At 39.4% G+C, this 57,671-nt stretch carries 57 protein-coding genes and 1 pseudogene (2 of these 58 running past the window's edge); 7 read left to right on the top strand and 51 right to left on the bottom strand.

Annotated features, from left to right (window positions below; all coding sequences use genetic code 11):
• From EL097_RS06620 to nagB, 6 genes are all read right to left on the bottom strand, one after another.
• Positions 1 to 54, bottom strand: partial view of an NADPH-dependent FMN reductase gene (locus EL097_RS06620; protein ID WP_003044162.1) — the 5' portion only. Its footprint begins 387 nt before the window's first position; the window shows 54 of its 441 coding nt (coding positions 1–54); it begins with the start codon at positions 52 to 54; its stop codon lies beyond the left edge, outside the window.
• Positions 55 to 242: 188 nt separating this feature from the next.
• Complete coding sequence (pepF, locus tag EL097_RS06615; RefSeq protein ID WP_003044166.1) at positions 243 to 2,045, bottom strand: oligoendopeptidase F; 1,803 nt, start codon at positions 2,043 to 2,045, stop codon at positions 243 to 245.
• 12 nt (positions 2,046 to 2,057) lie between these two features.
• Entirely contained in the window at positions 2,058 to 3,020 is a 963-nt protein-coding gene (locus EL097_RS06610; RefSeq protein WP_003044168.1) for a competence protein CoiA, read from the bottom strand.
• Positions 3,021 to 3,136: 116 nt separating this feature from the next.
• On the bottom strand, positions 3,137 to 4,300 hold the full coding sequence (locus EL097_RS06605; RefSeq protein WP_003044171.1) for an MFS transporter: 1,164 nt from the start codon (positions 4,298 to 4,300) through the stop codon (positions 3,137 to 3,139).
• A 90-nt stretch (positions 4,301 to 4,390) separates the two neighbouring features.
• On the bottom strand, positions 4,391 to 5,107 hold the full coding sequence (locus EL097_RS06600) for a pseudouridine synthase (RefSeq protein WP_003044174.1): 717 nt from the start codon (positions 5,105 to 5,107) through the stop codon (positions 4,391 to 4,393).
• 117 nt (positions 5,108 to 5,224) lie between these two features.
• A complete protein-coding gene (gene nagB, locus EL097_RS06595) occupies positions 5,225 to 5,929 on the bottom strand; it encodes a glucosamine-6-phosphate deaminase (RefSeq protein ID WP_003044177.1) in 705 nt (234 codons plus the stop codon).
• A gap of 204 nt (positions 5,930 to 6,133) precedes the next feature.
• Here nagB and queA point away from each other — a divergent pair, with 204 nt between their 5' ends.
• Together queA and EL097_RS06585 are read left to right on the top strand one after the other, a co-directional pair.
• Entirely contained in the window at positions 6,134 to 7,162 is a 1,029-nt protein-coding gene (gene queA, locus EL097_RS06590; RefSeq protein ID WP_003044179.1) for a tRNA preQ1(34) S-adenosylmethionine ribosyltransferase-isomerase QueA, read from the top strand.
• Positions 7,163 to 7,168: 6 nt separating this feature from the next.
• Entirely contained in the window at positions 7,169 to 8,389 is a 1,221-nt protein-coding gene (locus EL097_RS06585) for a DUF3114 domain-containing protein (RefSeq protein WP_039994689.1), read from the top strand.
• A 113-nt stretch (positions 8,390 to 8,502) separates the two neighbouring features.
• On the opposite strand, the gene EL097_RS06580 is transcribed toward EL097_RS06585, so the two are convergent.
• The 6 genes from EL097_RS06580 to EL097_RS06550 all read right to left on the bottom strand — a co-directional run bounded on the left by EL097_RS06580 (position 8,503) and on the right by EL097_RS06550 (position 15,381).
• Positions 8,503 to 9,516 carry a serine hydrolase gene (locus EL097_RS06580; protein WP_051026428.1) on the bottom strand — a complete coding sequence of 338 codons (1,014 nt, stop codon included), beginning with the start codon at positions 9,514 to 9,516 and terminating at the stop codon, positions 8,503 to 8,505.
• Between the two features lie 213 nt (positions 9,517 to 9,729).
• Entirely contained in the window at positions 9,730 to 10,335 is a 606-nt protein-coding gene (sodA, locus tag EL097_RS06570) for a superoxide dismutase SodA (protein ID WP_003044189.1), read from the bottom strand.
• Positions 10,336 to 10,431: 96 nt separating this feature from the next.
• Positions 10,432 to 11,472 carry a DNA polymerase III subunit delta gene (holA, locus tag EL097_RS06565; protein WP_003044192.1) on the bottom strand — a complete coding sequence of 347 codons (1,041 nt, stop codon included), beginning with the start codon at positions 11,470 to 11,472 and terminating at the stop codon, positions 10,432 to 10,434.
• Positions 11,473 to 11,551: 79 nt separating this feature from the next.
• Positions 11,552 to 13,795 (bottom strand): DNA internalization-related competence protein ComEC/Rec2, encoded by a 2,244-nt coding sequence (locus tag EL097_RS06560; protein ID WP_003044194.1) that lies wholly within the window; start codon positions 13,793 to 13,795, stop codon positions 11,552 to 11,554.
• Complete coding sequence (locus tag EL097_RS06555; protein ID WP_099983085.1) at positions 13,776 to 14,438, bottom strand: ComEA family DNA-binding protein; 663 nt, start codon at positions 14,436 to 14,438, stop codon at positions 13,776 to 13,778. Before EL097_RS06555 ends, EL097_RS06560 begins: the two co-directional genes overlap by 20 nt.
• A gap of 202 nt (positions 14,439 to 14,640) precedes the next feature.
• The gene (locus EL097_RS06550; RefSeq protein ID WP_003044195.1) at positions 14,641 to 15,381 is read right to left on the bottom strand and encodes a lysophospholipid acyltransferase family protein; all 741 of its coding nucleotides are present in this window, start codon (positions 15,379 to 15,381) and stop codon (positions 14,641 to 14,643) included.
• Positions 15,382 to 15,498: 117 nt separating this feature from the next.
• Here EL097_RS06550 and EL097_RS06545 point away from each other — a divergent pair, with 117 nt between their 5' ends.
• A complete protein-coding gene (locus EL097_RS06545) occupies positions 15,499 to 16,275 on the top strand; it encodes a tRNA1(Val) (adenine(37)-N6)-methyltransferase (RefSeq protein WP_003044198.1) in 777 nt (258 codons plus the stop codon).
• Complete coding sequence (locus EL097_RS06540) at positions 16,265 to 16,543, top strand: GIY-YIG nuclease family protein (protein ID WP_003044201.1); 279 nt, start codon at positions 16,265 to 16,267, stop codon at positions 16,541 to 16,543. Before EL097_RS06545 ends, EL097_RS06540 begins: the two co-directional genes overlap by 11 nt.
• 127 nt (positions 16,544 to 16,670) lie before the next feature.
• Here the strand turns inward: EL097_RS06540 and EL097_RS06535 are convergent, their stop codons facing one another.
• The 15 genes from EL097_RS06535 to EL097_RS06465 all read right to left on the bottom strand — a co-directional run bounded on the left by EL097_RS06535 (position 16,671) and on the right by EL097_RS06465 (position 33,791).
• Positions 16,671 to 18,671 (bottom strand): KUP/HAK/KT family potassium transporter, encoded by a 2,001-nt coding sequence (locus tag EL097_RS06535; protein WP_099983086.1) that lies wholly within the window; start codon positions 18,669 to 18,671, stop codon positions 16,671 to 16,673.
• Between the two features lie 127 nt (positions 18,672 to 18,798).
• Positions 18,799 to 20,418 carry a DEAD/DEAH box helicase gene (locus EL097_RS06530; protein ID WP_003044207.1) on the bottom strand — a complete coding sequence of 540 codons (1,620 nt, stop codon included), beginning with the start codon at positions 20,416 to 20,418 and terminating at the stop codon, positions 18,799 to 18,801.
• Between the two features lie 215 nt (positions 20,419 to 20,633).
• On the bottom strand, positions 20,634 to 21,296 hold the full coding sequence (locus EL097_RS06525) for a methionine ABC transporter permease (protein WP_003044210.1): 663 nt from the start codon (positions 21,294 to 21,296) through the stop codon (positions 20,634 to 20,636).
• Positions 21,289 to 22,023: an ATP-binding cassette domain-containing protein gene (locus EL097_RS06520; protein WP_003044213.1), complete on the bottom strand. Its 735-nt coding sequence runs from the start codon at positions 22,021 to 22,023 to the stop codon at positions 21,289 to 21,291. The genes EL097_RS06525 and EL097_RS06520 overlap by 8 nt, the downstream gene beginning before the upstream one ends.
• A gap of 216 nt (positions 22,024 to 22,239) precedes the next feature.
• The gene (locus tag EL097_RS06515; protein WP_003044217.1) at positions 22,240 to 22,623 is read right to left on the bottom strand and encodes a PH domain-containing protein; all 384 of its coding nucleotides are present in this window, start codon (positions 22,621 to 22,623) and stop codon (positions 22,240 to 22,242) included.
• A gap of 127 nt (positions 22,624 to 22,750) precedes the next feature.
• A complete protein-coding gene (locus tag EL097_RS06510) occupies positions 22,751 to 24,295 on the bottom strand; it encodes a peptide chain release factor 3 (RefSeq protein ID WP_003044220.1) in 1,545 nt (514 codons plus the stop codon).
• Between the two features lie 251 nt (positions 24,296 to 24,546).
• Positions 24,547 to 25,242 carry a TMEM164-related integral membrane acyltransferase gene (locus tag EL097_RS06505; RefSeq protein ID WP_003044223.1) on the bottom strand — a complete coding sequence of 232 codons (696 nt, stop codon included), beginning with the start codon at positions 25,240 to 25,242 and terminating at the stop codon, positions 24,547 to 24,549.
• 86 nt (positions 25,243 to 25,328) lie between these two features.
• Positions 25,329 to 26,714: a UDP-N-acetylmuramoyl-tripeptide--D-alanyl-D-alanine ligase gene (locus tag EL097_RS06500; RefSeq protein WP_003044224.1), complete on the bottom strand. Its 1,386-nt coding sequence runs from the start codon at positions 26,712 to 26,714 to the stop codon at positions 25,329 to 25,331.
• Between the two features lie 198 nt (positions 26,715 to 26,912).
• The gene (locus EL097_RS06495) at positions 26,913 to 27,959 is read right to left on the bottom strand and encodes a D-alanine--D-alanine ligase (RefSeq protein ID WP_003044228.1); all 1,047 of its coding nucleotides are present in this window, start codon (positions 27,957 to 27,959) and stop codon (positions 26,913 to 26,915) included.
• A 169-nt stretch (positions 27,960 to 28,128) separates the two neighbouring features.
• On the bottom strand, positions 28,129 to 28,725 hold the full coding sequence (gene recR / locus EL097_RS06490; protein ID WP_003044231.1) for a recombination mediator RecR: 597 nt from the start codon (positions 28,723 to 28,725) through the stop codon (positions 28,129 to 28,131).
• Positions 28,726 to 28,736: 11 nt separating this feature from the next.
• On the bottom strand, positions 28,737 to 30,800 hold the full coding sequence (gene pbp2b / locus EL097_RS06485; protein ID WP_003044233.1) for a penicillin-binding protein PBP2B: 2,064 nt from the start codon (positions 30,798 to 30,800) through the stop codon (positions 28,737 to 28,739).
• 103 nt (positions 30,801 to 30,903) lie between these two features.
• Positions 30,904 to 31,674: a formate/nitrite transporter family protein gene (locus EL097_RS06480; RefSeq protein ID WP_003044237.1), complete on the bottom strand. Its 771-nt coding sequence runs from the start codon at positions 31,672 to 31,674 to the stop codon at positions 30,904 to 30,906.
• A gap of 132 nt (positions 31,675 to 31,806) precedes the next feature.
• The gene (locus EL097_RS06475) at positions 31,807 to 32,349 is read right to left on the bottom strand and encodes a hypothetical protein (protein WP_003044240.1); all 543 of its coding nucleotides are present in this window, start codon (positions 32,347 to 32,349) and stop codon (positions 31,807 to 31,809) included.
• A gap of 115 nt (positions 32,350 to 32,464) precedes the next feature.
• Positions 32,465 to 32,986 (bottom strand): transcription repressor NadR, encoded by a 522-nt coding sequence (locus EL097_RS06470; RefSeq protein WP_003044242.1) that lies wholly within the window; start codon positions 32,984 to 32,986, stop codon positions 32,465 to 32,467.
• Positions 32,987 to 33,095: 109 nt separating this feature from the next.
• On the bottom strand, positions 33,096 to 33,791 hold the full coding sequence (locus EL097_RS06465; protein WP_003044245.1) for a phosphoglycerate mutase: 696 nt from the start codon (positions 33,789 to 33,791) through the stop codon (positions 33,096 to 33,098).
• Positions 33,792 to 34,031: 240 nt separating this feature from the next.
• Between EL097_RS06465 and EL097_RS06460 the strand changes: the two genes are divergently transcribed.
• A complete protein-coding gene (locus tag EL097_RS06460) occupies positions 34,032 to 34,967 on the top strand; it encodes a dihydroorotate oxidase (protein WP_003044248.1) in 936 nt (311 codons plus the stop codon).
• Positions 34,968 to 35,312: 345 nt separating this feature from the next.
• Here EL097_RS06460 and EL097_RS06450 read toward each other — a convergent pair whose 3' ends face one another.
• The gene (locus tag EL097_RS06450; RefSeq protein WP_003044256.1) at positions 35,313 to 37,175 is read right to left on the bottom strand and encodes a heavy metal translocating P-type ATPase; all 1,863 of its coding nucleotides are present in this window, start codon (positions 37,173 to 37,175) and stop codon (positions 35,313 to 35,315) included.
• 302 nt (positions 37,176 to 37,477) lie between these two features.
• On the opposite strand from EL097_RS06450, the gene EL097_RS10905 reads away from it, so the two are divergent.
• The gene (locus EL097_RS10905; RefSeq protein WP_003044258.1) at positions 37,478 to 37,672 is read left to right on the top strand and encodes a helix-turn-helix domain-containing protein; all 195 of its coding nucleotides are present in this window, start codon (positions 37,478 to 37,480) and stop codon (positions 37,670 to 37,672) included.
• 33 nt (positions 37,673 to 37,705) lie between these two features.
• Here the strand turns inward: EL097_RS10905 and EL097_RS06440 are convergent, their stop codons facing one another.
• From EL097_RS06440 to EL097_RS06325, 23 genes and pseudogenes are all read right to left on the bottom strand, one after another.
• Positions 37,706 to 37,981, bottom strand: a complete 276-nt coding sequence (locus tag EL097_RS06440) for an HU family DNA-binding protein (RefSeq protein WP_003044261.1) — start codon at positions 37,979 to 37,981, stop codon at positions 37,706 to 37,708.
• A gap of 98 nt (positions 37,982 to 38,079) precedes the next feature.
• Positions 38,080 to 38,667, bottom strand: coding sequence for a YpmS family protein (locus EL097_RS06435; protein WP_003044265.1), 588 nt, complete (start codon positions 38,665 to 38,667; stop codon positions 38,080 to 38,082).
• The gene (locus tag EL097_RS06430) at positions 38,645 to 39,487 is read right to left on the bottom strand and encodes an SGNH/GDSL hydrolase family protein (RefSeq protein ID WP_003044267.1); all 843 of its coding nucleotides are present in this window, start codon (positions 39,485 to 39,487) and stop codon (positions 38,645 to 38,647) included. Before EL097_RS06430 ends, EL097_RS06435 begins: the two co-directional genes overlap by 23 nt.
• On the bottom strand, positions 39,480 to 40,319 hold the full coding sequence (locus EL097_RS06425) for a DegV family protein (protein WP_003044269.1): 840 nt from the start codon (positions 40,317 to 40,319) through the stop codon (positions 39,480 to 39,482). Before EL097_RS06425 ends, EL097_RS06430 begins: the two co-directional genes overlap by 8 nt.
• A 240-nt stretch (positions 40,320 to 40,559) precedes the next feature.
• Positions 40,560 to 41,057 carry an LPXTG cell wall anchor domain-containing protein gene (locus tag EL097_RS06420; RefSeq protein WP_003044276.1) on the bottom strand — a complete coding sequence of 166 codons (498 nt, stop codon included), beginning with the start codon at positions 41,055 to 41,057 and terminating at the stop codon, positions 40,560 to 40,562.
• A gap of 106 nt (positions 41,058 to 41,163) precedes the next feature.
• Positions 41,164 to 41,487 (bottom strand): hypothetical protein, encoded by a 324-nt coding sequence (locus EL097_RS06415; RefSeq protein ID WP_003044279.1) that lies wholly within the window; start codon positions 41,485 to 41,487, stop codon positions 41,164 to 41,166.
• A gap of 197 nt (positions 41,488 to 41,684) precedes the next feature.
• Complete coding sequence (recN, locus tag EL097_RS06410) at positions 41,685 to 43,346, bottom strand: DNA repair protein RecN (RefSeq protein WP_003044282.1); 1,662 nt, start codon at positions 43,344 to 43,346, stop codon at positions 41,685 to 41,687.
• An 18-nt stretch (positions 43,347 to 43,364) separates the two neighbouring features.
• Positions 43,365 to 43,835: an arginine repressor gene (locus tag EL097_RS06405; RefSeq protein ID WP_003044285.1), complete on the bottom strand. Its 471-nt coding sequence runs from the start codon at positions 43,833 to 43,835 to the stop codon at positions 43,365 to 43,367.
• A complete protein-coding gene (locus tag EL097_RS06400) occupies positions 43,822 to 44,649 on the bottom strand; it encodes a TlyA family RNA methyltransferase (RefSeq protein ID WP_003044288.1) in 828 nt (275 codons plus the stop codon). The genes EL097_RS06405 and EL097_RS06400 overlap by 14 nt, the downstream gene beginning before the upstream one ends.
• A complete protein-coding gene (locus tag EL097_RS06395; RefSeq protein WP_003044290.1) occupies positions 44,642 to 45,514 on the bottom strand; it encodes a polyprenyl synthetase family protein in 873 nt (290 codons plus the stop codon). Before EL097_RS06395 ends, EL097_RS06400 begins: the two co-directional genes overlap by 8 nt.
• A complete protein-coding gene (locus tag EL097_RS06390) occupies positions 45,514 to 45,729 on the bottom strand; it encodes an exodeoxyribonuclease VII small subunit (RefSeq protein ID WP_003044293.1) in 216 nt (71 codons plus the stop codon). The genes EL097_RS06395 and EL097_RS06390 overlap by 1 nt, the downstream gene beginning before the upstream one ends.
• Positions 45,707 to 47,047, bottom strand: coding sequence for an exodeoxyribonuclease VII large subunit (gene xseA, locus EL097_RS06385; protein ID WP_003044297.1), 1,341 nt, complete (start codon positions 47,045 to 47,047; stop codon positions 45,707 to 45,709). Before xseA ends, EL097_RS06390 begins: the two co-directional genes overlap by 23 nt.
• A gap of 149 nt (positions 47,048 to 47,196) precedes the next feature.
• Positions 47,197 to 48,045, bottom strand: a complete 849-nt coding sequence (locus EL097_RS06380; RefSeq protein ID WP_003044300.1) for an NAD(P)H-hydrate dehydratase — start codon at positions 48,043 to 48,045, stop codon at positions 47,197 to 47,199.
• Positions 48,042 to 48,896 (bottom strand): bifunctional methylenetetrahydrofolate dehydrogenase/methenyltetrahydrofolate cyclohydrolase, encoded by an 855-nt coding sequence (locus tag EL097_RS06375; RefSeq protein ID WP_129544992.1) that lies wholly within the window; start codon positions 48,894 to 48,896, stop codon positions 48,042 to 48,044. Before EL097_RS06375 ends, EL097_RS06380 begins: the two co-directional genes overlap by 4 nt.
• A gap of 321 nt (positions 48,897 to 49,217) precedes the next feature.
• The gene (locus tag EL097_RS06370) at positions 49,218 to 50,912 is read right to left on the bottom strand and encodes a phospho-sugar mutase (RefSeq protein ID WP_003044304.1); all 1,695 of its coding nucleotides are present in this window, start codon (positions 50,910 to 50,912) and stop codon (positions 49,218 to 49,220) included.
• A gap of 562 nt (positions 50,913 to 51,474) precedes the next feature.
• Positions 51,475 to 52,470 (bottom strand): ornithine cyclodeaminase, encoded by a 996-nt coding sequence (locus EL097_RS06365; RefSeq protein ID WP_003044307.1) that lies wholly within the window; start codon positions 52,468 to 52,470, stop codon positions 51,475 to 51,477.
• Between the two features lie 17 nt (positions 52,471 to 52,487).
• Positions 52,488 to 53,345 (bottom strand): sulfite exporter TauE/SafE family protein, encoded by an 858-nt coding sequence (locus EL097_RS06360; protein WP_003044310.1) that lies wholly within the window; start codon positions 53,343 to 53,345, stop codon positions 52,488 to 52,490.
• 28 nt (positions 53,346 to 53,373) lie between these two features.
• Positions 53,374 to 54,162: a TrmB family transcriptional regulator gene (locus EL097_RS06355; RefSeq protein ID WP_003044313.1), complete on the bottom strand. Its 789-nt coding sequence runs from the start codon at positions 54,160 to 54,162 to the stop codon at positions 53,374 to 53,376.
• Positions 54,163 to 54,716: 554 nt separating this feature from the next.
• Positions 54,717 to 54,822 (bottom strand): annotated as a pseudogene (locus EL097_RS11220) (FeoB small GTPase domain-containing protein); the annotation flags it as partial.
• Positions 54,819 to 55,298, bottom strand: coding sequence for a FeoA family protein (locus tag EL097_RS06340; protein ID WP_003044319.1), 480 nt, complete (start codon positions 55,296 to 55,298; stop codon positions 54,819 to 54,821). The pseudogene EL097_RS11220 and the gene EL097_RS06340, both read right to left, overlap by 4 nt.
• Before the next feature lie 210 nt (positions 55,299 to 55,508).
• Complete coding sequence (locus EL097_RS06335; RefSeq protein ID WP_003044324.1) at positions 55,509 to 56,243, bottom strand: amino acid ABC transporter ATP-binding protein; 735 nt, start codon at positions 56,241 to 56,243, stop codon at positions 55,509 to 55,511.
• Positions 56,243 to 56,929, bottom strand: coding sequence for an amino acid ABC transporter permease (locus tag EL097_RS06330; protein ID WP_003044327.1), 687 nt, complete (start codon positions 56,927 to 56,929; stop codon positions 56,243 to 56,245). The genes EL097_RS06335 and EL097_RS06330 overlap by 1 nt, the downstream gene beginning before the upstream one ends.
• 126 nt (positions 56,930 to 57,055) lie before the next feature.
• Positions 57,056 to 57,286 carry a YkuJ family protein gene (locus EL097_RS06325; protein WP_002983885.1) on the bottom strand — a complete coding sequence of 77 codons (231 nt, stop codon included), beginning with the start codon at positions 57,284 to 57,286 and terminating at the stop codon, positions 57,056 to 57,058.
• Positions 57,287 to 57,586: 300 nt separating this feature from the next.
• On the opposite strand from EL097_RS06325, the gene EL097_RS06320 reads away from it, so the two are divergent.
• Positions 57,587 to 57,671: the start of an ATP-dependent Clp protease ATP-binding subunit gene (locus EL097_RS06320; RefSeq protein ID WP_003044330.1), read on the top strand. Its footprint extends 2,207 nt past the window's final position; the window shows 85 of its 2,292 coding nt (coding positions 1–85); its start codon is at positions 57,587 to 57,589; the stop codon falls past the right edge of the window.

Here is a 57,671-nt window from a genome sequence, read left to right as displayed (position 1 = left end):
AGAATTTGAACCTTGGCGTAAGCTACCAAGAATAAAAACAAGACCTTTAACCATAATGATGTTTCTGTTTGTTTTTATCAGCTAACCTGATTGTGTTAGTCTAAAGCATTTGTTCACAAACCTGCTAATGAGTTTTTGATAGGCACACCTTGTGAATAAATCGTTTTTTATTACTAGTTAACGGCAATCCAAAAAGCGAAAAAACAAGAGATATGCTCAGTAGCTATCTCTTGCCTAGTTCCTTAACGGTGAACACCCTTTGCAACGAGGGCTTCGAGTTCTATTAAGCGTTCTTCAAAGACCTTAAAGGCAGCTTCCAAATAGTCCCCTTTTGCCATATCAACGCCTGCTTTAGCAATCACTTCAAGTGGGTAATCAGAATTTCCTGACTTGAGATAAGCCAAGTAATGATCAATATCATCTTGTGTTCCGTGAACAATCTTATCTGCTAAATAGCTTGCGGCTGCAAAACCTGTTGCATATTGGTAAACATAATAATTGTAATAGAAGTGAGGAATACGTGCCCACTCATACTGAATAAAATGATTATCCTCTTTACTTAAACCATAATATTTTTCATTTAAATCAGCGTATAATTGGTTAAGGTATTCGCTTGTTAACACTTCTCCTTTTTGATCAGCTTGGTGAATAGCATGTTCAAACTCAGCAAATTGGGTTTGACGGAAAACTGTTCCACGGAAACCATCAAGGTAATGGTTTAAAATCGCAAAACGTTCTTTCTCATCTTGAACTTCGTTTAAGAGAGCTTCTGTCATAATATTTTCATTCGTCGTTGAAGCAATTTCTGCCAAGAAAATACTGTAATCCCCATACACATAAGGCTGTGTTTCACGCGTAAAAGTAGAATGCAAACTGTGACCAGTCTCATGAACTAATGTGTAGAGATTATCCAAGGTATCTTGCCAGTTTAATAGCATAAAGGCATTGGTGTCATAAGAACCTCCTGAGTAAGCTCCAGAACGTTTTCCTTTATTGACATGAACATCAATCCAGCGTTCAGTAAAAGCACGGTGCACACGGTCTGCATAATCTTTACCAAAAACGGCCAAAACCTTCTCTGCCTTTTCCAAAGCCTCATCATAACCAATAGCCAAATCTGTTTCAGATAGCGGTGTGTAAACATCATACATCTTCAATTCATCTAAACCAAGAACCTCTTGACGCAATTTCAAATAATGATGTAACAGCGGCAAATGTTTATTAACCGTTTCTAACAAGGTATCATAAACAGCTTCTGGAATAAAGTTAGCAGCCATGGCAGCCTGACGGGCTGAATTATATTTATGAACACGCGCCTTGTAGTTTTGAACCTTCACATTTGTCTGTAAGGTTTTTGCATAAGTATGCTGGAACTGTTCATAAGTACTATACATTGCCTCATAAGCAGCTTGACGAACGCTACGGTCTTTAGATTCCATTAAGCTAATGAAATTACCATGGGTTAATTCAACATCTTCTCCTTTATCATTTTTGACCGTCGGAAAAACAATGTCTGCATTATCAAGAATACTAAAGGTTTCTTCCGCACCATTAAAAATTTCTTGAGCCCCTGCTAATAATTCCTCTTCCGCTTGACTGAGAACATGTTCGCGTGCTTGGAATAATTTGTCAAAGAAATGATTATACCCTTTCAACTCAGGGGTTTCCGTAAGGAAAGTTTGGTAATCCTCTTGACTAAGCGTCATTACTTCTGGATCATAGAATGAAAAGACCTCACTAAATTTGGCATACAAACCTGAAGCCTTAGCTTGGTATTCTTGATACTTGGCAACGGTAGTGTCTTGATCATTTTTCATGTGAGCATAAACATAAACTTTCTCCACACGACGAGCCAATTCTAAATACGTCTTTGTAATCTTTAACAAATTAGCACTAGAATCCAGCAAATGACCAGCAAACTCTTTAGAAGCCTCAACATCAGTAGTTAATTGGCTCACCTCTGCTTCCCACATCTCATCAGTTGCAAAAATAGTGCTCAAATCCCAAGTGTACTTTTTTTCTAAGTGGCTACGATTATCAGTCATAACATCTCCTCCTCATTTTCTATTACTATCTATTTTAACATAATATTTTGGTGAAAAAAGCGTTTGCACCTTCTTATCCTTTTCTTTTTTGTAATAGGCTTTAAAACTTTCATAATAAGGACGAAGATTTCCTTTAATTTGACAAAAACCGCTAGAAGATTGAACTGGTCTCCATTGGGGATAAAAAGCATCAGTTGCTAATGTGAGTAAATTATGTCCTGCTAAGTAAGCCTTTTCTTGTCGTCGTAGCCATTTAGGCTGTCTAGCTAGCAGCGCTCTTTGAATTTTTATAGAAAGGTTATCGACCATTGATTTCTGATAAGAATAGAGGATTTCTTGCTGATAAGGTAACCGAAACAGTCCCATGATATCGTTGTCTAAAGAAATGGTTTTGGTTAGGTAGCTCACCTTGCCAAATAAGTCTTCATGGATTAAATATTTTAGACGCAGCAGATTTGTAGCTGCATCCAGCTCCCACAAATGAAAGCCTAAACTAGATGAAAAGTAAAGAAACTGTTTTTGCAAAGCAGTTAAATGAGCTTTAAGCCACAATTTCCTTCCTAGTAACCATCGTACCTGATAGCCTTGTTCTTGATAGGCTTTGGTGCGTTCCTTTAGGCGCTCAACTGGCAAGGGGCTACATTGAATTTCTAACGCCAAGCCATCATTAACCAAAAGGTCTGCGATCTGCTGCAGCTCAGGTAGATATTTTTCAATACAAACGGCTTCTGTTCGGACTAAACTGGTATAAAGTTTTGCTTTCAATGTCAAATGTTCCTCAGATTCATTTTCTGCTTGAAATTGACAATGAGCTAGTTGCACATGGGCAAAATGAGGTCGTCTAATTGTTCCTTGACGCAAGTGAACAGGGGACTGGCAGGCTGGGCAACGAAAAGGCGTTTTTGAAGAAATAGGCTGAGTCACTAGCGAAATAAGCTGATTCTTATCATCTAAAGCGGTTAGTATCCTTGTCACCTCCTTTTGTCCTTCTACTTTATTATTCGTAAATCAATGACAAAAAAGAAGTTACGTCATCTTTTTAGCCCAATCATTACTGACTCTGTGCAAGAAAAAAGCAGGCATGCAGTGGCCTAACTTTTTTCTTGTGATGTTTTTTTAACGAGTAACCCATACAGGATAAGATTAACCAGCATGAAACCACTAGTCATGTAAAAAGGGGTGATAAACATTTCTAATTGGAATTGTGCTGGCAATTTGGTTAGTAAGACTGGTGTCAGAATAACCCCAATATTCCCTGCCGTAATAGCCAAACTGGTCACAAAATGGTTATGTTCCTTTTTGAAATGCTTGGCAATATAATCAAAGACAGAAGACATAGTTCCCACAAAACTTGCCCCAATTAAAAGAGCAGCCAAAATGAAGAAGGCACTATGGGTGGCAAAGGTAAAGATAAGATTGCCAAGCCCCATGAGAAAAATCATAGCAGCCAAGGTTTTGTCTTTAAGATACTTGGTCAGCTGACCAAAAACGAGACCGATTAAGATGCCACTAAAGGCTAAAATAGTCAATAAGTTGCTGGCATAAAAACTTGAATAATGGTATTTATTGACCAAAAGAGAGGGGATTTTTATTGTTGCTCCAATATAAGAAATGCCCACGAAGAAAGTGATTAACATTAGGTAAAGAACAGCCTGATTAAAATAAGTTGCCTTTTTAAGCGATAGACTACCACTGCTAGTTTCCGGGACATATTTGCTAAAGAAAACATAGACTGGAATGACCAGAAGATAAACTAAATAAGTATAATTAACCCCAACCAGTAGAGCCAAGCCTACAATAAAAGTGGTTAAGGCTTTCCCAATATTAAGCGTTGCCGTTCTAAAACCAATCATGCTGGCACGCTCGTCGCCTTCATAATAGTCACTAATAATGCTAATGGAAAGGGAATTATAAAGTCCAATTCCCACTCCAAGCAAAAGACGGCAAAGCAGAGCCACTGCAAATTGCTTGGTTAAAAAGGGTATTATTCCTGATAGTAATATTAAGACCAGACCCAATTGAACTGTTTTTTTCTTGCCTAATGTTGCAACGACAAGATTACTAAGCATGACAAAAATAGTAATCATCATGGCTGGAATGGTCACTAAACTTTCAACAGAAGCTAAGCCAATGTTAGGATTTTGCCCGTGATAGAGGGCATAAAGTTTGGGAATAGCTGGTGCAATCGCTAAATGTGACATTAAAAAAAGGGAAATAGACAGCATTGCCATTTTGGTTGGCAGTTTTGTTTTCATGAAGAATCTCCTTTAACTAAGATACTGTTCCAGTATATAGACACTTTGTTGGTTAAGCAAGAATAGCGTCTTTTTGAAAATATGTTTTGCTCAGTCCAAATAAGTTTTAATGAGTCGCTTTTCTGACTCTGTTAGATAACGATACTCTCCGCTGGCAAGATGTCCGAGTTCCAGCCCTGCAAAGTGCGTCCGTTTCAGAGAAGTCACTTTCAAACCATAGGTCAAAAACATTTTTTTGACTTGATGAAATTTTCCTTCTGAAATGGTCAAACTAGCCTGTGATTGATCTGTATCGGCCTTAAGAATAGTCAGTTGAGCTGGTTGGCACTTTTCACCTGTTGGAAAACAAATACCAGCTGCAAAAAAGTCTGGGGCATCTGCTGCTAACAAGCCATTAACGGTTACAAGATACGTTTTAGAAACATGATGACTAGGGTGCAACATTCGAAACCCTAGGGGACCATTATCCGTAAGTAAAACCAAACCTTCGGTATCCTTATCCAATCTGCCAACAGGATACAAGCCTGGATTTCTATCCTTTTCAGCAAGCTGGTCAATAACGGTTAACTGTTTGGTATCTTTCTTAGCCGAGATGACCCCCTCTGGCTTGTTGAGGATAATGTAGGAATGCTTAGGATGAGTCACTCGCTGTCCAGCCACTTCAATCAGCTGCAAACCAGGATCAACATTTTGTCGGCCATTCCTAACAGCCATGTGATCAACCCAAACCTCTTGAGCCTTAATTAGCTTCTTCACCTGACTTCTAGAGCCAACTTTTGCACCTTCTAATAATTTATCTAAACGCATATTAGTAGTGTAACATAAATTTATTATGACAAAAGAAAAAATAGGAAGATGTGCTACCTTACAAAGGTTTTAACATTCTTCCTACTGTTAATATCTCCTGATTAAGAACCAATTAACTTAGTCTAATTTTGAAGCAGCAGCTTCATCCACAATGACCACAACATTATCATGTTTTTGGAGGACACTTGCTGGAAGGTCTTCTGTGATTGGGCCAGAAACCATTCCCTTAATCGCAGCAGCTTTGTCTTCTCCAAAGGCAAGAAGAACAATCATTTTGGACTTCATGATGGAAGCAATTCCCATAGAGATAGCTTGTTTTGGAACATCTTCAATACTGCTAAAAAAGCGACTATTGGCTTCGATAGTTGATTCCTGAAGCTCAACCACATGGGTCTCTTCTTCAAAAGAAGTCCCAGGTTCGTTAAAACCAATATGACCATTACGTCCAATCCCAAGTACTTGGAAATCAATGGGATGCTCTGCAATGATTTTGTCATAACGTTTGGCTTCAGCTTCAATGTCAGTTGCTAAACCATTAGGCAAGTAGTTCTTTTTAAAAGGCTTCGCGTTAAACAGGTTTTGGCGCATAAAATAATCATAGCTTTGATCGCTCTCTACTGGAAGACCGACATATTCGTCCAAGTTAATACTGGTTAAGTCTGAAAAATCCAAAGGGCTTTTTACCATTTCCTGATAAAAGCTAAGAGGGGAACTTCCTGTTGCCAAACCCAAGGTTTTAGCACCTTTGGCTAGACTTTCTTTTAGTAGGGTAAAAGCAATTTTGCCACCCTCTAGTTGATCTTGAACACGAATAACTTTCATGTGATTCTCCTTTTCTAATTGGTATAGACCTTTTGTGTTTTTATTATATGGTATATACCAATTTTTGTCAAGCCAATGCGCCTGCTTTTCTAAAAAAGATTAGAGATGACGGCTTTGACCACAAGTGATATAATAGAAAAGATTTAACTTACAAGAGATGGCTGCTAGAATGCGATACCCTTTAGCAGGCCTAGAGGAGTTTCAATGAATACAAACGATTTCGATTTTGATTTACCAGAAGAATTGATTGCCCAAACCCCACTCGAAAAAAGGGATAGTTCAAAACTATTGATTATTGATCACCGTCAAAAAACCATGGTTGATAGCCATTTTGACCATATCATTGATCAATTAAACCCAGGGGATGCCCTCGTTATGAATAACACTCGTGTCTTACCTGCCAGACTTTATGGAGAAAAACCCGATACCCATGGTCATGTGGAATTGCTTTTGCTTAAAAATACGCAAGGAGATCAATGGGAAGTTTTAGCCAAGCCAGCCAAACGGCTCAAGGTTGGTAGCCAAGTCAGTTTTGGAGATGGTCGTCTCAAAGCAACCATTATCGATGAACTCGAACATGGTGGACGTATTGTTGAATTCAGCTATGATGGGATTTTCTTAGAAGTTTTAGAGAGTCTCGGCGAAATGCCATTGCCTCCTTACATTCATGAAAAATTAGAGGATGCTGAGCGATACCAAACCGTTTATGCTAAAGAAAATGGCTCTGCGGCCGCCCCAACTGCTGGTCTCCACTTCACAACAGACTTGCTCAAAAAAATCCAAGCCAAAGGGGTACATTTGGTTTATTTGACCTTACATGTAGGTCTTGGGACTTTTAGACCTGTTTCCGTGGATAATCTCGATGATCATGACATGCATTCAGAATTTTATTCCCTCTCAGAAGAAGCGGCGCAAACCCTCCGAGAAGTCAAACAAGCTGGCGGTCGGGTCATTGCTGTAGGAACAACGTCTATCCGTACCTTAGAAACTATCGGTAGCAAATTCAATGGGGAAATTAGAGCTGATTCAGGTTGGACCAATATTTTCATCAAACCTGGCTACCAATTCAAGGTCGTTGATGCTTTTTCAACTAATTTTCACCTGCCAAAATCAACCCTTGTGATGCTAGTATCAGCCTTTGCAGGGCGTGAATTTGTCCTTGAAGCTTACAAACACGCGGTTGATGAAAAGTATCGTTTCTTTAGTTTTGGCGATGCCATGTTTGTTAATTAACAGACTATGAAACTACTTGGAAAATGGTTATTCTTCTTGATGTTTCTGATGTTTTGCGTCAGCTTTTGGCAGAAAGACTATCAGCGACTCGCCTTCGAAAAAAGTCATAAACCTTACCAAGATTTAGTGGCTCCTTTCTATCAGAAACACCCTAAATCTCAGCAAGGCAACTTTTCGGAAAGTTTTCAACTACGACATGATTTGCTCTACTATGCCAAAAAACTTAACCACGATGGTTGGTCATATCATGCTATCCAAAAAGGTTATTTGGCACAACTGAAAGTCAAGGGAAAGTCTTACAATTTTGAGCAAACCTACCAGGAGATACGAATTGTAGGCACACCTGCCTTTCAACATTTATGGCAAAAAGAAGAAATGGCACAAACACCTCAGCAAGCTAAAAAGCGACTACAACTGCTCATGGCATATTTAAAGATGCCAGACGAGTTGACAGGACACTCAAGACAGACACAGCAAGTATTGGCACAATTAAGTCCAAATCTATCGCCAACAGATCCTTTTTGGGACCAATTATCTGCTCTGATTCAGACTTGTTATGTTAATCTCGAACACATTCCTTATAGCCACTTTAATCGGAAAATTCATCAACTTCGTTACCTCATATCAACCCAGCAAATTGAGTGGGTTCGCTCGCATTACGGAAAAAAACAGCTAACCGATGCAGAGGCCTTAGCCAAATATTTGGCCACTTTAGAAGATGACGATTATGATCTTTATGAATCTTCTAGATACCATAATAAGGTTGCCAGTATTTTAGATGCTAATGGCAATCATCAGCCAGTCTATACAGACAATATTCCTCAATCCAACTATAAGATTTTGATTCATTTTCACTCAGAGTTTATTTTATCGGAATCAGGACAATTTTTAGTAGCGCTAGATCCCGATAACCTAACGCGAAATAGTATTGTCAATGGTTCTTCTTTCAATTATGGCAACCAAAACGATGACTTACATCGCCTGCTTGATATTGATCCTATTCTGCTTTTTGAACCAGCTTTTATCGAAGAAGCAACTAATAGTCCTGATGCGCCTTTTCTAGTTCCCGATTTAGAACAACAAGGGGATAAGTACAATCCTATTTACAGCAGAAATGGCAAATCATCTAAGCAGCTGACACGCGCTGCTGTTAAAAAATTTAAAAAATTGCTTCACCGTTACCAAGAAGCAAGGAATAACGAAAAAACCTCACAAACACAGCATTAACCCCAAAAAGCTTGCCCTGTTTCCTCAGGTCAAGTTTTTTTAATGAGCAAAAACTTATTTTAGTGACAGTTATCAGTAAGTATTTCTACTATCAGACCAATGTCAACTTATGATTAGGCCATATTGTGATTGACCCTATGCCACTCATTGATCACATAAGTTAAATTAACAAGCTGCGCATAACCAAGGTCATTGACTTCTTCTGATGCTTCTGTTGCTCCACCCAAACCAGATGAATAAAGAGCAATCAAATAAGGAGACTCTTCGCAAACAATGGCACCTACGTTTAAGGATTCTCTGACATAACCTGGTTTTTGATAAACCTTTACATGAGGCAAATAAGTCTTGTAATACAAACCAGGAAAGGATTCTCCAATGTAATACAAGATATCCTTGTATTTATCCTGATGTCGCCACAAGTAATCCAAGACTTGCACATAGTAAGCCGTTGTGGTTTTATTATCATTACGATCAATGGTCGGAATAGCCCCAGATACCTTACCGTAGCGTCCAAATAATTGGTAAGCCTTATTCATGCCACCCAATCGTTCTGCCAAAGCGTAGGCAGGTGTATTTTCTGAATAAACCAAGGAATACTCTTGCATATCGGGAATAGACATGGCACCGTTGAATTGAACAACATAGGCATTATGTTCCTGGTCATATTCATAGTCAGTCCCTGTAATGTCAAAACGCTCTGTCATGGATAATTTACCCTTTTCCACCTCATCCACTACAAGCATGTTCAAAGGTAACTTATAAGTACTCCCTGCTGTCATTGGCTGATGGTCATTCATGGCTGCAGTCTTACCCGAATTAAGATCTTTGTAGGAGAAGGCAATTTGGGATTCATCAATGCCAAATTCCTTTAAATAAGCCTTGACCGTATCAGCCAAACTCAAGTGGTTGTAATCATAATAAAGCCCTAAGGCATCCATTTGCGCTAAATCGGCATCCATAACAGCTTGCTTAGCTTCTTTTGATTTTTCAGGGAATGGTTTTTGATTAGCTTTTCTAGACTTACTTTTCTTTTTTAAGTAAGTGATTTGCTGTTGCTGCTCTCCTGATTGGACAAGAAGGCTTTTCTTTTTACCAGCCAAACAGCCGACCAGCAAAGTCACTATCATCACTCCTAAAGTAAGCCATACAGTCGTCTTTTTCTTCTCTCTTAACACCTAAACTCTCCTATCCATTCTATTCTAGCTAAATTTGGTTAAAAATCAAGGTGTTACATTAAAAAGACAAACTATTTTTATCTTTCCTAAGAAATGATGTCCTCACTATAATATTCGTAAAAGTACTTAAAAAACCAATCTCCTTTTGAGATTGGTAACCATTTCTTATTTAGCAGCTTGGTAAAGTTCTGATACTTTTTTCCAATTAATAATTTCAAAGAAAGCTTTGATGTAATTTGGACGTACATTACGATAATTCAAGTAGTAAGCATGTTCCCACACATCAAGAGCTAGAATAGGTTTTTTGCCTTCTGAAATTGGAGTATCTTGATTAGCAGTTGATGTGATTTCAAGTTGTCCTTCCTTATTGACAACTAACCAGGCCCAACCTGAACCAAAACGTCCAGTGGCAGCCGCTGTAAATTGTTCTTTAAAGGCATCAAATGACCCAAAAGCCTCATCAATGGCTTGAGCAACATCAGCAGTAATCTCTTGTTTTTCTGGTGATAATAGTTCCCAGAAAAGTGCATGATTTAAGTGTCCACCACCATTATTAATCAAAGCTTGACGAATATCAGCTGGAATCTTAGTGACATCTGCCAATAATTCTTTCAGATTTTCTCCGATTTCTGGGTGTTTTTCTAAAGCCGCATTGGCATTAGCGACATAAGTGGCATGGTGTTTATCATGATGAAGAGTCATTGTCTCCGCATCAAACTGTGGTTCAAGAGCATCATACGCGTATGGAAGTTCTGGTAAAATAATAGCCATTTTCCTGTCCTCTTTTCCTTTATGATAAGTCTATCTTATCGCAAAAAATAGGAGCTTTCAACTAATTTGATTATCTCTTGGAAAGCGTTTCAACGCCTATTTTTGAGAGCGAGTCATGATTTTTAAGAGGGCAATATCAACTAGATAACTCTTCTCATAACGTCCTGTTTTGATCTGGTAATCTGTCTCAAGCAAGGTTTTCACCGCTTCTGTTAGAAAGGCAAGGGACAAGGTCCTAGAATCCTTCAACGCATACTTGACCTGATAAGGATTGACCCGCCGCCCAAGAATATCTGATAAACTAATCACTAGCTGTTGTTCGTTTTTTCCATCTCTAGCAAGAATAGCCAGCTGCAAAAACAAGCGAAATTGGCCTAGCATAATAGCGATTAATTTAATATCATCTTCCCCTGATAACCGTAAATCATGAATCAAGTCTCTAGCCGCATCAACTTTCCCTTCTAGTACAAGTCTAGTCAGATCAAAAATATTATCTTGTAAACTTTTAGGAATGGCTTGCTCAATATCAGCTAGGCTAATATTTCCTGTTTTTTTATAGGCTTTTAAAAAGGCCATGTTTTTCATGATTTGACTAAAATCATCGTTTGATTTTAAAAGTAGTTGCTCGAAAGCGCCGCTCTCAAATCCCAAGCCCAGTTGATGACTGTATTTTTGAAAATAGGTTCTTAGCTCTGCTTCCTTCAGAGGATTGGCTTCCAAAACAAGGGCATCACGTTTCAAGAGCTTAACAAGCCGTCTCTTACTATCCAATTTCCCCGGGGCAAAAATAATAAGTCGGGTACTTTCTAAAGGTTTTTCTAAGTAGGCCTCAAAAGCCTTTAATTCCTTTTCCTTTAGAAAATTCTTTTTACTGGTGGTGAGGTCTAATAGGTCATCAAAAATAACAATTTTTTGCTCAGCAAAGAAGGGTAGGCTCACTAGATCCATTTCCGCATCCTGATAAGCCACCTCAGACATGTCAAAGTAAGAATAGGCCAAATCATCCTTATCAAAAGCAATCTGCTCCATCAAACGGGATTTCAACTGGCTATATTGGCCAATATCATCTCCTGTGACAAGGGTTATAAGGCCCAAACTCTCTTTCCTCAGTTTATCAATCTTTTCTATCGCAATCATGCTTTTATTATATCATCTTTCTCCTAAAAGGAAAGCGACTGCCTGTTTCACCTGTCTCTTTGTCAAATTGGAATTTCAACTAACGGACCGTTTCAAGATGCCAGCTGGTCCAACCAGTCAAACGAATAGCTCCTTGAGTATCAGTTCGATAATACGTGATTTGTCTGTCTTCCAAACGTGTTAAGGTCTCTTTACTAGGATGGTGGTACCGATTATTCTTTCCTGCAGAAATAAAAGCAAGCTTGGGCTGAAGATGGTCTAAAAAAACTGCACTTGAAGAAGTATTTGACCCATGATGGCCAGCTTTCAAATAATCCACCCTTAACTGGGGATAACGTTTGATAATCTCAACTTCTCCTTCTTTTTCCAAGTCCCCTGTGAAAAGAAAAGTTCGATTTAATAGCTTGCCATAGAGGACCAAAGAATCATTATTTTTTCCATCTCCTAGTTTCCAAGGATAGAGGACCTGCAAGGTGCTTCCCATAATGGACAACTGGTCGCCAGCTTTAACAACCTTAACCTGACATTTTAAACGGTTTAAACGTTGCACAGCACTTGGGTTCGTTAAACTACCTTGGCTAGTTAACACTTCCTTCACTCGAACGGCTTTGGCAACCACTTCCATATCTCCCATGTGATCAGCATCCGTATGAGTTAGTAATAACTGATCAATTTTATGAATGCCTCTGCTTTTTAAATAAGGGATTAAGGTTTTTTGGGCATTCGCCGTCTGATAACCGCTGCGCCATTTCTCCTTTTTAGAAAAGGTTGGACGTCCTCCAACGTCTATCAAGAGTGTCTTTCCTCGCCAATCCCTTATCAAAATACTATCTCCTTGTCCAATATCAACGATAGTGACTTCATTTGTCAAAGGGTATTTGACAGACAGTAAGGTCAATGCTATGACCAATCCACAAGCGAAGACCCTTTGTCGCACCTGTCGATAGTCATAAAGAATCGCAAAGCTGAGCACTATAAGAAGTAATTGCCAACTAGTTGGACTTCCAAAAACAAGGGAAGTATTGACAGTATTTCCAAGAAATTGAATCCCCTTTTCTAATAAAAGAAAGAGATGATTGCATACTGAGACAGTCACCAAAGGGGATAGACAGAAAACCAGACAAAGAAGAGGCAAAATCAAAACGTCAAAGAGGTAAGACAAGAGACCTGTTAATATTATTGACATCGGATTAAAACTGGAAAAATAAAACAGCAGTAACGGTAACATTCCTAAGGAGATAATTAGCGCTTGTACCAACTGTCTTTTAGCTCCTGATAATTCTTCAACAGTAACTATTGTTAACATAAAAGCATAGCTAAATGTTAATACCCCACCAACAGTCATTAAGAAATGGGCATCCCATAAAAAGACAAGTAAAAAAGTACAAGCGAGATTGTCTAAACCTTTTATGCCTAAATGACGCAACTGCGACTGCACGAGGCTTCGAATAACAGAAATACTATAACCTGTCAGCGCGGCATAAAAGCAAGCAAAAGGAAGCTCTATCCATTTTATCCATTCCAAAGGAACTGCTAGTAATAGCAACAACCTTCTAAAATAAGTGAGAAAGAAACCAACCTGCATCCCTGATAAGGCAAAGAGATGAATGATGCCCAGCTGGCTATAATAATCTGTCATCTCACCAAACGACTTATCTAAATAACCAAAAAGGAGACCTGTCAGGTAGTGAGACATGGGTTTAGGAAAATGCTGTTGACAATGGACAATGGCCTGCCGTCTTAAGGAAGACAAGTAATCAAACACTGACTTTGGAGAGCTCACTTCAAGCTGTTCCATTTGCTCTACCTTCCCTATCCTGTAAATTCCCTGATAAGCCAAAAAAGTCTGGTAATTAAATCCTTTAAAATTGCGAACCTCCTCAGCTTTTTCCAAGGTCACTTTTGCGTGCAGCACTAACCAACGGTGTTCTTTTTTGAACAATTGGGCTTCTGCTTGGCTTTTCAAACGGTAAAATAACTGATAGGAGTGTTTCCCATGACGTCCAATAACAGCTAATTGATCACCATTAATCCGAATACTATCAGGAATCAATTCTACAGAGGTTATTTGTACTGGCTGAATGTCCAGTTCTTGGGTCAGCTGTTGTTTCTGATAGAGTAAGAACAAAGCACATAAACTAAGGAGGGCAAAAACACTGAGAAATTCTCTTTTAGACAAACGCTTTACAAGTAAGCAAATCAAACCAAGACTAAGAAGAGAAGTTAACCAGCTAGGACTATAAATGTGATAAAAGAGAACCAAAACCAAAAAAGCTAATTGAATCTTTGGCAGGGGCAATAGCTTAGTCCAAGAAAATGTCATCTTTTAATTTCTCAAGCGTTTTTTCGCCAATACCCGAAACTTGACGAAGATCTTCTAACGCTTTAAAGCCACCTAACTTGTCTCTCATATCGATAATATCCTGAGCTTTTTTAGCACCAATACCTGGGATATGTTGTAGTTCTTCTAAGCTAGCCTTATTAATATGAACCTTTACCTGATCCTTGCTGGCAGTTTCTTTTTTTCCAGAAACTGATGCTGTTGGTAGCACAGAAATCTCTTCTCCTTGCTTAGGTACATAAACAACCTGCTCATCAACTAGTTTTTCTGCAAGATTAATAGCATGTTTATCAGCTTCTGAAGTTAGGCCTCCAGCTAGTTCAATGATATCTCGCACACGGCTGCTAGCAGCAAGCTTATAAACTCCCTCCTTTTGTACGGCGCCTTTTAAATCCACTAAAATACTGCTATCTTCTTGAATTTCCTTTTTTTCCTCACTGACTTGCTGTTTTACAGACGATATTTCTCTCAAAGCAGGAATATCTGTCTTGCTCTGCCTATTTCCCCAGAACAAAAGACTTAAGCCTAGTATCAGAAAAAGACCAAATAAAAGGCTGAGTAAAGCTGGAAGAGAGTACCTCTCCCTCAACAAGTTTTTTCCTTTAGTTAATAATTCATCTAACATTTTTTCACCTCATCTTTTTATTCGTAAATGAGTTTAAAAAATAGCAACAATTAACCCGTCAACCTCTAAACTGACTAAGATTTAATCGATAGTTCCCTTCTTATTTCCCTTTCAACAAGCAAAAAAGCCAAGCTTCTGTAATCTGCCACGCAGAAACACTAAGCTTGAGCCCTTTGAAATGATGATTCCTTATCTTATATTTTTAATGACGGTGCTTATCTGGATCCCAAACAAAACTAGCTATATAAGAGAACAACATGGTCAATAATAATACCACTACCAAAACCAATCCCAATGGTAAACGATAAAGATAGCTTAGAGGGTTTCTTACTTTACCAGATTGAAAAGGAGCCAGTTCTTGGTCCATTCGATCAAACTCTGCCTGAATACGACGAGCCACTTCCGTAATTCCTTCGTCATTCATGCGTTTAATGTCAGATACATCAATGGAATTGCCAAAGGTCATGTCTACTCGTTGCCCTGCCAATAATCCTTTGATTGTCATAGGCCCTTGATAGGCAGCTGGCATAATCTTTACTTTGGCCATTTTGGCAATCACAGCGACGCCTCCTTTGACCTCTTGAGAATGACGGCTACCACTTGGAAACATGACTAGAGAACGATTACTCTTTTTAAGCATATTAACAGGGTAACGAATAGCATCTGAACTTGGTTTGTCACGGTCAATTGGAAAGGCACCACACATTTTTATCCACCAAGCAAACAGGCGATTGGTAAATAATTCTTTTTTAGCCATAAAAATAAACTGCTTAGGACGAGCTGCAAAAGCCATGTATACAGGATCCCAAAACGTTCTATGGGGTGCTACTAAAATATAATTTTCAGAAGCATCTAATATCTTATCTTCGTTGTGGTAGTGGGCATTGCCATTGACTACCCACAATAAAAAGACAACTAAACCACGTAAATAAGCGTAAAACACAAGCGTCTCCTTTATTACAATAATCCTATTCATTGTACCATGAAAACAGACTTTTCGGAAGTCAAAATCCCTTTTATATCATTCACCTTAGGAGCATTTTGTGTTAAAATAGCAGGTATGATAGAATCACTTTTAAAAGAAGGCGAACGCATTGACCAACTCTTTTCAACAGATGTTCGCATTATTCAAAACAAGGCTGTCTTCAGTTATTCCATTGACAGCGTCCTTTTATCCCGTTTTCCCAAAGTGCCCTCAAGAGGGTTAATTGTTGATCTGTGTGCTGGAAATGGTGCCGTTGGCTTATTTGCCAGTACTAGAACCAAGGCGTCTATTATCGAAGTGGAATTGCAAGAACGCCTTGCCGATATGGGACAACGCTCCATCCAGCTCAATCAGCTTGAAAACCAAGTGACCATGATTTGTGATGATTTAAAAAACCTGCTTCATCATGTGCCACGTTCGGGAGTTGACTTGATGCTCTGCAATCCTCCCTATTTCAAAAGCCATGCGAGTTCCAAGAAAAATATTTCAAAACACTATTTATTAGCCCGTCATGAAATCACAACCAATCTAGAAGAAATTTGTCAGGTGGCTCGCCATGCTCTCAAATCTAATGGTCGTTTAGCCATGGTCCATCGACCCGATCGCTTCTTGGAAATTATTGACAGCCTTAGGGCTCATGGCCTTGCCCCTAAAAGGGTACAGTTTGTTTACCCTAAATTGGGGAAAGATGCCAATATGTTACTCATCGAAGCAATTAAAGACGGTTCCATTGAAGGGCTCAACATTTTACCACCATTAATTGTTCATAAGGAAAATGGTGATTATACCGACAGCATTTTTGACATTTATTTTGGAAATACTTCTCAAGGAAATCCTCGCCATGACTCATAAAAAAGCCTATATGTATGTGTTAGAATGTGCTGATAAAACCCTCTATACCGGCTATACAACTGATTTAGAAAAACGCTTAAAAACACACAATGCCGGCAAAGGAGCCAAATATACCCGCCACCGCTTACCTGTCTCCTTGCTCTATTACGAAGTGTTTGATAGTAAGGAGGCAGCCATGAGTGCTGAAGCACTCTTCAAAAAACGAAAAACAAGGGGCCAAAAGTTAGCCTATATCGCTAGCCAGCAGCAAGAAAAGAAAAACTCCTGAACCACAATAACATAAGCGTTTCAAGAGTTAGTTGACATTATGATCATTAAATCATTTCCATTGACACCTTCTAAAAATAGACTTTGTCTACGTACTGACCATTGAGATCCCAAATCTCAATGGTTTTTTAGGCATTGCTATCTTCTACGGGCACCAATTCTTTAATTGGCAGCTTCAAAACATCTGATAAAATCAAGGGAACGATTTCAAGGGTGACTTCCGAATATTGAAGCCCAAACCAGCGCATTGGACTAGCGGTAACATGTTTAATGCTTGCCTTAGTCTGCATGATAAAGCGTTCAAAGCCACTTAATTGACGTGCGTTTGACACCCGTTCTTCAATTAAAACAAAACGGAAATCGCCCACATCACGGCCCGGTGTGATGGTATATGTTTGTTCTTGTTTTGGTAAACGGCCACTTTCCATCAAATCATGAACAATGGTTCTTAAGTATCTAGGCACAGCTTGTGGCATTCTGAAACCAAGATAAAGTTCTACCCGAACCATATAATCTGTTCCCATCATGTCAACCTTATATTTAGCGGTATAAGGTTCGTCAGTAACCCTTACATTAACAAACCAATAAACTTGAGCTCGTTTTGGACGTTTGTCCAAAATAGAGTACAAAATCGAACGGTCAATCATCTGCTTATTCATCCGATTAGACAAGTAAACAACATTTGTTTGGTACAGGTCAAAACGTAAATCATCTCGAAGCTGCTTGATTTGATCCTTATAGTCATTTAAATCCAATGATTTCACATACTTAAACACAATAGTGGTGCCAGCATGCCAAATAAACATGACAAAGACAATTGTAAGTGCCAAGATAACAACCACATAGCCACCGTGCATGAATTTGACAGCTGAAGCCAAAAAGAAAATAGATTCAACCACAGCAAAGAAAGTCATCACTAAGTGAACCAAGAAGGGGGCTATTCCTTCCTTGATTAAATAATAATTTAAGAGGATTGTTGTCATCAACATGGTAACGGTAATGGCAAGGCCATAAGCTGCCTCCATGTGGGCTGATGTTCTAAAATACAAAACGGTACAAGAGGTTACTGCAAATAAAATCCAGTTAATGACAGGAATGTATAATTGACCCAAATTAGTACCTGGGTAAGTCACACGAAACAAAGGGAAAATTTTCAAGCGCATGGCTTCTGATGCTAGGGTAAAGGATCCTGAAATAAGAGCCTGTGAAGCAATAATAGCTGCCAAGGTTGCCAAAATAACAAAATAAACCCTTAATTGAGACGGCACACTGGCAAAGAAGGGGTTTAGTTCAATACCTGAGTTTTTATTCGCTAAAATCCAAGCAGCCTGGCCACAGTAAGATAGAACAATACAAATCTTAACAAAGGGCCAGCTCACATAAATATTCCCTCTACCAACGTGACCCAAGTCCGAATAAAGGGCTTCTGCCCCTGTCGTTGCCAAGAAAATCGAGCCGAGAATAAAAATACCTCGATGGTTTTCAGGACTAAACAGCAAGTGCAAGGCATAGTAAGGATTGAGGGCTTTGAAAATTTCCAAATGCCCCAGCGTGTTTAAAAAGCCACTAATACCTAGAAAACTAAACCAAAGAAACATGACCGGTCCAAATATTTTACCAACAAATCCCGTTCCAAACCGCTGTATCCCAAAGAGAGCCATCAAAATAACTAAAGTCGTGATAATGACATTGGTTTGATTCTGGTAAATCTGGCTAAGACCAGGGACAGCTTTTAGTCCTTCAATGGCAGAAGTGACAGTTACAGCAGGGGTAAGGGCACCGTCAGATAAGAGCGTTGCTCCACCAATCATAGCTGGAATAATCAGCCATGACGACATTTTACGAACCAAGGTGAATAAAGAAAAAATCCCACCTTCATGATGGTTGTCAGCTTTTAGGGCAATCAAAACGTACTTAATCGTCGTGATTAAGGTCAGCGTCCAAATAATCAAGGACACAGACCCTAAAATAAAGGGGTCAGAAACCTGAGCAATACCTCCTTGATTTTCAACCAAAGACTGCATCGTGTAGAGAGGACTTGTTCCAATATCTCCATAGACAATACCTAAAGCAATAATAAAACCTGCTTTTGATGCTTTATCAAAGGCAGCATGATGGGCATCAGACATCCCAATCTTCCTCCTAATTTTTAAAAAAGTGCCATAAAATGACTGAAACCATTATAACAGATTCAATAATAAAAGCAACTTTTTCAGAAAATTAAAGAAAGTCGATGGGAATCGACTCTCTTTAATCCTATTCACCTTTGTGACGAATCACAAATCCAGTGTTTTTAGGGCTTGATTTCTTTTCTTTATTGAAAAAATCTTTAGCATTACGTTTTGGTTTACGTTTGAAATCACGATTGCCACTGCCATCATGACCGTCACGTTTATCACGTTTTTGACGACGACGATCACCATTACGCTCATCTCTGTTACGGTCGCCACGATAGCCACCACGGTGATCTCCGCGGTTACGGTTGTCACGTCCACGACCACCTTTGCCATTTTTATTGCCATGGCCACCACCCACATACTTGAATGGTAATGGTTTTTCACGCGCAATTTCCACTTCTGGTAAGCTATCTGGATCTTGAACCGTTAAGCTCAAAATATACAATGCCAACTCTTCTGGAGTGAATTCAGCTGCTAATTGGATAGCATCTCCTTTGAATTTGTCAAAGTTAGAACGAATAGCATCATCTGCAAAATCACGTTCAATTTTTTTAAGGGCTACTTTTTTCTTGGCTTGGAATGCCTCTTCCGCAGTTGCTGGGCGAAGAGGTTTCATCTGTTTTTTCGTTAGGTTCTCAATCATTGAAAGGTAGCCCATCTCATTTGGTGAGACAAAAGTAATGGACTCTCCTGATTTACCCGCACGACCAGTACGACCAATACGGTGAACATAACTTTCTGGATCTTGGGTAATATCGTAGTTATAAACGTGGGTAACCCCTGAAATATCAAGACCACGCGCTGCTACATCAGTGGCTACAAGAATATCAATTTGGTCGTTTTTGAAATCACGGATAACGCGTAAGCGTTTATTTTGGTCAAGATCACCATGGATTCCTTCAGCACGGAAACCACGTAATTTTAGACCACGTGTAATTTCATCGACACGGCGTTTGGTACGACCAAAAACAATAGATAATTCTGGCTGGTTAACGTCCATCAAACGGGTCATGGTATTAAATTTTTCTTGTTCCTTAACACGTACATAGTATTGATCAACATTGACATTTGTTAGTTCTTTGTTCTTAATTTGAACATGTTCAGGGTCTTTCATGAATTTAACCCCAATTTGTTTAATTGGTGCTGGCATTGTTGCGGAGAAGAGCAAGGTTTGACGGTCTGCTGGAACACGACTAATAATAGCTTCAATGTCTTCCAAGAATCCCATGTTAAGCATCTCATCTGCTTCGTCTAAGATTAAGGTTTCAACATGCTCTAAAACAAGGGCCTTACGCTTAATCAAGTCTAATAAACGACCTGGTGTTCCCACAACAATATGGGCACCTGATTTGAGGGCCTTGATTTGTTTTTCAATGCTTGATCCGCCATAAACAGAGCGAACCTTAACCCCTTTATCACGCCCAAAACGGAACAATTCTTCTTGACTTTGCACAGCCAATTCACGCGTTGGTGCAATGACCAAAGCCTGAATAATATTGTCTTTGGTACGAATCTTATTCAAGGTTGGAAGACCAAAAGCTGCTGTTTTACCGGTTCCTGTTTGTGCCTGACCAATAACATCCTTTCCTTCTAATGCGAGAGGAATCGTCATTTCCTGAATAGGAGATGCTTTCTCAAAACCGGCTGTGACCACAGCTGATTGGATGTCTTCTGATAAGTTAAATTCTGTAAATTTCAATTGTTTCTCTTTTCTAAAAAGGCAGTGCGAAGCTGCCTTATAAGCCTTTTAATTTTGTCGTTTGATTAACAACCTAACTAGTGTAACACAATTAGAAATAAAAAGATAGGAAATAAGGTTAACCTCATTAATAACACGCTTTCATAAGAAAACTGATACTATCAGGAAACAGACTAGGGGAAGTACTTTTTTTCATAACTTCTCTTTGCTTTTGATTATTTCTTTGCATAGCGGTTGGCTAAAAAATAACCGAGACTTTGCAAGATAAAGACGTACATAATAAATAAGAAAACAATCAAATACATAACTGGGTAATCATACTCTTGGTAGCCAAAACGATAGGCGTACTCTCCTAAGCCTCCTGCCCCAATGACCCCCATAACTGTGGAATACCCTAGAACACTGATTGCCGTTGCTGTAAAAGACAAAACAAGGTCCATCTTGATGGAGGGAATTAAAAAATAACGAATGAGCTGTCCTTTACTAGCCCCTAGACTAAGTGCCCTATCCACAACAATTTGTGGAACATTTAGCAAGGCCTGTTCGACGTAACGCGCATACAAACTCACCGATACGAGGGTCAGTGGTAAAATGGCTGCTATGGTTCCAAAAGATGTTCCAAAAAGTAAACGATTGAGGGGAATGAGCACAAAGATGAAGATAAGGAAGGGAACGCTGCGCAGACTTCCAAGTAGAAGGTTTAGAAATTGATAAGCCAAAGGATGCCTGATTAGATACGATTTTTTCAGAGAAAAGAGCAAGATACCTGTGGGGAAAGCAATCAGAAAACACAAAGCTAAAGTAAGTCCTAGCATCAGATTAGTATCCCAAAAAGATTTGAGAATCCCTTCACCATGTTTTGCCAAAATATCAGTCATGTAATAAAAACTCCTTTACTTGGGTCACGTAATCTGTTGTCAGTTGATCAATTCTTGACTTTACAGGAATCACAGTCTCTGCGATAGCCTGTCCATCTAAAATCATCACACGATCACAGTATTGTTTTAAAACAGATAGATGATGGGCAATCATTAGGATAGAAATACCGTATTTCTCACGTAAACTAGCTAATAAATCAAAAATCTCTTTTTCACTATTGGTATCCAAGGCTGAACTGATTTCATCACATAAAATCAATCTCGGTTTTTGTAAAATAGCCATGGCAATGGCCACTTTTTGCTGCTGGCCGCCACTTAAACTATGGCATTTAACCTGTTTCACCCTTGTTAAACCTAAAAAATCCAGAATGTCATCAATAGCTCTGTCATCTATTTTCTGATGATTCAATTTGTAAACAAGAGAAAGGTGGTAAAAAACCGTTTCACCTGGCAAAAGGTTATGGTGCTGAAAAATATAGGCAATATCTTTACGCATGTGTCGCAATTGACTAGCAGATAAGCTGTTTAACTCTCGTTCTTTGTAGCGAACACAACCTTTATCGTAAGGAATCAAACCATTCATCATCTTCAAAATCGTACTTTTCCCAGTTCCATTTGAACCAATTAAGCCAACGATTTCTCCTTCTTCAATAGCAAAGGAAATTCCCTCCAACTGGAAATGTGACTCGGGGAAGACCTTACCAACATTTTTTAATTCTATTATCATTATTTAATGCTCCTCAAAAACTTATCCTATCAAAAATATATAGCCTTTTCAAAAACTTTGCTTAGAAATCAAAATGACTTATTTGAATTCTCTTGGCATCACACTAATTTTAAAGTACATTCCTTTTTGATAATGGCAAACTACCTCTTTTTGGAAACAAAAAACATGACCCTCTCTACTGAAACAGTGGCCATGTTTTATCTTAATAATCGTATGTCATTCTCCTAAAACAGCTGCTGCCAAGGCCTGTTGAATGGCAATAACACTTTGATCGCTCTTAAACTGCAAGCTTTCGGCTGGCTCCATAGCAGATGAAATCCAAATCTTTAACTCCGCATCTAAATCAAAATGACCTGAGGTTTCCACACTAAATCGAGAAATAGAGCGATAAGGAATCGATTTGTAAGTCACTTTCTTACCCGTCACCCCTTGTTTGTCCACTAAAATCAAGCGTTTTTCAGTGAAGACAAGCAAATCCCTAATCAAGGAAAAAGCTAGTTCTACTTGTTCTCCAGTTACTAAAACATCTGCTAGCTGCGCTTCAATCTTTTGATTATCCTGCTGTGATGCATTTCCTAATAGTCCTGATAAAAGTCCCATAAGTAATCCTCCTTTTTCTTACTATACCATAATTTCTAAATGTCGTCAGTTCTAACAAAAAAGAGACTGAGGCAACTCAATCTAGCTAGAAAGCAACTAGGTCTTATTGTTTCAATCTCAATAGGCATTACATTTTTTCTTCTAAGGTGACATCTGGGTATTTGTCTGCAAACCAGCGGAGGGCAAATTCATTTTCGAATAGGAAAACAGGTTGATCAAAACGGTCTTTAGCCAGAATGTTTCGACTTGACGACATGCGTTGATCCAAATCATCTTCTGAAATCCAGCGAACAGTCTTTTTCCCCATCGGTGTCATTACAACTTCAGCCTTGTATTCACCTTCCATACGGTGCTTAAAGACTTCAAATTGCAGCTGCCCAACAGCTCCCAACATGTATTCACCAGTCTGGTAATTTTTGTAAAGCTGAACAGCTCCTTCTTGCACCAACTGCTCCATTCCCTTGTGGAATGATTTTTGCTTCATGACATTTTTCGGGGAAACTTTCATGAAAATCTCTGGGGTAAAGGTTGGCAGTGGTTCAAATTCAAACTTACGTTTACCAACAGTCAAGGTATCACCAACTTGATAGGTACCTGTATCATAAACCCCAATAATATCTCCGGCCACAGCATTCTGAACATTTTCACGAGATTCTGCCATAAACTGGGTGACGTTGGATAATTTCGCTCCTTTGCCAGTTCGGGTTAAGTTAACAGCCATTCCTTTTTGAAATTCACCTGAAACAATACGGACAAAGGCAATGCGGTCACGGTGTTTAGGGTCCATATTGGCTTGGATTTTAAAGACAAAGCCAGAAAAATCTTTATCCAGAGGGTCAATCATGACATCTTCAGTCGTTTTGTGACCATGAGGTTCTGGAGCAAATTCCAAGAAAGTATCTAGAAAGGTCTGCACACCGAAATTGGTCAAGGCTGAGCCAAAGAAAACAGGGGTAAGTTTACCATCTAAAACAGCTTGTTCCGAAAAATCATTACCAGCTTCTTCCAGTAATTCAATATCTTCCAAAGCTTGCTCATAGAAAGGATTTTTCGCAAAAAGAACTGCCCCTTCTTCAAAATCAGCAAATCGCTGGTCACCTTTGTAAAGTTCTAAACGTTTATTGTGCAAATCATATAGGCCCTCAAAGGCGCGTCCCATACCAATGGGCCAATTCATTGGGTAAGAAGCAATACCTAGAACTTCTTCTAACTCTTCTAAGAGTTCCAAGGGCTCACGGCCATCACGGTCTAACTTGTTGATAAAGGTAAAAACAGGAATATTACGGTGTTTGACAACTTCAAATAACTTTTTCGTCTGAGCTTCAATCCCTTTGGCAGAGTCAACAACCATAACAGCAGCATCCACCGCCATCAGGGTTCGGTAAGTATCCTCAGAAAAGTCTTCGTGTCCTGGTGTGTCTAGGATATTAACCCGTTTGCCAGCATAATCAAATTGCATCACGGATGAGGTAACGGAAATCCCACGTTGCTTTTCAATATCCATCCAGTCTGACTTGGCAAACTGACCTGATTTCTTTCCTTTCACCGTCCCGGCTTCACGAATCTCTCCACCAAAGTAGAGAAGTTGTTCGGTAATTGTTGTTTTCCCCGCATCTGGGTGACTGATAATAGCGAAGGTGCGACGCTTTTTAATTTCTTCTATAAGTGACATTCTTTTTTTCCTTGTTTGTTAAAATAGCAGAGCTTTCCTATGAGTCCTAGCTTTAATGACATTCTCGTTGATATAAAAGGCTTGTGCTAGACTGGTCATTCTCCACAGTTGATTGGCCCTTAAAAATGTTAAGAGGCTTACGGTTAGCTTATCTTTAGCTAATTGCTATTGTTTTTTTCTAAAAAAAGCGAGTCTGGAAATCATCCCAGACCCTTCTTATTATAGCTGATTTTAGGTGCTTTTTCAACGGCTTACTTTTCTTTAGAAAAGGCCAACTCCAAGGCTTGTACTTCTCCAAATTTGAGATAAGCCCACTCGATTAATTTGACCATGAGCGTCAATCCTCCGGTGACAATCACAAAGTTCAAGAGCAAGTGATGAGTGTGAATCACTGGAATATCTATCACAAAACCATAATTTCCCTTGGTGGCCAAACTAACCAAGAGAAGAATAAAGTTGACCGTTGCAAAATAACGTAACACTAGAGCGAATTTTAATTGACTTGAGTTGTAGAAACGCAAGAGGTAAATCAAACCATTAACCAATAGGGCGTAGTGACCCAGGTAAAAGGCGACATTCGCCACATGCCATAGCTTGAAAGGATAAAGGTCTGGCGATAAAAGTGCCAAGAAAGTCCCACCTATCCCCAACACCATAAACAGCTGCTTGAAGCTATTACGGTCTGGTAGGAAAAAGACAGCCAGCATGGCAATACGACAATGATACAAGGGTAAGGATTCGCTTAGGGGAAATCCTCTCAAAGCATACCAAGTGTATAAGCCTATCACTTGTGACAACTGCAAAGCCAAGAAAAAATAGCGATACGGTCTTGATTTATAAGATTGAAGGGTTAAAAAGACTAGCAAAGATGCTATCAAAAGTGATGACAAGTAAAAAACAAGCGAGGTGTGAGGTAACCCAATGGGGTCAGTTGCAAAAAAATCCATAACCATACCTTTCTATGTTTTTTCATTATACCTTAATCTTCATGAGAGAACAAGCCCCTTCTCTGTGTTTTTTCTAAAAACTAAGGCTAATGGCTCTCTTCCCCCTTCTTGCCTACTAAATCGTCAACCAACCTAGCCAAGCCCATCGAGTTACTTCCTTTTAAGAGGATTTGATCAGAAGGATTGAGAATAGCTTGGACATGCTCTTGCATAGCTTCAAACTGGTCTTCCTGTTGATTCTTAGGAAAAAAGCGTACTTTCCCGGCAGGATAAAGGTGACTAGCTAATTGTGCCAGTTCTTGGATATCGTCCCCATAAAAAACAAGCTGAGCAATGCTATCAGGTGACAACTGTTGGATTAATTGTGAATGCAAAGCAACAGAGTCTTCTCCTAGTTCTTTCATATCTGCTAGCACTGCCATTTTTTTGCCTTCTGGATTTGTTGAAATGCTGGCAAATGTTTGTAAAATCAGACGCATGGCTGTTGGATTAGCATTGTAAACATCTGATAAAATATCAGCACCATTGGCTGCCTTTTTCCACTCCGTACGGTTACCTGTTAACTGAACAGATTCAAGCGCTTCGATAATATCCTCATCTGTTACTGCCAATAATTTTCCAACATAGGCCGCAACCATTGCGTTGATAGCATTGTATTTCCCTGATAAGGGCAGGGTCACTGGCTCTGCCAAAACATTCGTCTTAAAGGTCAGGCTATCTTTGTCTTCTTGAATATCAGTAACATCAATTTCTTGTTGATCTCCAAAACGGATAACCATCTGATTTTTGGGAAGATATGGGTCAATAATAGGATCTCCCGGAGCAATTAAAATCCCATCTGAATTCATGCCGTCAACAATCTGCATTTTGCCTTGAGCTATCTTGTCTCGGCTTCCAAAATATTCTAAATGAGCTTCGCCGACTAAGGTCAAAACTGCAATACGGGGTCTTGCAATTTCAGATAGGAGATGAATATCTCCCATGTGATCCTGCCCCATTTCAAGGACAATTTTCTCGGTATCTTCAGGCATGTGGAGAACGGTATAAGGCAAGCCGATCTCATTATTGTAATTTCCTTGCGTTTTATAGGTTTTGTAAGTGGTTGATAGGACAGCTCCTATCATATCCTTGGTGGATGTTTTGCCATTTGAGCCTGTCACAGCAATAACATCCACGCGCATCTTATCAAGATAATAATGGGCTAGCTTTTGAAAAGCTTTTAGGCAGTCGTCAACAAGAAGATGGGGTTTCCCCGGTAATTCTTTTTCTGAAAAAGTAGCGACAGCGCCATTTTGAAAGGCTAAATCAATAAACTCATGACCATCCCTTTGACCTTTTAAGGGTAAAAAGAGGTCTCCTTCTGTAATCTTTCGGCTATCAAACTCAATCTGATTCAGAGGAACGTCGTCCAAGTCAGACACATTGTTTTGTGCATCAACAATTTTGGCCACTTCGTGTAAGGTTAATTTCATTTTGCTTTCCTTCTAAGAACACTTGTTTTTTACAATTTCCCTTCTATTATAGCATAAAATATCAGAAAATTGTCTAAAATGTCAAACTCCCTTAATAGCTCTGCTATTCTTCCTAAAAGAGCAACAAAAAAGGACGAACGTCACATCTTGGCGATGTTTGCCGTTCCATCCAAGTAAATGATACTCAACATCGTAGGTTTAAATCAGGTGGCTCTCACGCTGGTCAAACATTTCTTGTGCCAGTATCACCAGCTCTTCAATCAAATCTGGATAAGCCAAGCCCATATTCTCCCATAAAAGCGGGTACATAGACCATTGAGTAAAGCCTGGCATGGTGTTTAATTCGTTAAGGTAAACCTGCCCGTCTTGGCTCAAGAAAAAGTCACAACGAGACAACCCACAACCACCCAAGGCTTTGAAGGCTGACTCAGCATAAACCCGCATGGTTGCCATAATCTCTGGATCAATTTCTGCTGGGATAGCCATGGTGATCTTGTTGTCAATATACTTGGCTTGATAGTCGTAAAAATCAACATCCTTGACGACTTCACCTGGTAAGGTTGACTTGACTTCTGTATTCCCAAGGAGACCAACTTCAATTTCTCTGGCAACCACGCCTTGTTCAATCAAGACACGACTGTCATAGGTTAGCGCTAATTGAATGGCTTCTTTTAATTCTGCTTTTGTTTGGGCTTTGGAAATCCCTACTGACGATCCCATATTAGCTGGCTTGACAAAAATAGGAAAAGATAGGGTGGCTAAGGTCTTTGTCAGACAAGCTTCTAGATCCTGCCCATCAATATAAACAGTGTAAGCTACCTGAGGAATACCGGCTGACTCTAAGACGCGCTTGGTCGTAATTTTATCCATGGCCACACTCGAGGAGAGGATATTCGTTCCTACATAAGGCATTCCTAACACTTCTAAGAAACCTTGGATAGAACCGTCTTCTCCCATAGGTCCATGCAAAACTGGAAAGACAACTGCCTTATCGTCATAAATGTCACTTGGCTTGATTTGTTGATCAAGTTGGATAGTCTCATTAGTCATCAAGCGTTCTGTGGCCGCTGGTCTTTCTAAAAATTCCTGAGTTTTGATGAATTGTCCTGTCTGACTAATAAAATAAGTTTTCACTAAAAACTTATCATAGTTAACTGCTCGCATGACACTTTCTGCTGAAAGCACAGAGACTTCACGTTCTGCAGAGCGACCTCCATATAATAACACTAACGTTTGTTTAGACATAGCTAACCTTTCCTAACTGAATTAAATGCTTCCTTATTATAGCAAAAAGAAGAGGGCTTTTCAAAATCTTCTGACAACAGTTGTCTCTGTTTGGTCATCTCGATCTAAAACTGTGAATGAGTTTTTCTGAACCTTAACCTAAGTAAGAATAACCACTTGTTTCTATTCATTAAAGCTCTGTCCGATTTTCAATAGCTCTTAGTAGGGTCACTTCATCAGCATACTCAATATCTGAGCCAACAGCGAGACCTCTTGCTAAGCGGGTTACCTTGATTCCTGCTGGCTTCAAGACCCGTGAGATATACATGGACGTTGCCTCCCCATCAGCTGTAGCATTGGTAGCTACGATAACTTCGGTCACCTTACCATCCATTAAACGGGTAATTAAACGTTTAAGATTGATGTCATCTGGCCCCACACCATTCATGGGCGAAATTAAGCCGTGAAGCACATGATAATAGCCATGATACTCTTGGATTTTTTCCATAGCAGAAACATCTTTAGCATCTTCTACTACCAGAATGGTCGTCTGATCACGGCTCGTGTCTGTGCAAATGTGACAAGGATCGTCATCGGTAAGGTTTCCACAAATCGAACAATAGGTCAGTTCTCTCTTAGCGGCCAATAAATTTTTAGCAAAATCATTAACGTCTTCATTAGACATTCCAATCGTGTAAAAGGCAAGTCTGGTTGCCGTTTTAACCCCGATTCCTGGGAGTTTGGAATAACTTTCAATTAATTTTGCAATAGGGGTTGGGTAAAGCACTCAGTTCTCCTTTATTGATTTCCATACATTGTCATGTAGAGTGTAATCATGTCTTTAGCGATCAGTTGTTGTGCCTTAGCTAATGAATTGGTAGCATGTGGATACATGACAGCTACTGCAATGTCAGCATCAGCACTTGGCCCGTAAGCCACGACATTTAAATTGTAAGTGGCTAAGGTTTGACCATTTTTATCGATAGCATAGGTTTCAGCCGTTCCTGTTTTAGCACTAATAGTGATCGGACCACCAGCTAATGCTCGTCCTGTGGCGTAGGCACTTCCACTATTAACCACTTGATAAAAACCATCTTGAATAATCGCCAATTGGTCGCCCGATAACTGAACCTTATTAAGAATACTGGTCTCGATAGCCTTGCTCAACTGACCCGGGCCTTGGCTACCGTCATCCTCATAAATTCCCTGAACAATGTGAGGAGCCAAACGATTGCCACCATTCGCAATGGTTGCGACATATTGAGCCAACTGCATGGTGGTATAATTATCAAACTGGCCAAAAGATTCGGTCAGGACATTTGAAACGGTGTAATTATCGGTTAAGTAGCCAGTTGATTCTCCTGGTAAATCAATACCTGTTGGGCCCCCCATTCCAAATTCAGCATAGGCTGCACGCAGGGCTGACATGGTTTTTTTCATACCGGAGGTCGTCAAGGTCATTCCTGGATAATAATCTTGGCCCATCATTTTCAAAGCTAGTTGAACCATGTAGGTATTTGAAGAATATTCTAAAGCCTGACTGGCTGTTATTGGCAATGAGCCTACAGTAAACCAAGAATTAATTGGTTTGGAACCACCAAATTGAATAGCTTGGTCAGTAAGGACCTGATTGCCCTCAATCACACCTGCCTGCCAACCAGCTGCCAAGGTTGCCCCTTTGACAACAGATCCCGGCGTGAACACATCTGTGATTGTTCCCAAAGAATCACTTTGAATGTGTCCAGTTTCCTTATCATGAGATAAACCTGACATGGCTAAAATAGCACCTGTTTTGGGATTTAAAGCAACGGCATAGATTCCCTCAGAGTAGGCTGCTTGCCCGTTAGCTATTTCAGCATCATAGTAGCGCTTCATCATCTCATCTACAGCTTGTTGGTAGTCCAAGGGAATCGTCAATGCTACATTTTTTCCTTGTTCTCCTTTATCAAGTTGGCGTTCTGAAATGATTTTGCCAGCCTTATTAGTCTTGATTTCTTTAATGTCGTGGCTACCTTGGAGAACAGATTCATATTCTTTTTCCAAGTAAGAGGTTCCCACACGATCATTTAAGGCATACCCTTTTTTGAGGTACTGTTCTACTTCTTCTTTGGGAAGTCCCGCTTCCTCACTAGAAACTTTGCCCATAATAGACGCGAGACTAGTATTTTCCACATGCCGCTCCCAATCCGTTCCAATGGAAATACCTGGTAATTTTGCTTTATTTGCCAAAATCATTGCAATAGCCTGTTCACTTAAGGGGTTCGTCCTTAAGTTGACTGTTGTAAAAACAGCAGCACCATTCATTTGGTTAAAAATAGCGATTACTTTTAACTCATCGGCTGAGTAAGCGAGATCACTTTCTTTTAAAGAGGCAACAGCATTAGCATAAATAGTAGCCTCGGTTAATCGGTTGCCAAAGCGATCCAAAGTAGCTTTTTTAGGAAGCTTTTTGACCACCTTAGCATATACTTCTGGGTCAGCCAAATAAAAATCTTTTTTAGCTTGGCTTGTTACCCTAGCCTCAGGATAAGAAACATAAGTCGCAAGATGCTCTGCTAAAGTTTTTAATTCCTTGGCGCTTGCTTTGGGACTTCTTGTATAAGTCACAACATCCTTGATGGTATTTGAGACAAGGGGCTTGCCACTATAATCAAAAATCTTGCCACGTGGCTGAGCAACCTTAATCTTGTAAACGGTCGACGATTTTAGTTTACTCACATAAAAAGCCTTGTTATAAATTTGCATGTAGGCCAGCCGTAAAACAAGCCCCACAAATAACAAAACAATAATCAAAAAAAGGAGATGAAGACGTCTTGCAACGCTTGCTTTTTGTTTTTTGATAAGTGGTGTCTTTTTTGACAAGTCAATCCCTCCTTTTTTTAAACTTCGCTTCTTATTTTATCACAAATTACAAAAAGAAGACCGGGAATAAGGTCCTCCCAGTCTAAAAATTTTTCTTATTGATTTATGCCTTTTCTGGGTGATCATAAGCTTTGAAATAGAAAAGACTAACAAAAACAGCTCCGCCAATAATGTTACCGGTATAAACAAAGGTAAAGTTTAGAATAAAGTCTAGCCAGGTAGCTCCGCCCTCAAAAATAGCAGCGGGAATAACAAAAGCATTTGCCACACTGTGTTGAAAGCCAAGGGCTACAAAGGTCATGACAGGAAACCAAGTACCAAGAAGTTTACCAGTAGCATCATTTGCCCCATAGCACAGCCACAAGGCCAATCCAACAAACCAGTTACAACCAATTCCTGATACAATCGCCTGCAAAGGGGTCGCTGCTATTTTAGCATGGGCCACTTCAATCACTTCTTCTTTAAAAATACCAGCTGATGTCAAACCTAGAAAATGACCGAATACAAAGGCTACAAAAATAGCTCCAATTACATTAAACAAGGTAATAATGAGCCAATTCTTGGCAAGTTCGCTAAACTTAATTTTTTTGGCCAACAAAGCTGCAGAAACTGCCATCATGTTTCCTGTAATTAATTCTCCACCAGCCATCAAGATAATAATCAAACCGATTGGAAAAGCGCAGGCTCCTAGAATACTTGCGAAAGCGCCAAAGGTTTCCAAGCCACTAGCAGCAATTCTAACATACAAGAGGTAACCCAAACTAATCATTGCTCCACCAATAAAGCCTAGAATAGCCTTAGCAGGGAGAGACTTGGCAATTTTATGTTCTCCAATATGAATGGTTGACTCTAAAATCTGTTCCGGTGTTTTCATCTTAACTCCTTTTGTTACCGTATTCACAAATGCACTTTTTAGTATATCAATTTTTTTGAAAAATGCAAGCCCTTCCATTAAGAAAGGACTTCTTTTTAGAATCACATAAGAAAAGATTATTGGCTCTCCTAATCAATCTTTAGCAATCGACAAGTCTAGTTTTTCCACTAAAAAGCGCCAGAACACTAAGGCTAGGTAAAAATCTAACATGCCATGAACAAGAGATCCTAGTCCAATCAAACCTAGCATTGACCAAAAATAAGACATAGACGTGCCTACGGTTGCTGTCAAAGCATAAACCACCAGAAATTCTGCCAAGCCATGAATGATATTAACAAAAAAGGCAAAGCAAAAGATTTTCGCTGGTGACTTTAACGTTTGAGGGTAGCGACTTAACCACCAAGCCGCCAAAACAACAAATAAGATATGGGAAAAAGCTCTTAAGACAATGACTAAGGGAAAGCCCGCCAGTAAAAAACCTAGACCTGTCCCAATAGCCACTAAAATAGCAACGGGAACAGATATGAAGACAGCTAGGAATAAGGGAACATGGCTAGCTAAAGTAAAGGAAGCAGGGCCAATAATCAGTTTGAGGGGCATAATCATCGGAATTAAAATGCCAAAAGCCGCTAAGATGGAGGCATAGGCAATTAGTTGTGTTGGTTTTTTAGTCATTATATCTCCTTTCAGAGACAGTATAACTTAATAATTAACAGGTGTCAAGACACCTGTTAAACCAATATCATTTTAAAAGAAACTGCCTCTTATCCCACTAGCTCTGCCATTCCCCCTATAACTCTGTGTAAAGAATACCTGCTGCTTCCAAATCTTCCTTAATAGCTATAAACGTTTCTTGATTAGGGCAAGAAATCAAGTGACTGTGCAAACCTTCTGTCAAAGAAGATAGCAATTCTGCTTTAGACTGATTCAATTTGGTCATAAAATTAGTCATATCAGACTGACTTTTAATGTTTAGAGGTGCTGTAATCATGCCATAAATAGGATGCTCCACTTCCACCGTTGTGATAATTCCCTGATGAGCTAAAATGATTTCCAATTCTTTTTCTGTTTCTGCCAACCCGTGTTGACAGACAATACGTGCACAATATTGGTGGCTAAACAGAGCAGTTGACATAATATAGCCCTTAGGAGTTGAAATAATATCAATCTGTTGGGCTCGAAGTAAGGCAACATCTCCAACAATCACCTGACGACTAACCCCTAATAACTTAGCTAAATAAGTAGCGGACAAGGCCTCTTGTTCGCCAGTTAAGTACTCAATAATTTTTTGACGGCGTTCTTCTGCTTTCATAATCTATCCTTTTTTCAAGTTAGTTCTATCATATCATATTTTTAAGCAGAACTTTCTTTCTTCCCCAAACAGAGCAACAAAAAAACCAAACCGAAGTCTGGTTTCAAAATTATTCACCACCGAGGTAGTATTCTTTAACAATGTTAAGTTTTTCATCAAGTTCGAAAACAAGTGGTGGGAAGTTTGGAATTTCCACATTCATGATTTCATCATCTGAAAGACCTTTAATGTGTTTCACAAGAGCACGGATTGAGTTACCGTGTGCACCAACAAATACGTTTTTACCGTCAAGAAGAGCTGGAGCAATTTTTTCTTCCCAATAAGGCATAGCGCGTTCAAGGGTTACTTTTAAGTTTTCAGCATCTGGAATAAGGGCTGGGTCAAGGTCAGCATAACGACGATCTTTGTGTGCTGAATACTCATCATCTTTAGCCATAGCTGGTGGCAAGACATCGTATGAACGACGCCAGATGTGAACTTGCTCATCACCAAATTGTTCAGCAGCTTCTGCTTTGTTTTTACCAGTCAAAGCACCATAGTGACGCTCGTTTAAGCGCCATGATTTTTCAGTTGGAACCCACAATTGACCTGCATTTTCAAGAGCAAGATTAGTTGTCTTGATGGCACGTGTCAATACTGAAGTGAAAGCAAGGTCAAATTCGATGCCTGCTTCTTTGATTAATTTACCTGCATCAATCGCTTGTTGTGTTCCTTTTTCTGAAAGATCAACATCTGCCCAACCAGTGAAGAGGTTAGCTTTGTTCCATTCTGACTCACCGTGGCGAGCGAAAACCAATTTTACCATTAGTTAATATCTCCTTTTAATTTAAAGGTTGCTACCTTTTTATAACTTCTATTTTACAAAAAATAGGGTAAAAAAGCTAGTCTATTCCCCTTTTTATTGAAAATCCTTTTGTGAATATCATGAAAATAATCAAAATTCGGAAATAACCACCCTAAACCCAAACTTTTCTAAAAAACAGCTTGCTATTATTCAGGTCTAGTGGTAGAATAGAAAAAATTTGTCTAAAATATGGAGGAAATAATGGTTTCTACTGCTACACAAATTGGTATTTTTACTTTTGATAACTGTTTGATGAACGCTGCTGGCATTTATTGTATGACAAAAGAGGAACTTCTAGAGATTGAAAACTCCCAAGCAGCTTCCTTTATCACCAAAACAGGAACCCTAGAAGCTCGTCAAGGTAATCCAGAACCTCGCTACGCAGATACTAGCCTTGGTTCTATCAATTCAATGGGCCTTCCCAACCATGGTTTTCAATATTATCTAGACATTGTCAGTGATCTTGCTAAATCTGACCAAGCCAAGCCCCATTTCCTGTCTGTGGTCGGACTATCTCCTGTCGAGACACAAACCATCTTAAAAACCATTATGGCTTCTGATTATGAAGGACTTGTGGAGTTGAACCTTTCTTGTCCAAATGTCCCAGGCAAACCACAAATTGCCTATGACTTTGAAACTACCGATCAGCTACTTGAAAGCATTTTTGCTTATTACACCAAGCCCCTCGGGGTTAAATTGCCTCCTTATTTTGACATTGTGCATTTTGATCAAGCTGCTGCCATCTTCAACAAATACCCACTGACCTTTGTTAATTGTGTCAATTCTATTGGCAATGGGCTAGTCATTGAGGATGAGCAAGTGGTCATCAAGCCTAAAAATGGATTTGGTGGTATTGGTGGCGATTACATTAAACCTACTGCTCTTGCCAACGTCCACGCCTTTTACCAACGCTTAAAACCTTCTATCAAAATCATTGGTACAGGTGGGGTCAAAACTGGACGTGATGCTTTTGAGCACATTCTTTGTGGAGCAAGCATGGTCCAAATTGGCACAGCCCTCCATCAGGAAGGACCAGCTATCTTTGAACGGGTCACTAAGGAACTAAAAACGATTATGGCTGAAAAAGGCTACCAATCCCTAGAAGATTTTCGTGGGCAGTTGAACTATATGAACTAAGACCAAAAAAGAAGTCTAGAATGATAAGGTATATTCTCCTAACGTTAGATAACCATTCTAACTCTTTAGAGGGCGATACATCATCCTAGACTTCTTTACTTTGTAATGGAAAGTCCTTTGGAGACACGTCAGTAGTCTCATCTGAATGTCTTTGCTGGTTTTGGAAATCCAATTTCTTCTTTTGCTTTTGCTCAAATTTTCGATAGTAATAGAAAAATAGCATTATTTTGATCATTGAAAATATAGCTAAACCAACGATAATAATAGTAACCATAAAAGTAATTCTGCCTTCATAAGTCTCACTATTATTATAATCGTATTCAAGAAATCAAGCAAGTTTCTAAGTTATTTAAAAGAAAGTAAGCGCAAGCCATTCAAAATAACTAAAATCGTTGAGCCTTCGTGTCCAACAACACCAAGTGGCAAGTTAACTACCTGAAAAACATTGGCTAAAATCAATAAGGTAATTACAGATAAGGCCAAAACGATATTTTGTTTGACAATGGTTTTCATTTTGCGGGAAAGTTGAATCGAAAATGGAATACGGGTCAAGTCGTCCATGATCACACTATCTGCACTTTCCATGGCAATATCTGTTCCTGACCCAATAGCATAGGACACATCTGCTTGCGCTAAAGCAGGCGCATCATTAATACCATCTCCTACCATGGCAACAAAACCATATTTAGTCTTTAATTCCGCTAACTTAGCCACCTTATCTTGAGGCATACAGTTGGCTACCACTTCATCAATACCAAGTTTTTGAGCCACATAATTAGCGGTCCGTTCTTGATCTCCTGTTAACATGACTGTTTTAATTCCCATGGCATGGAGGGTCTCAATAGCACGTTGTGATTCTATTTTGATGTCATCTAATAGGACATAGTAAGCTATCAATTGATGGTCACAGGACACAAAGATCAACGTCTTCCCTTGATTTTCTTCCTCTTGAATAGTTTTTTCAAAAGCTGATAGGTCTTGAACCTTTTCCAAAATAAAGGATTTTTTACCAATTCGCCATTCTTGCCCTTGATAGAAGCCCTGAAAACCTTTCCCAGAAATTTCTTCTAATTGGTCAAAGGTAAGTGGCTCCAATTTTTCAGTGTAGTCAAGAAGGGCTTTAGAAATAGGGTGGATACTAGCAGCCTCTGCTCCTTTTACCAGTCTATTCACGAGCAACTCATCTTCCAAATAGTGAGCATTCACCACAGAAGGCTTTCCTTGGGTCAATGTCCCCGTTTTATCCATCACAACAGCCTTAATATCTCCCATATTATCAATAATATCTCCACCTTTGATAATCAATCCCTTACGGGCTGCACGAGAAATAGCTGAAAGACTTGCAGGGGTAGAACTTGCAATCAACGCACAAGGAGAAGCCACCGTTAAGAGAATCATGCCTCGGTAAAAAGCATCCAACCAAGTCCAAGCAAGGACTAAGTGGCTAAAGAAAATAAAGGTTGGAACGAGGACGAGGACAAACTTGACGTAACTATCTTCCAACCTTTCAATAAAGGTAGCTGTTTTACTTTTTTGTCCTTGGGCAGATTCCACCAGATTAACAATCTTGGCAAAGAGGGTATTCTCATTTTCAACGGTAACCAACATGTCTATGGCTTGTCCCTGGTTAATGGTTCCCCCGATAAGATTCTGACCTTCTGCCTTATCGACTGTGATAGGCTCACCAGTGACCATAGATTCATCAAATTGACCAAAAGGACTAAGTAACTGTCCGTCAATTGGAACAGTTTCCCCCTTACGAACTTGTAAACGATCACCAACACTCAAGGTCTTGGTCTCAACTTCTAAAATACGACCACCTTCTTGATAGCGACGAGCAGTATCTGGCGTTAAGGACATCAAGGCAGAAATAGCATCCTTACTTTTTTCCATGGCCATTTCTTCAAGCGTATTGGACAAGGAAAAGATAAAAATAAGCAGAGCACCCTCCAGCCAATAGCCAATAATTCCAGCACCAATAGCTGCCAAAATCATCAAAATATCCACTGACAAGTGTTTGTTCTTCACCAAATCGAGCAAGCCTGCTTTGGCTGATTCATATCCTCCAATCAAGAAGGCTATAATGAAAATAGCGGAAGCAACTTGTGGAAATGGGTGTAAAAAGGTTAGTCCGATTATTATGAATACCAGACAGGCTAAAGTCTCCATTAAATGAAGATGGTCTGTCATCCATGCTCTGATTGTCATTTTTAGTTCCCTCACAATTAAAAGTTATCTCAATCTTTAAGATATATTAATTGTAATAATTCTAAATAAATAAGTCAAGTAATTTAGAGCGATTCTAACTAAGCTTTTTTACAGACTTGTTTTTTCAAAAATCTCTACATCTACTATTTGCAAATATGAGAAAAACTTATCCCTAACTAAGGAAATGATATACTGATAAAAGGAGGATTTACAGCATGGCAAAACCATTAGGAGAAACCCTTCGTGAATTAAGATGAAATCAAAACCTTTCCTTACAACAAATTGCAGGAGACTCTATTTCCTTGTCCCAATTATCACGCTTTGAACGAGGGCAGTCAGATATTTCCCTCAATAAGTTTTTAGTAGCCTTAGATAGGATGCATGTCGAAGTGAAAGAATTTATGGATATGGCTTCTGACTTCAAAAAAACAGAACAAATTTGCTTTATGCCCCAAAAATGCCCCAAAACACAGAAAAAAGCCCATCACACAAGCTAGAAAGCTTGATATGACGGGCTTTTTAAAAATTTATTATTTAACAGCGTCTTTAAGAGCTTTACCAGCTTTGAATGCTGGAACTTTTGAAGCTGCGATTTCAATTTCTGCACCAGTTTGTGGGTTACGACCTTTACGAGCTGCACGTTCGCGCACTTCGAAGTTACCAAAGCCGATTAATTGTACTTTTTCACCTTCAGCAAGAAAAGCTTCGATTGCAGAAAATACGGCATCAACTGCTGCTGCTGAATCTTTTTTTGTAAGTTCAGTTGCTTCTGCAACTTTCGCGATTAAATCTTGTTTGTTAGCCATTTAACAAATCCTCCAAATAATTAGTAAGCGTAATGCTTTAACAGATATTATCATATCTAAAAAAAGCGCTTAGGTCAAGTATTTAACGTTATTTGAGCTTATTTCTTGTAAATATTGAAACTGATTTCATCTTTAAATAAATCGATTTTCTTGGCTTTTAAATAGACCTTAGCATCATTTCTTATCTCTTGTAAATTTACTACTATTGCTGATTGCTGTGGCATCACCTTCACAAATTTTGGCAATTGATAGCTTGATTTCAGATACTGCAACACGTCTTTTTCGGGTAAAGGTAAGGTTCCTACCGAAAAGGAGATAACCTGTAATTGGATAGCTCCACTATCTAGCCGATGGGGTTGAAAATAAATGTATAGAGGTACCTCATAGCCTAAAAGCTGATAGGTGCCTTCAAATAAAATAGAAGAAGAGGTGGCGTAAAACTTATAGTGCATCTTTTCAGATTGATAATCTTTAAGATAACTAGCGACGGTTTCATTAAGTTGTTCTCTTGTAGTGGTAAATGTGCCAATTTTAACATCCTTAGTCGCCTTTTGAGCGATTAATTCTGATTCAGGTTCTCTTACTTGGATAAGGCGACTTCCAATCACCAGTAAGAAGGCGGTATTAAAAGCTAGTAAGAGCAAAAAGCCCCATTTCCACCAATTAAGGGTTAAAGTCTTTTTCATGCTTTCTGATTTTCTCCATTACTGCATCTGACATGATTTGATAGCCGGTATTATTGGGGTGAAAATGGTCCCCAGTAAACAAGGCATCGTTAACAACTGTGGTTTGATCCCCTGAGGATTGAACAATACCTTCTTGTCCATTGACACCTTTATACAAAAGGTCATTAATAGGAACAAAATAAACATGATCATACTCTTCCAGGACTTCTTTGGTTTTGTCGTTCCAATCATCAATAACCTTTTGCATGTCGGTTAATTCTGGAAAATTCAAATAGAAGGGATTATAGATGCCGATAACAAAGATAGGAAGGTCTTTATTATCTTTTCTAGCCAAATCCAGTATCTTTCGTAAGCGCTCTTGATATTGACGAGCTGGCTTTTTAAAACTGGAAACTTGCAGATCAGCTAGATGTTTTCTAATCACCGCCATGACATCATTGCCTCCAACGGTTAGGGTCATTACGTCAGCCTCTTTTAAAGCTGTCTTGATCTCCTTTTCCTTGGTCATCCTATCCAGAATTTGTTGACTGGTGTTGCCAGACACCCCATAATTTTGGTGGCTGACCTTGGCTCTAAAATACTCTCCCATGTCACTTGACAATAAAGGTACAAAACCACCTTGGTTGGTCAAATCCCCCACTCCCTCAGTGAGTGAATCACCGATAGCAACATAGTTAATCGCCACTTGCTCGCTTTTTAAAAAATCACTTTTCTTCAAGCGTGAATCTGACTTAGGAATCAGGATATTTAGAAGCAAAAAGGCAAAACCTAGACTAACAAGGAAGAAGAGAAGACCGCTAAGAAATCGACGATTATTCATAGCGAACCATGACCGCAAAAGCTCCCTCACCCGTGTGGGTTTGGATAATAGAGCCTGTTTCTAAAACAGGGATAGACCCATCATATTGGATTGCAATTTTTTCTTTTAGAGCCATAGCCAAGTCAGCTTCTCCCGCATAAGAAATAGCCACTTCTGCAATTGAACGATCATTGTTAGCTGCCAAATAACTGTCTAGCCATTTGATAAAGGTTTTATTCCCCCGACCTTTGACAAGTGTTTTCAACTCATCATTTTTAAGTTCCATAACCACCCTAACATTGAGTAAGGAACTAAGGACACCAGTAACACGACCAATTCGTCCACCCTTTACTAGATTTTCTAAAGTTGAAACCCCGATATAGAGCTCTGTCTTTGACTTAATGGCTTGGACAGCCGCCAAGATCTCTTCAAGACTGGCCCCTGCTTGTGCTAATTTTGCTGCCTCAACCACCTGAAATTTCATGGCTTGGTCTGTAAAGCCAGAATCCAAAACCGCGACTGGTGCTTCAGCAATTTCGGCTCCTTGTCGTGAAGCTTCAATAGTACCTGAGAGGGCTGGCGAGAGATGAATAGCAACAATGTTAGTTGCGCCTTTGTTGACCAAATTTTCGTAAGTTTCAGCAAAAAGACCAACTGGTGGCTGACTGGTTTTAGGAAGGGATTTGCTAGCCTTCATAAGGCTTAAAAAATAGCCTTCTTCTTTTAAGTCATTATCAGAATATAATTTACTATCAACCATAACAGATAGGGGCACTACTGTAATATCGAGTGCCTCAATTAGTTCTGGTTCAATGGTTATTGATGAATCTGTAACAATTTTAATAGTTCCCATGTATTTTTCCATTCTAGACTAGTTTCTCATCATCTTATTTTATCACTCCTTAGCAAATAAATCAAAATTAGGAATACTTATGATATAAAGCTTGGAAAAACGTTTTTTCAAGTACAGCAATCACTTACCGATGAATGGGAAATTTATCCATATGAAGAAAGATAAAAAAGACAGAAGACCAACCTTTAATAAGTTGACTTTCTGTCTGATCATCTTTACTAATGAACATAAGTGGCTTGATTAATCAAAGTTCCCCAACTTGTTAGTATGTCTTAATGCCATAGCAGGTGCTGTTATTAAGGAGGCTAAACCAAGTAAGGTAAGTGAAAGAGAAACTTTGCCACCCGTTGCTGGTAGGCTGACCTTTTTCTTAACGGTAATCATGCTAATTTTTCGATTATAAGGCACCTTAATCTCTTGTTTAGAATCACCAATGTGAGAAATCAGTTTTCTCAATTCATCTATAACTGCACTTGGCGTACCAACGGTCTGATTAGATGGCTTTGATTTATAGACTGTTTTCTTTTCGTAGTGAGCTGCCAACACTTCTCCAAAAGTATGACCAATCGTATAAACCTGAGTAGTCAAGTCAGGCTTTTGTGTCATTAAGAGGGCTAACTTTTTCGTTGCTTGGTTGAGAGCATCCTTTTTTTGATTCAAATTGTGTTTGGCTACCATATACTGAAAGGTCAGACTTGGCAAGCTTCTGACATGTGGTTTTGGATTGTCAATCTTCAAGGAATCCTCTTCGGAGATAGGTAAGCGTGCGTTCGCAGCAGCAGCCCAGTTAATCTCCTCATTTCGGGGGACTATTGGTAGCGCCTTCAGTTCCGACTTCTCTGACTCAGAAGACCTGACCAGAATCAAGAGAAATCGGCTCGACCTCTGCTATCTCAGGAATAGGCTCGAATTCAACTTTGGAATCAAGAGGAGCTTCTTGGGTTTGAGAGTCTTCTGGAAAATCCTCAAAACTGGCTTTAGAAGATTCACCTGCTTGGGGCTGCCGTTGTTTCAGTGCTTCTTGAGCTGTTAACTCACCTTCGACAAGACTTGCTTGATAACTACTAACCTTACCTGTTGAAAACTGTTCAGCCGTAACAGTGTTAGGACCACACACCAAGGTTGCTAATACAATAATACTTGATAAATATACTTTTTTATTAGACATTGATGGCTCCTAGATTGAAATTATCTTATCTATTCTACTATTTATCAGGGGTTTGTCAAGAGTGTTCACTAAAAAGAAGCCACCAAAGTGAATGTTAGATAATCTTTAGGAAGTGTTATTCCTAGAACTACAAACAAGTAAGCTCAGCAACTTTTCTTTTAAAAGGTGTCATCAACTAAATGGAACTTATCCTCTTTTTAATGTTTGACAAGCAGTTCACGCGCCTGAGTAAGTGCTGCTTCTGTCAGATCTGCACCAGCAATCATTTTAGCAATTTCCTCAACACGTTCTTCTGACGTCAATAATCTGACCTTAGAAACGGTTGATTCCTCTTTGCTTTCTTTAGAAATAAAATACTGATAATCCGCTATGGCAATGACCTGTGGCAAATGAGAAATAGCAAGAACTTGCCCATGACAGCCAATTTTATAAATTTTCTGGGCAATCGCTTGAGCGACACGGCCAGAAACACCCGTATCTACCTCGTCAAAAACAATACTGGTTTTATCTTCTTTTTTAGAGATAGCAGCCTTGATGGCCAACATCAAACGAGATAGTTCACCCCCAGAAGCGACTTTAACCAGTGGCTTGAAGCCTTCACCTGGGTTAGTTGAAATATAGAACTCTAGGTTTTCATTACCTTCACGGTTAAACTTTGATTTAGTAAACTGCACTTTAAAATCAGCTTTTTCCATGTAAAGTTCCCTAAGTTCGGCTTTAATATCAGCTTCTAACCGATTTGCCAGTTGGTGGCGATACTCACTCAAATCAGTAGCTGCAGCTACCAATTGTTTTTCCAAAACCTTTAATTCGGATTCTAAATCCCCTGAGGAACGGTCATCTCCTGTTAATAGTTGATATTCTTTGACAATATTGTCATAATAGTCCAGAACATCAGTAACATCCCCGCCATATTTACGGGTCAAACTATTAAGGGTATCCAAGCGGAATTCGATTTCTTGCAAGCGATCACCATCAAAGTCCAGTTGATCAATGGTATCAGACAACTGCTTACTGACTTCTTCCAAAATGTAATAAGCTTCCGAAATTGTGGTTGACATGGCTTTATAGTCAGGGGCAAACTGCTCAATAGACAGCAAGTCATTCATGCTAGAACGAATATTGGATAGGCTTGAAAAATCGTCATTATCTAACATGACATAAGCGTTGGTCAAGGTATCGGCAATTTTTTTATGGTTCAATAAGCGGTCACGCTCTTGATATAACCGCTCGTCTTCACCTCGACTCAAGGCAGCAGCCTCAATTTCTGCCATCTGAAAAGCCAACATATCAAGACGCTCTTTGTGTTCCTTTTCATTTCTTTGCTTGTCAAGAACCTGCTTGCGCAAGTTCTTGTAGCGGTCAAAAATAAGCTGGTAAGCCTCTTTCAATTGTCCAAAAGCTTTGTCACCAAAGGTATCCAAGATATGCTGGTGTAATTGTGGTCGCATTAATTCTTCTTGGTCATGTTGACCGTGAATATCCACCAAAAATTGACCAACCTGCTTCAAAGTTGCCAGATTAACCATTTGACCATTAATACGGCTGACGCTTCTACCGTTGGCAAAAATATCGCGGCGAATAATCAAATCCTCTTCCATAGCAATTCCAGATGCTTCCAAACAAGCAGCAAGAGCTGGATTGGCATCTACGGAAAAAAAGCCTTCAATTTCTGCTTTATTAGCGCCATGACGAATAACCTCTGTGCTGGCACGTGCTCCCAACATCATATTCATGGCATCAATAATGATGGATTTCCCAGCCCCTGTTTCCCCCGTTAAAACTGTCATACCATTTTCAAAATTCAGGGAGATTTCCTCAATAATAGCAAAATTTTTAATGGAAATTTCTAATAACATGACTTTCTCCCCATATTTCTAAGTTAATCCTTGCATCCAACGCGAAACTTCTTGTCGAATCTTGTCGGCATCTGCAGCTGATTTGGCAATTAAGAGTAAGCTGTCATCATCTGCAATCAAACTAAAGATAGCCTCGGCAAAATCAGCTAGCAAGTAACGTTTAATCAATTTACTGTTGCCCGGAACTACCTTCAAATAAAGATGTTGTTCAAGACCTTCTATTTTGTCAGACATCTCTAAAACAGTACTTTTTATGGATTCTGGACCTTGGATAACCTTTTTTCCACTATCCTGAGAAAGCCCATAAACATAACGGCCACTTCCAGAGGGGATTTTGACAATCCCAATTTCATTCATATCTCTTGAAATGGTGGCCTGTGTCAATTCTAGTCCATGCTCAGCCAATAATGCCAATAAATCGTGCTGAGTTTCAATAGAATGTGTCAAGACCATTTTTTTTATCAGTTCAAGTCGTTCATTCTTTTTCATGTTTCTCAAATTCCTTATGCGCTTTGGTAATCACTTCTTGAATAGTCTGGGGGGCTAATCCTTCCGGCCTCTGCGATTTAACAAGATAAGCTAAAAACTCGATATTGCCATGACCACCTTGAATAGGAGAAAAATCAAGTCCCTTAACTGTAAATCCGTAATCTAGAGCAAAATCAACTACTTTTTGGATCACTTTTTCATGAATAGCTTTGTCTTTGACAATCCCTTTTTTGCCAATCTGCTCGCGCCCGGCCTCAAATTGCGGTTTAATTAAGGCAACAACATGCCCCTGATCTGACAAAACGTTATGCAGAGCTGGCAAAATCAAGCGGAGGGAAATAAATGACACATCGATACTGGCAAATACAGGCTGACCTTCGCTAAAGTCCTCTGGCTGAGCATAACGGAAATTATATTGTTCCATGCTTCTCACTCGCGGATCTTGTCTGAGTTTCCAAACCAACTGATTGGTTCCAACATCTACGGCATAGACCAGTTTAGCCCCATCTTGCAACATGACATCTGTGAAACCACCTGTTGAAGCTCCAATATCAATACCAATTTGATCAGCAACCGACAAGTCAAAAACCCGCAAGCCTTTCTCCAATTTCAAGCCACCTCGGCTTACGTATTTGAGTTTTTCGCCTTTGAGTTTTAATTCAGTGCTCTTGTCAATTTTTTCTCCTGGTTTGTCATAGCGTTGACCATTAATCACAGAGACCACCAAACCTGCCATAACACCACGTTTGGCTTGTTCTCTTGTCTCAAACAAGCCTTGCTTGTAGGCTAATACATCTACTCTTTCTTTAGGCATTGAGTCGCAACCCTTCTATCAGTTTCATAATGGTTTGAGCTTTAAAGCCTACTGCTGTTTCTAGTTCTTGAAAAATCAGCAGCGCTTGATCTAAACTATCGTTTAAAATACGATAAGATTGCTCTAAACCAAGCAAGTTAGGATAAGTGGCCTTGTCAGCTACTAAATCTTTTTGAGGGGTCTTTCCAAGGTCTTCAAAACTAGCCGTTACATCTAAAATATCATCTCTAACCTGAAAAGCAAGTCCGACCAGACGTCCTGCTTGGCCTAATTGTTGACAGATACTTTCTGCCTGTTCTGCCACAAGACCAGCTGCGATAAAGGGAAAAGCTAATAATTTTCCTGTTTTATTAGTGTGGATAGCAGATAACTGAGCCACGGTCAACACCTGATTTTCCCCTTTCATGTCTAGCATTTGCCCACCAACCATGCCAAAAGTGCCTGAAGCAAGGGAAAGCTCCTGAATCAAGGCAAGCTTGATGTCATTTTTCAAATCAGCTTTAGCAATCAGACCAAAGGGGTCCAAGAACAAACTATCCCCTGCCAAAATAGCAGTGGTTTCGCCAAATTGTTTGTGGCTGGTCAGCCTGCCACGACGGTAATCATCATTGTCCATAGCTGGTAAGTCATCATGAATAAGACTTCCTGTGTGAATCATTTCAAGGGCAGCTGCTAAGTCAAAATGAGCATCGACTAACGATAAGCCAAATCCTTCTATAACTTCTAGTAATAAAAGTGGTCGAATGCGCTTGCCGCCACTATCAACAGAATATAAAATAGCTTCAATAAGCTCTTCAGATACAGACTGAACGCCTGATTTGTAGTAACGACGAATCGCCTCATCAATTCTAGCTAATTTTTCCATCAGTCATCCATGTCCACTTCTGTGCCATCAGTTTGCATTACCTTAACCAATGTTTTTTCAGCTTCCTGTAAAGTTTTTTGGAGTTCTTTTGATAAAAGCATTCCTTTTTGAAATTCTGAAATGGCTTCTTCCAATGGGACATCCCCATTTTCAAGTTTGTTCACAATGGTTTCTAAATCTTGTAAGTTTTCTTCAAATGTTTTCGTTTTTGACATCTTTTACCTCTACATCTAATTGTCCATCACGCATGTTAATTGTCAACTGATCTCCTTGCCTAATCTGTTCTACGGAGGCAACCAGCTCGTGATTTTTTTCAATCATCGCATAGCCACGCGCAATAATACGACTGGTATCTAGTGACAAAAGGGTATCCTGAGCCTTTTCAAAGCGGGCCAGCTGACTATCATATTGACTAGTCATATTGGCAATCAGCAAACGACTGGCGGTATCAACACGGTCTTGATACCGCTCGATTTTTGCTGGTAATTGAAGACCTGCTAAAGCATGATCTAACTGAACCTTGCTTTCTTTGGCGCTTCGTAAGCGGTCTTTGATGGTACTTGCCAAGGTCAGGCTAAGGCGATCAATTTTTTGCAGGTAGGCATCATACAAACGTTCTGGCTGCCTAAAAATAACAGATTGTGACAGTTTATCCACCCATTCTTGCCTTTGCTTAATTCGCCGTAAGCAAGCTTGATAAGATCGATTTTGCCGCTCTGCTATCCAAGAAACAAGGTCTGTTTTCGTAACAGGTGTTGCTAGTTCTGCTGCTGCTGTTGGAGTAGCTGCTCTGCGATCTGCCACAAAATCCGCCAAGGTTGTATCTGTTTCGTGCCCCACACTTGAAATCACTGGAAGTTTCGATTCAAAAATTGCCTGAACCACCACTTCCTCGTTGAAAGCCCAAAGGTCTTCTATCGACCCACCTCCACGACCGACAATGAGTAAATCCAGATCTTCTCGCTCATTAGCTCTGCCAATATTAGCCACTACTTCTTGGGCTGCTCCATCACCTTGCACTTTAGTTGGGAATAATAAAATCTCAACCCCTGGAAAACGCCTAGAAACCGTCGTGATAATATCTCTAATCACAGCACCACTAGGACTTGTAATGACCCCAATTTTGGACACAAACTGCGGTAAGGACTGCTTATGTTTTTGCTCAAAATAACCTTCAGCTGTTAATTTTTTCTTCAATTGTTCAAACTGCAAGGCCAAAGCACCAATACCATCTGGCTCTGCTTTTTCAATCACGATAGAATAGGAACCACCTGGCTCATAAAGTTGAACACGGCCAATAACATTGACCTTCATGCCTTCTTCAAGCTCAAAGCCTAACTGTTTATAAATACCTGCCCACATGGTTGCCTGAATCACAGCACCTTCATCTTTTAAAGAAAAATACTGATGAGTTGGTCGTTTTCGAAAATTGGATACTTGACCAGTCAGATAAACCCGTTCCAAATAGGGATCACGGTCAAATTTTAATTTTAAATACTTCGTCAAATGAGTGACGGTTAAATAATCTGCCATCAAGCCACCTTTCACTTATTTAGAACTGTTTCAGTCCCATTGCATACTAATGCAATTATACCATTTTTAAGAATAAATAGTGAGTAGAAAACCAGAAAAAGGAGCCGTCTGAGCTCCCCTTTTAAACACCTATTAGCCTTGTTGCAGCCCTATTCATCAGCCTCACTGATAGCCTTCATCCATTTCGGAATTTCTTCACTAATGGCTGTTGGTAAAACCACATAAGCTTCTTGAGCTAATTGGTCAGCAATGGCTGAGTGAAGATAGGTTGCACAAGCTACCCTATCAAACAAATCAACCTGTTTAAACTGAACAGCCATTGCCGCAATCATACCTGCCAAAGTATCTCCCATACCACCAGTTGCTTGATAAGGCCCTCCAACAATTAACTCATAAATCAGCTCATCTTGATAAAGTTTTGTTGCCGAACTTTTAGCCACCAAAATCGTACCTTGAGGAAATTGCTGCAGTGCTTTTTGATTGTTTGTCACGGTCTGTCGCTCAATTGTCAAGCCCGAAAGACGTTCCCACTCCTTCTGGTGGGGGGTCAATATCACTGGCGCAGCCAAATGTTGAAAGGAATACTCTTTTTGGGCAGCAATTGTTAAAGCAGAGCCATCAACTAACAAAAGTTGATGACCTTTGATGTGAGACACGACCAATTCAAATAAGCTGTGTGCTGTGCTATTTTCAGAAAGTCCTGGACCGATTAAAACAAGATCAGCTGCTTCAAGTTGAGCCAGCAAGAGTTGCTTATCATCTACTGAAAAAGCCATCGCTTCTGGTAAATGGCTGTGCAAGGCTGAAATATTGGTCTGGTCAGTCGCAACAGTGATTAAACCTGCTCCACTTTTTAAAGCAGCTAGAGCTGCCATAATGATAGCACCACCGTAAGGTGCTAAGCCACCTATCAACAATAGCCGTCCATAGGACCCTTTATGGGTCTCTTTCTGCCTTGGTAAAATTACTTTTCTAGCCAATTTATAATCACTAATCATCGACTAACACTCCGTAGCGCGGCTTGATAGGTTTGTTCCAATAGCATGGTAATCGTCATGGGACCAACACCTCCTGGTACAGGAGTGATTTTCGCCGCAACTTCTGCCACCTCATCAAAGGCCACATCTCCAATTAACTTGCCATTGTCATCACGGTTCATGCCGACATCAATGACAATAGCTCCTTCTTTAACAAAGTTCTTGGTGACGAAATGTCCTTGTCCAATGGCCACAATCAAGACATCTGCATGACGGCAAACGTCTTCTAAATGCCGTGTCTTAGAATGCGTCAAGGTTACTGTTGCATTTTTATCCAACAAGAGCTGAGCCATTGGTTTACCTACAATATTAGATCTTCCGATAATCACCGCATGCTTCCCTTCAAGGTCCACCTCATATTCGCGCAATATTTCCATGATACCTGCTGGCGTACAAGGAACCATCAAGGAACGACCCGACCAAAGGTGACCTGTATTCATTGGGTGAAAACCATCCACATCTTTTTTAGGATCGATAGCAAGGATAATTTTCTTATCATTGATGTGATTTGGCAAGGGCAATTGGACCAAGATACCATGAATTGTTTCATCTTCATTATAACGTTCAATGACGGCAATCAATTCTTCTTGGCAAATAGATTCTGACAACCTAACGGTTTCACTTTTGAAACCAGCAGCAAGGGCTGCGCGTTCTTTATTGCGCACATACACTTGACTGGCAGGATTATCCCCCACAAGAATCACAACCAGACCCGGTACAATATTCTTTTCTTGCTTTAATTGTTTTACCTTGGCCGTTAGTTCGCTTTGCATTTTTTGGGCTAGGGCCTTCCCATCGATTATCTCGGTCATCAACATTCCCCCTTCATTTTCATCTCTCTATTATATCAAAAATTTGATTATCTGCTCTTCTATTTGCAAACTGTTACTGGTTGCCTACTCTTAGTATGCCTTTTTCAGGAAACCAAAAAAGAGGCTGTCAGAAAGGTTTCTGCAGCCCTAGGTGAATCATTTTAGCTAAGAACCTCAGTGCTCTTAGTAACTTTTTTGCCTCTTTCTTAGTTTAGTTGCTAGTCAAGCTGTCAGAAAGGTTTCTGCAGCCCTAGGTGAATCATTTTAGCTAAGAACCTCAGTGCTCTTAGTAACTTTTTTGCCTCTTTCTTAGTTTAGTTGCTAGTCAACCTGTTCCATTTTTAATCGGCAAGCTGCCTCAATAGCATCTAATTTAGCAAGGCTATCAGCTTGTGTTTGGCCAATGGTATAAAGGTAAAGTTTGATTTTGGGTTCTGTGCCAGAGGGTCTAAGTGCATACCAAGAACCCTCGTCAAAATAATATTTGAGGCAGTTTTGTTTTGGAAACTCTTGATAACCATCTATGAAATCAATGGTTTTTTTCAAAGCCATCTCTGCCACTGCTTCTAGAGGGCTTTGACGAAAATCGTCCATGATTCTGGCAATACGTTCTTGCCCTTCGACACCTTCTAATTCTAAGGCAATTTGACGTTCGTTATAATAACCAAAAGTAGTGTAGATGGTTTCTAAAACATCCAGTAAGGTTTGACCTCTTTCTTTATAATAGGCAGCCATTTCAACAATCATCATTGACGCACTGACAGCATCTTTATCCCGAACAAAAGTCCCATAACAAAAACCAATACTTTCTTCATAACCAAAGAGGTAGGTTTTGGCTTTGGTCACCTCATATTCATTTGCCTTGCCACAAATATTTTTAAAACCAGTCAAGGTTTCAACAGTTTCAATACCATAATAGCTAGCAATAGCCCGTGACAAATCACCTGTCACAATAGACTTGACCAAAACAGGACGCTCTGGCAAATTGCCTAAGGCTGCACGCTGTGAAAAAATGTAATAAGACAAGAGTGCTCCAATTTTATTACCATTTAAAAAAACATATTCCCCAACTGGATTTTTAACTTCTAAGGCTACACGGTCACAGTCAGGGTCAGTTGCAATCAAAATGTCCGCATCAACTTCCCTACCTAATTTTTCCGAGTAGGCAAAAGCTTTAGGAACTTCAGGATTAGGGTAGCCAACTGTTGTAAAATCAGGGTCTGGTAATTCTTGCTCAGGGACCACATAAACATTGTCAAAACCACGACGCATCAAGACCTCACGCACTGGTAAATTCCCAACGCCATTAAGAGGCGTATAGACCACACGAACAGACTTATCAATAGCTGTGTCGTTAATGGTTAAACCAAGCACTTCTTGCTTGTAAGCCTCTTCGATACTGTCATCAATATAGCTGATAAGACCGCTAGCTAAGCCTTCCTCAAAAGGTATCTGCTTAATGTCTTCGTAGCAAGTGATGGCAGCCATGTGGTCTGAAATCTGGTCTGCAATATCATCTAGAATTTGAGAGCCTTCTTGCCAATAAGCCTTGTAACCGTTATAAGCTTGAGGATTATGACTAGCGGTAATCATGACACCTGAGATACAACCTAAGGCACGAATAGCATAAGAACACATCGGTGTCGGTCTAATGCCCTTATAGATATAAGCCTTGATACCATTCGCCGCCATGATAGAGCACGTTAACTCTGCAAATGTTTGGGATTGGTAGCGCACATCATAGCTAACTGCAATGCCTCTTGCAACTGCCTCAGGACCATAATCAATGATAGTATTGGCTAAAGCTTGCGCAGCTTTACCAACCATATAAGTATTCATGCGATTGGTTCCTGCACCGAGTTTGCCTCTTAGCCCTGCTGTTCCAAATTCAAGTGTCTTGTAAAAACGATCTTGAATCTCAGTCTCATTATCCTTGATTGCCACTAAATCTGCCTTAATGTCTTCACTAAGCGCATCATTTTGTAGCCATTCTTGATAAACCTCTTTGTAAGTCATATTACTCATCCTCTTCTAAGACCAAATGGTAAAAATCACTCTCCTGACAAGAGATTTTTTCCCCTGAAGGAGCTAACTGAATAGTAACAAATAACATTTATAAAGTCAACTTATTTTATAACTTAACCTATCTTAATATTGATTTTCTGCAACCTAGGACGTTCCCTCTTCCGTTCGCACTTTTTCGATTGCTTATTCCTACTTTCCGATAAACCTAAAGCCTTGCGCAGCATGGTTAATAACAGACCATACATAGGTAAGGGGAGACTTTATGAATAAGGTAAATTAGATTTTCTTGCTTTTATACCCTAAAGCGTCTCAATCTAATCTCATCGCTTACTGATAAAAGTGACTAAATAAAAAGAGCTTGCTAATAATGCTAGTGTCACACCATTAACAAGCTCAATTTAATCAACTAACAGTTAGGCGAATCAATAAGTCCCTATAAAGCAAAGGACAAGTGATTTTGAACAATCTGATTGACCTCTCATAGAGGTAAAATTCAGCCTTATCGTCAAAAGATCACATCCATTTATTCCTATCCTGAATTCAACATAAGGTATTACAAATCAATGATTGTTCCAATTCCTTTTTCAAGAGCCTTTTTAACAATCAGTTGAGCTGTAACAACATCTAAGACAGCAGATCCTACCGTTTTAAAGAGTGTTATACCTTGTTTGCTTTGCCGACCAGTAATACTTCCGAGCACTAGCTGTCCAAGTTCACCTGTAATATCTGTTTCTTGAATAGCCTTTGTGTTCAGAGCATTCATGACATCGCCTGCCTCATTAACCACACCGTCAACAGTATCAAAAACAATGGTTTCCGCCTTGGCAAAGATTTCTGCAGGAAGTTCAATCATTTCTGAAGTATATGCTCCCACACCATTAACATGAGTACCTGGTTTAATATCTTGTGCGTCGAATGTCGGTCTTTTTGACGTTGTCACTGACGTGATAATATCAGCACCTGAAACCGCTTCTTTTGGAGACGACACTGCTATAAATTTAGTGTTGAATAGTTTACCAAATTCGTCATCAAGTTCTTTAGCGAAAGCTTGAGCACGCTCTAAATTAATGTCATAAACACGCAATTCTTCAATAGATCGGACGGTTAACATCGCTAATGATTGTTGAATGGCTTGGCCTCCTGTACCAATAATTGCAGCAATTTTAGCATCTTTTCGCGCTAACAAATCAGTAGCTGCCCCCTGTACTGCTCCAGTTCTTAGTTGAGTTAAAAAAGTTCCATCCATGATTGCTGATACCACACCAGTCTCAGCATCTACCACAACCATCGAAGCAGGTACCGATGGCAAACCTCTATCAATATTGTCTGGATAAACTGAAACAACCTTAACCCCAACAGCATTAATATCACCTTCAACAGCTGCAGGCATATAAAGACTTTGGCCATTAAACTGATTAACTGGTAAATTCACACGTAAGGGAACTTTTGCTTGCCCAGCAGAATATGCTTTGACTGAGACCTTACTTGCCTTAATAGCGTCTGACATTGAAAAACAGGCTTTAATATCTTCTTTTGTTAATACTAACATGGTCATGCTCCTTTAACTTAAACTTTTTTTAACATACCATACGAACTATAAATAAGAATAGCTGCTACTACCCACTTCAAGGCATCAATATTTAATGACGTTACAAAGTGAACGGCGGCTAAAACACCTAACACCCCAAAGGTAGAGGTGAAAAGAGTAATTTTTCGACTGTATTCTCCAGATTTAACAAATTGTACGCTACCAACTGGAACAGAGAAGGTTGCGGCTCCCATCATAATTGGGAAGGAAACTGCTGGACTCATTCCAAGAAGATAAACAGTTACCATCGTTAAAGCGTATGAACCAATACCGATATTATTTAATGCTCCAAAAATAAACAAGAGAATACCAGCAACGACTAATTTCAAACCTGTTAATTCTGTTGCATTACCACCTTTTGGTAACATTCCTAATAAACCACCAACAATGATTATTGCAGCAATAATCATCCCAACTCCGATGTAATATTTAATTTTTTCTGCTGGCAATTTAATGGCAAATTTTGCACCAAAATAAGATCCGATCACTTGACAGATAATGCAGACCGCTAAGGTTAAGACGCCTACTTTGATACTCTGAATATAAGCCAAGGCCATCACAGCGACCGGTATGGTACACTGAGCATTCAAGGTTCCTGGCAGTTTTTTAACACTAGTCCAGTTTAATTTTGGGTATAAACTTGTACTGATGGCAAAGTCCGAAATACCAATAGTTGATAAGAAAAAGATAATGGCACTTGAAAAAGGCATAACTGCTGTTGGTGCAGCTTCAGCCATTGTTTCTTTCTTGTGCGATAATAAATCCTTGACTAGGATATAGGCAAAGTAGGCATTCACTGCAATAACAAGAATCAATAAGATATTTTTAATGGACATGATAGTAGTACTCCTTCATTTTCAATAATTAGATTTCTCGTATTTGACCTAAATCAGGGCCATAAGTTTTTTCAAGCATCTCTCGATGATCTTCAATAATTTTCAAGGTATAAGCATCATGCTTAATGTATTCTTTAGCCAGTGATAGCATGGCTGGATGATGGGTCCAAATAATATTGATGTTATCCTCCAGGGTTCCAAAAAGAACCGAATCATCATCTGCAATAATATTAATCCAACGACCACCCATATCATGTCTTTTAGCTTGTTCAAAACCATGCTTATAGTAATGTTTCAGGGGTAAATCGTAATGGTGATTATCGCTGAATAAAATTAAAATAAAAACGTTTAACCTCTCCTCAGCCTTTTGCAACAGTTGAACTATCTCTTCTGTCAAATCAGGCTCCCAAATTTGGATAAGTAAACTTTCATTAGCGTGATTAATTAAAAAATGAACTTTTTCAATGACACTTTGCAAATGATCTACTTTCCAGAGTTCATAACTCTTTTGCTTTTCTGTAATACGGCTTAAATAATGTTCTATCTGTTGAAATTGTTTCTCCGTTTTATTGTCAATGCGTAGTAACATTTCTTCCACTGACAGAGCAGTGTAGAGCTTTATATCAGCGTGGTTGTCAAAAATAATTCCCTCTTTCACTAATTTTTCCAAAATATTATAGACTTTTGATCTGGGAACACCCGATTTCTTACTAATTTCATATCCGGTCGAGGGTCCAAATTCTAAAAGCGAAACATAAACCTTGGTTTCCATCTCAGTAAATCCAAAATACTTCATCGCTTGCAACAATGACTCCATAGAATCTCCTTATTAGATTTAGTAGCTACCTTGGTAACTATTATAATACATTATGAAAACGATTGCAATAAAAAGTTAAAAAGATCACAAATTTTCAGAGTAAGTGAGATTCTTTTTTTATCAAAGATGCTCTATCCCCTAAACCTTTATCTGACAAGTAACTACTCTTTGACATACAAAAAGAGGCTGTTCACAAGAACAGCCTCTAAGCAAAATAATGATCCCAATCTCCATAACCTTTCTAAGGAACTATGTTTTATTCATATAGGTCTTTTTCATATCTTCCCTCACAGGACAAGAACAGTTGCAATCCCCACGAGATCCCTTTTGTTATTGTAACGGGTAAGACTTAGAATGATTAAAACTCCTATAAAGGTTGCAAGAATAAGCGTTGACATTAACTTTTTCCTCCTGACGAATACGTTCAAGATGAGATCTGGTAATCACTTGACTAGGGTCTAGGGTTGACCTTTCCACAATAACATAAACCAGTGCTAATACACACCCTCCAGCCAAAACAATCCATCGGGTAACTGGCTGTCCCAACAATACTAAACTTCGGGCCAATTTCCCACCCGTTGGTCGGTTGGTTCTCGTCAATAAATTAAACAGGCTGGATTTTCCACTATTGGGATTGCCAATCAAGGCTATTTTTGTCATAGTGTATCCTCATCTTCTAGCTTTCGTCCAGAGATTAGTTGGGCTTCAGACTGGCACAAGCTTAATCCATAACCCCTCAGACTAATTTCTAAGGGATCGCCTAGGGGTGCCCGCTTACGCAACTGAAAACGAGTTCCTCTGATTAACCCCATATCCATTAAACGACGCTTGGTTTCTTTACTAGCATAAATGCCATCAATAATAGCCACATCTAAAACAGCTAGTTCAGACAAGGGCAGGCTTTGCTCCTTACCTATCACCTCACTAACCATAATAGTTTCTAGAATACTATCATCAAAAGCTAGACGACTGGTTTTGACCATCACAATCGCACTCTGTTTGGTTTGTGACATCACTTTCACCTGACTTCCTTTAGTAATGCCAAGGTGAGCCAGATGCTTCTGGTGGCCCTGAGGCAAATCAATGCCCTCAACCTGATAAGCTATTCCAACTTTTGCATGAGATAATTTGATCATACGTACTCCTTTTAACGACAGTGTTAATTATAACACATTCACTTGTCTCTAACATATCTCGCTTTAAGTTTTTTGCCTTTTTAATCTCATATAAGAATAACTCTAAAAAGAAATGGCAATCTGACACAGAAACTTTCTTGCTAACAGTCGTTCAGTCTTGTTGCAATCAAAAAACCTGAGCAAATGGATGCTCAAGCTAGATCAAGCCGCTTATAAAACCTTGCTCAAAAAATCTTTGGTCCGGTCTTCTTTGGTTTGGTCAAAGAGTTGGCTAGGGTTGCCTTCTTCTACAATAACCCCACCATCCATGAAGATGACTCGGTCAGCCACTTCCTTGGCAAAGCCCATTTCATGAGTCACAATAACCATGGTCATCCCAGATTTAGCCAAATCCTGCATAACTGCTAAGACCTCGCCCACCATTTCAGGATCAAGGGCTGAAGTTGGTTCATCAAAGAGTAAAACATCTGGATCCATAGCTAGTCCACGCGCAATGGCAATCCGCTGCTGCTGCCCACCAGAAAGGCTAGCAGGATAAGCCTTGGCTTTTTCTGATAATCCAACTTTGTCCAACAAGTTCAAGGCTGTTTTGTCAGCCTCTGCTTTAGCCATTCCCTTGGTTTTGATTGGCGATAAGGTGATATTTTCTAAAACAGTCATATTGGAAAAGAGGTTAAACTGCTGGAAAACCATTCCCATTTTTTCGCGCATGCTAAAAATATCATTCTTCTTATCGGTAATATCAACCCCTTCAAAACTAATCTGTCCCTTGGTCGGTACTTCCAAAAGATTCATGGTTCGAAGCAAGGTTGATTTCCCAGAACCAGAAGGTCCGATAATCACCACAACCTCTCCTGGCATGATGTCTAAATCAATTCCTTTAAGCACTTCATTGTGATCATAATACTTGTGCAAGTCTTTAATTGAAATAATAGCCTCAGTCATTAATGATTACCTCCTTGCGCCATGCGACGTTCTAATACTGACAATAACTGTGACATCACTGTTGTGACCATTAAGTAGTAAAAAGCAGCCACCAGTAAGGGGGAAATGGGAGAATAAGTAGCCGTTACCACCGATTGGGCACCATTCCAAAGTTCCATCACCCCAATGGTTTGTAAAAGAGCACTATCCTTAATAATAGTAATAAATTCATTTCCTAAGGCTGGCAAAATATTTTTAAAGGCCTGAGGCAAAATCACATAACGCATGGCATTTCGAGGACGAATCCCTAGTGAATAAGCCGCTTCTAATTGCCCTTTTGGCACAGCCTCAATACCTGCTCTAACAATTTCTGAAATATAAGCGCCACTATTCAATGAAATGATAATAATACCAGGAAGGAGTCTTGAAAAATCCAAGTCCAAAACCCCAAAACTAATAGTGGGCATATCGTTAAAATGCATCCAAGCAAAGGCAATCATGATTTGAACCACCATAGGTGTTCCCCGAAAGACCCAAACGTAAAGATTAGCGATCCAGGTCAACGGCTTCACTTGACTACGTTTAATCAAGGTGACCAAAACACCAATAAGGGTGCCAAAAAAGACAATGCTGACAGAAATCATAACGGTGACAAGTACACCGTAGTTAAAGTAGGCCCAGTATTTGGGCAAGAATGACAAATCCATCTATATCTCCTCATAAATCCTAGGTTGATTATAATAAAGATAATTATACCATTCGATGAATATTAATACAACACTTTTTGACAATAAAAAAACCTGCCTCAGGCAAGTCTCTTTACTATGTCATGCTTAATATAATAAATCGTAGATTTCCATTGCAATCAAGTCAATACTATCAAAGGAATATGACTCACGTGCTTCAACATCACGCAATGTGAAAACTGGTCCATTTTCAGGGTCATTTGAAAAGGCAACTTCTGCAACAACAACACCATCACGTTCAAAATTTCGCTTGAGATTACCGCCATCTGTTACCATCAATTCCAAACGATTGATGATTCTCACCAAATGTGATTCCATTTCGTTTCTCCTATTCGTTTTTTATCCCTATTATTTTAACACAAATCAGGGGAAACTAACAAGAAAAGTGGCATTTTTCTTAACATTTTGCGGTTTTTTCGCCTTTTGTGACCACTGACACTTAACCTTATTGGCAGAATGGCAGAGCATTCTCCAATTTATCACTCTCCATAGTAAAGTGCTAAAATGATAAGCTTTTTACTTGATTTCCCAAGCCGTGGTGCTATAATATGAGTATAAAGTTTGACCATTTTTGACTAAATGACTTTGACTTTTTAGATAAACCCTCGGAGGTATATTATGCTTTGTCAAAATTGTAATTTAAACGAATCAACCATTCATCTTTACACAAATGTTAATGGAAAACAAAGACAGGTTGACCTTT

The organism is Streptococcus canis, from assembly GCF_900636575.1.
Classification (GTDB): domain Bacteria; phylum Bacillota; class Bacilli; order Lactobacillales; family Streptococcaceae; genus Streptococcus; species Streptococcus canis.
The sequence above is the reverse complement of the archived record's forward strand: the minus strand, read 5'-3'. Positions and strand labels throughout refer to the sequence as shown.

Bases quoted from the DNA above. Each gene is read 5' to 3' on its own strand.
- pepF (WP_003044166.1), bottom strand. From the start codon at position 2,045: ATGACTGATAATCGTAGCCACTTAGAAAAAAAGTACACTTGGGATTTG.
- EL097_RS06605 (WP_003044171.1), bottom strand. From the start codon at position 4,300: ATGAAAACAAAACTGCCAACCAAAATGGCAATGCTGTCTATTTCCCTT.
- EL097_RS06600 (WP_003044174.1), bottom strand. From the start codon at position 5,107: ATGCGTTTAGATAAATTATTAGAAGGTGCAAAAGTTGGCTCTAGAAGT.
- nagB (WP_003044177.1), bottom strand. From the start codon at position 5,929: ATGAAAGTTATTCGTGTTCAAGATCAACTAGAGGGTGGCAAAATTGCT.
- queA (WP_003044179.1), top strand. From the start codon at position 6,134: ATGAATACAAACGATTTCGATTTTGATTTACCAGAAGAATTGATTGCC.
- EL097_RS06585 (WP_039994689.1), top strand. From the start codon at position 7,169: ATGAAACTACTTGGAAAATGGTTATTCTTCTTGATGTTTCTGATGTTT.
- EL097_RS06580 (WP_051026428.1), bottom strand. From the start codon at position 9,516: ATGATAGTGACTTTGCTGGTCGGCTGTTTGGCTGGTAAAAAGAAAAGC.
- sodA (WP_003044189.1), bottom strand. From the start codon at position 10,335: ATGGCTATTATTTTACCAGAACTTCCATACGCGTATGATGCTCTTGAA.
- holA (WP_003044192.1), bottom strand. From the start codon at position 11,472: ATGATTGCGATAGAAAAGATTGATAAACTGAGGAAAGAGAGTTTGGGC.
- EL097_RS06560 (WP_003044194.1), bottom strand. From the start codon at position 13,795: ATGACATTTTCTTGGACTAAGCTATTGCCCCTGCCAAAGATTCAATTA.
- EL097_RS06555 (WP_099983085.1), bottom strand. From the start codon at position 14,438: ATGTTAGATGAATTATTAACTAAAGGAAAAAACTTGTTGAGGGAGAGG.
- EL097_RS06545 (WP_003044198.1), top strand. From the start codon at position 15,499: ATGATAGAATCACTTTTAAAAGAAGGCGAACGCATTGACCAACTCTTT.
- EL097_RS06540 (WP_003044201.1), top strand. From the start codon at position 16,265: ATGACTCATAAAAAAGCCTATATGTATGTGTTAGAATGTGCTGATAAA.
- EL097_RS06535 (WP_099983086.1), bottom strand. From the start codon at position 18,671: ATGTCTGATGCCCATCATGCTGCCTTTGATAAAGCATCAAAAGCAGGT.
- EL097_RS06525 (WP_003044210.1), bottom strand. From the start codon at position 21,296: ATGACTGATATTTTGGCAAAACATGGTGAAGGGATTCTCAAATCTTTT.
- EL097_RS06520 (WP_003044213.1), bottom strand. From the start codon at position 22,023: ATGATAATAGAATTAAAAAATGTTGGTAAGGTCTTCCCCGAGTCACAT.
- EL097_RS06515 (WP_003044217.1), bottom strand. From the start codon at position 22,623: ATGGGACTTTTATCAGGACTATTAGGAAATGCATCACAGCAGGATAAT.
- EL097_RS06510 (WP_003044220.1), bottom strand. From the start codon at position 24,295: ATGTCACTTATAGAAGAAATTAAAAAGCGTCGCACCTTCGCTATTATC.
- EL097_RS06505 (WP_003044223.1), bottom strand. From the start codon at position 25,242: ATGGATTTTTTTGCAACTGACCCCATTGGGTTACCTCACACCTCGCTT.
- EL097_RS06500 (WP_003044224.1), bottom strand. From the start codon at position 26,714: ATGAAATTAACCTTACACGAAGTGGCCAAAATTGTTGATGCACAAAAC.
- EL097_RS06495 (WP_003044228.1), bottom strand. From the start codon at position 27,959: ATGTCTAAACAAACGTTAGTGTTATTATATGGAGGTCGCTCTGCAGAA.
- EL097_RS06480 (WP_003044237.1), bottom strand. From the start codon at position 31,674: ATGAAAACACCGGAACAGATTTTAGAGTCAACCATTCATATTGGAGAA.
- EL097_RS06475 (WP_003044240.1), bottom strand. From the start codon at position 32,349: ATGACTAAAAAACCAACACAACTAATTGCCTATGCCTCCATCTTAGCG.
- EL097_RS06470 (WP_003044242.1), bottom strand. From the start codon at position 32,986: ATGAAAGCAGAAGAACGCCGTCAAAAAATTATTGAGTACTTAACTGGC.
- EL097_RS06465 (WP_003044245.1), bottom strand. From the start codon at position 33,791: ATGGTAAAATTGGTTTTCGCTCGCCACGGTGAGTCAGAATGGAACAAA.
- EL097_RS06460 (WP_003044248.1), top strand. From the start codon at position 34,032: ATGGTTTCTACTGCTACACAAATTGGTATTTTTACTTTTGATAACTGT.
- EL097_RS06450 (WP_003044256.1), bottom strand. From the start codon at position 37,175: ATGACAATCAGAGCATGGATGACAGACCATCTTCATTTAATGGAGACT.
- EL097_RS06440 (WP_003044261.1), bottom strand. From the start codon at position 37,981: ATGGCTAACAAACAAGATTTAATCGCGAAAGTTGCAGAAGCAACTGAA.
- EL097_RS06435 (WP_003044265.1), bottom strand. From the start codon at position 38,667: ATGAAAAAGACTTTAACCCTTAATTGGTGGAAATGGGGCTTTTTGCTC.
- EL097_RS06430 (WP_003044267.1), bottom strand. From the start codon at position 39,487: ATGAATAATCGTCGATTTCTTAGCGGTCTTCTCTTCTTCCTTGTTAGT.
- EL097_RS06425 (WP_003044269.1), bottom strand. From the start codon at position 40,319: ATGGGAACTATTAAAATTGTTACAGATTCATCAATAACCATTGAACCA.
- EL097_RS06415 (WP_003044279.1), bottom strand. From the start codon at position 41,487: ATGTCTAATAAAAAAGTATATTTATCAAGTATTATTGTATTAGCAACC.
- recN (WP_003044282.1), bottom strand. From the start codon at position 43,346: ATGTTATTAGAAATTTCCATTAAAAATTTTGCTATTATTGAGGAAATC.
- EL097_RS06405 (WP_003044285.1), bottom strand. From the start codon at position 43,835: ATGAAAAAGAATGAACGACTTGAACTGATAAAAAAAATGGTCTTGACA.
- EL097_RS06400 (WP_003044288.1), bottom strand. From the start codon at position 44,649: ATGCCTAAAGAAAGAGTAGATGTATTAGCCTACAAGCAAGGCTTGTTT.
- EL097_RS06395 (WP_003044290.1), bottom strand. From the start codon at position 45,514: ATGGAAAAATTAGCTAGAATTGATGAGGCGATTCGTCGTTACTACAAA.
- EL097_RS06390 (WP_003044293.1), bottom strand. From the start codon at position 45,729: ATGTCAAAAACGAAAACATTTGAAGAAAACTTACAAGATTTAGAAACC.
- xseA (WP_003044297.1), bottom strand. From the start codon at position 47,047: ATGGCAGATTATTTAACCGTCACTCATTTGACGAAGTATTTAAAATTA.
- EL097_RS06380 (WP_003044300.1), bottom strand. From the start codon at position 48,045: ATGATTAGTGATTATAAATTGGCTAGAAAAGTAATTTTACCAAGGCAG.
- EL097_RS06375 (WP_129544992.1), bottom strand. From the start codon at position 48,896: ATGACCGAGATAATCGATGGGAAGGCCCTAGCCCAAAAAATGCAAAGC.
- EL097_RS06370 (WP_003044304.1), bottom strand. From the start codon at position 50,912: ATGACTTACAAAGAGGTTTATCAAGAATGGCTACAAAATGATGCGCTT.
- EL097_RS06365 (WP_003044307.1), bottom strand. From the start codon at position 52,470: ATGTTAGTATTAACAAAAGAAGATATTAAAGCCTGTTTTTCAATGTCA.
- EL097_RS06360 (WP_003044310.1), bottom strand. From the start codon at position 53,345: ATGTCCATTAAAAATATCTTATTGATTCTTGTTATTGCAGTGAATGCC.
- EL097_RS06355 (WP_003044313.1), bottom strand. From the start codon at position 54,162: ATGGAGTCATTGTTGCAAGCGATGAAGTATTTTGGATTTACTGAGATG.
- EL097_RS06340 (WP_003044319.1), bottom strand. From the start codon at position 55,298: ATGATCAAATTATCTCATGCAAAAGTTGGAATAGCTTATCAGGTTGAG.
- EL097_RS06335 (WP_003044324.1), bottom strand. From the start codon at position 56,243: ATGACTGAGGCTATTATTTCAATTAAAGACTTGCACAAGTATTATGAT.
- EL097_RS06330 (WP_003044327.1), bottom strand. From the start codon at position 56,929: ATGGATTTGTCATTCTTGCCCAAATACTGGGCCTACTTTAACTACGGT.
- EL097_RS06325 (WP_002983885.1), bottom strand. From the start codon at position 57,286: ATGGAATCACATTTGGTGAGAATCATCAATCGTTTGGAATTGATGGTA.